This window comes from Actinoplanes sp. TFC3, from assembly GCF_001553785.1.
In the GTDB taxonomy this organism is placed as follows: Bacteria; Actinomycetota; Actinomycetes; order Mycobacteriales; family Micromonosporaceae; genus Actinoplanes.
Genome location: NZ_LOJP01000002.1, coordinates 1,109,835 through 1,165,051, shown reverse-complemented (window position 1 = coordinate 1,165,051; position 55,217 = coordinate 1,109,835). Strand labels below are relative to the sequence as shown.

At 67.2% G+C, this 55,217-nt stretch carries 55 protein-coding genes, 1 tRNA gene and 3 pseudogenes (1 of these 59 only partly in view); 29 read left to right on the top strand and 30 right to left on the bottom strand.

Translation table 11 applies throughout. The features are described from left to right. The 5 genes from TFC3_RS32505 to TFC3_RS32485 all read right to left on the bottom strand — a co-directional run. Positions 1 to 1,356, bottom strand: the 5' portion of a protein-coding gene (locus TFC3_RS32505; RefSeq protein ID WP_236718578.1) for a DUF4153 domain-containing protein. It extends 60 nt beyond the left edge of the window; only the first 1,356 of its 1,416 coding nucleotides appear in the window; the start codon lies at positions 1,354 to 1,356; its stop codon lies off the left edge, out of view. Positions 1,357 to 1,503: 147 nt separating this feature from the next. Further along, entirely contained in the window at positions 1,504 to 2,550 is a 1,047-nt protein-coding gene (locus TFC3_RS32500) for a cell wall metabolism sensor histidine kinase WalK (RefSeq protein ID WP_067509566.1), read from the bottom strand. Further along, positions 2,550 to 3,233: a response regulator transcription factor gene (locus tag TFC3_RS32495; protein ID WP_067509564.1), complete on the bottom strand. Its 684-nt coding sequence runs from the start codon at positions 3,231 to 3,233 to the stop codon at positions 2,550 to 2,552. The genes TFC3_RS32500 and TFC3_RS32495 overlap by 1 nt, the downstream gene beginning before the upstream one ends. A gap of 240 nt (positions 3,234 to 3,473) precedes the next feature. After that, the gene (locus TFC3_RS32490; RefSeq protein ID WP_067509562.1) at positions 3,474 to 4,214 is read right to left on the bottom strand and encodes a LytTR family DNA-binding domain-containing protein; all 741 of its coding nucleotides are present in this window, start codon (positions 4,212 to 4,214) and stop codon (positions 3,474 to 3,476) included. Further along, positions 4,211 to 5,422, bottom strand: coding sequence for a sensor histidine kinase (locus TFC3_RS32485; protein ID WP_067509561.1), 1,212 nt, complete (start codon positions 5,420 to 5,422; stop codon positions 4,211 to 4,213). The genes TFC3_RS32490 and TFC3_RS32485 overlap by 4 nt, the downstream gene beginning before the upstream one ends. Positions 5,423 to 5,495: 73 nt before the next feature. On the opposite strand from TFC3_RS32485, the gene TFC3_RS32480 reads away from it, so the two are divergent. Further along, positions 5,496 to 5,924 (top strand): hypothetical protein, encoded by a 429-nt coding sequence (locus TFC3_RS32480; RefSeq protein WP_067509559.1) that lies wholly within the window; start codon positions 5,496 to 5,498, stop codon positions 5,922 to 5,924. Positions 5,925 to 5,927: 3 nt separating this feature from the next. On the opposite strand, the gene TFC3_RS32475 is transcribed toward TFC3_RS32480, so the two are convergent. Both TFC3_RS32475 and TFC3_RS32470 read right to left on the bottom strand, forming a co-directional pair. Then, on the bottom strand, positions 5,928 to 7,424 hold the full coding sequence (locus TFC3_RS32475) for a sugar transferase (RefSeq protein ID WP_067509557.1): 1,497 nt from the start codon (positions 7,422 to 7,424) through the stop codon (positions 5,928 to 5,930). 271 nt (positions 7,425 to 7,695) lie between these two features. Beyond that, positions 7,696 to 8,556 carry an Fpg/Nei family DNA glycosylase gene (locus TFC3_RS32470; protein ID WP_067509550.1) on the bottom strand — a complete coding sequence of 287 codons (861 nt, stop codon included), beginning with the start codon at positions 8,554 to 8,556 and terminating at the stop codon, positions 7,696 to 7,698. A 24-nt stretch (positions 8,557 to 8,580) separates the two neighbouring features. Between TFC3_RS32470 and TFC3_RS32465 the strand changes: the two genes are divergently transcribed. Both TFC3_RS32465 and TFC3_RS32460 read left to right on the top strand, forming a co-directional pair. Then, complete coding sequence (locus tag TFC3_RS32465; protein WP_067509966.1) at positions 8,581 to 9,753, top strand: glycosyltransferase family 4 protein; 1,173 nt, start codon at positions 8,581 to 8,583, stop codon at positions 9,751 to 9,753. 29 nt (positions 9,754 to 9,782) lie between these two features. After that, positions 9,783 to 11,282: an arylsulfotransferase family protein gene (locus TFC3_RS32460; RefSeq protein ID WP_067509548.1), complete on the top strand. Its 1,500-nt coding sequence runs from the start codon at positions 9,783 to 9,785 to the stop codon at positions 11,280 to 11,282. 46 nt (positions 11,283 to 11,328) lie between these two features. On the opposite strand, the gene TFC3_RS32455 is transcribed toward TFC3_RS32460, so the two are convergent. The 4 genes from TFC3_RS32455 to TFC3_RS32440 are packed head-to-tail and all read right to left on the bottom strand — an operon-like array spanning position 11,329 to position 14,327. Then, positions 11,329 to 12,069 (bottom strand): CDP-alcohol phosphatidyltransferase family protein, encoded by a 741-nt coding sequence (locus TFC3_RS32455; protein WP_067509546.1) that lies wholly within the window; start codon positions 12,067 to 12,069, stop codon positions 11,329 to 11,331. Further along, positions 12,044 to 13,105, bottom strand: coding sequence for an iron-containing alcohol dehydrogenase family protein (locus TFC3_RS32450; RefSeq protein WP_067509545.1), 1,062 nt, complete (start codon positions 13,103 to 13,105; stop codon positions 12,044 to 12,046). The genes TFC3_RS32455 and TFC3_RS32450 overlap by 26 nt, the downstream gene beginning before the upstream one ends. Next, the gene (locus TFC3_RS32445) at positions 13,093 to 13,824 is read right to left on the bottom strand and encodes a sugar phosphate nucleotidyltransferase (RefSeq protein ID WP_067509543.1); all 732 of its coding nucleotides are present in this window, start codon (positions 13,822 to 13,824) and stop codon (positions 13,093 to 13,095) included. Before TFC3_RS32445 ends, TFC3_RS32450 begins: the two co-directional genes overlap by 13 nt. A gap of 53 nt (positions 13,825 to 13,877) precedes the next feature. Next, the gene (locus TFC3_RS32440) at positions 13,878 to 14,327 is read right to left on the bottom strand and encodes an NUDIX domain-containing protein (protein WP_067509541.1); all 450 of its coding nucleotides are present in this window, start codon (positions 14,325 to 14,327) and stop codon (positions 13,878 to 13,880) included. A gap of 40 nt (positions 14,328 to 14,367) precedes the next feature. Here TFC3_RS32440 and TFC3_RS32435 point away from each other — a divergent pair, with 40 nt between their 5' ends. The 3 genes from TFC3_RS32435 to eccB all read left to right on the top strand — a co-directional run bounded on the left by TFC3_RS32435 (position 14,368) and on the right by eccB (position 18,385). Beyond that, positions 14,368 to 15,462 (top strand): PLP-dependent aminotransferase family protein, encoded by a 1,095-nt coding sequence (locus TFC3_RS32435; protein WP_067509539.1) that lies wholly within the window; start codon positions 14,368 to 14,370, stop codon positions 15,460 to 15,462. A gap of 247 nt (positions 15,463 to 15,709) precedes the next feature. Beyond that, the gene (locus tag TFC3_RS32430; RefSeq protein WP_067509537.1) at positions 15,710 to 16,852 is read left to right on the top strand and encodes a magnesium and cobalt transport protein CorA; all 1,143 of its coding nucleotides are present in this window, start codon (positions 15,710 to 15,712) and stop codon (positions 16,850 to 16,852) included. A gap of 63 nt (positions 16,853 to 16,915) precedes the next feature. Beyond that, complete coding sequence (gene eccB, locus TFC3_RS32425; RefSeq protein ID WP_067509535.1) at positions 16,916 to 18,385, top strand: type VII secretion protein EccB; 1,470 nt, start codon at positions 16,916 to 16,918, stop codon at positions 18,383 to 18,385. A gap of 66 nt (positions 18,386 to 18,451) precedes the next feature. Here eccB and TFC3_RS32420 read toward each other — a convergent pair whose 3' ends face one another. After that, positions 18,452 to 19,168: a hypothetical protein gene (locus TFC3_RS32420; protein ID WP_067509964.1), complete on the bottom strand. Its 717-nt coding sequence runs from the start codon at positions 19,166 to 19,168 to the stop codon at positions 18,452 to 18,454. A gap of 127 nt (positions 19,169 to 19,295) precedes the next feature. Here TFC3_RS32420 and TFC3_RS32415 point away from each other — a divergent pair, with 127 nt between their 5' ends. Next, the gene (locus tag TFC3_RS32415) at positions 19,296 to 19,820 is read left to right on the top strand and encodes a peptidylprolyl isomerase (protein WP_067509533.1); all 525 of its coding nucleotides are present in this window, start codon (positions 19,296 to 19,298) and stop codon (positions 19,818 to 19,820) included. A gap of 33 nt (positions 19,821 to 19,853) precedes the next feature. After that, positions 19,854 to 20,756 carry a rhomboid family intramembrane serine protease gene (locus tag TFC3_RS32410; protein WP_067509531.1) on the top strand — a complete coding sequence of 301 codons (903 nt, stop codon included), beginning with the start codon at positions 19,854 to 19,856 and terminating at the stop codon, positions 20,754 to 20,756. On the opposite strand, the gene TFC3_RS32405 is transcribed toward TFC3_RS32410, so the two are convergent. Continuing rightward, positions 20,698 to 21,168, bottom strand: a complete 471-nt coding sequence (locus tag TFC3_RS32405; protein ID WP_082772702.1) for a PH domain-containing protein — start codon at positions 21,166 to 21,168, stop codon at positions 20,698 to 20,700. The genes TFC3_RS32410 and TFC3_RS32405 overlap by 59 nt on opposite strands. Positions 21,169 to 21,204: 36 nt before the next feature. Here TFC3_RS32405 and TFC3_RS32400 point away from each other — a divergent pair, with 36 nt between their 5' ends. After that, positions 21,205 to 22,335, top strand: a complete 1,131-nt coding sequence (locus TFC3_RS32400; protein WP_067509527.1) for an acetyl-CoA C-acyltransferase — start codon at positions 21,205 to 21,207, stop codon at positions 22,333 to 22,335. A 59-nt stretch (positions 22,336 to 22,394) separates the two neighbouring features. Then, a complete protein-coding gene (locus TFC3_RS32395; protein WP_067509525.1) occupies positions 22,395 to 22,832 on the top strand; it encodes a hypothetical protein in 438 nt (145 codons plus the stop codon). On the opposite strand, the gene TFC3_RS32390 is transcribed toward TFC3_RS32395, so the two are convergent. Continuing rightward, a complete protein-coding gene (locus tag TFC3_RS32390; RefSeq protein WP_067509523.1) occupies positions 22,818 to 23,693 on the bottom strand; it encodes a transketolase family protein in 876 nt (291 codons plus the stop codon). The two genes, TFC3_RS32395 and TFC3_RS32390, sit on opposite strands and share 15 nt — an antisense overlap. 2 nt (positions 23,694 to 23,695) lie before the next feature. Further along, complete coding sequence (locus TFC3_RS32385; RefSeq protein ID WP_067509521.1) at positions 23,696 to 24,364, bottom strand: thiamine pyrophosphate-dependent enzyme; 669 nt, start codon at positions 24,362 to 24,364, stop codon at positions 23,696 to 23,698. Between the two features lie 39 nt (positions 24,365 to 24,403). Here TFC3_RS32385 and soxR point away from each other — a divergent pair, with 39 nt between their 5' ends. Continuing rightward, positions 24,404 to 24,853 (top strand): redox-sensitive transcriptional activator SoxR, encoded by a 450-nt coding sequence (gene soxR, locus TFC3_RS32380; RefSeq protein ID WP_067509519.1) that lies wholly within the window; start codon positions 24,404 to 24,406, stop codon positions 24,851 to 24,853. Here soxR and TFC3_RS32375 read toward each other — a convergent pair. Then, positions 24,837 to 25,430, bottom strand: coding sequence for a vancomycin high temperature exclusion protein (locus TFC3_RS32375; protein ID WP_236718577.1), 594 nt, complete (start codon positions 25,428 to 25,430; stop codon positions 24,837 to 24,839). The genes soxR and TFC3_RS32375 overlap by 17 nt on opposite strands. A gap of 98 nt (positions 25,431 to 25,528) precedes the next feature. Between TFC3_RS32375 and TFC3_RS32370 the strand changes: the two genes are divergently transcribed. The 7 genes from TFC3_RS32370 (at position 25,529) to TFC3_RS36535 (ending at position 32,135) form a co-directional block, all read left to right on the top strand. Next, positions 25,529 to 25,789: a hypothetical protein gene (locus tag TFC3_RS32370; RefSeq protein ID WP_067509515.1), complete on the top strand. Its 261-nt coding sequence runs from the start codon at positions 25,529 to 25,531 to the stop codon at positions 25,787 to 25,789. 28 nt (positions 25,790 to 25,817) lie between these two features. After that, positions 25,818 to 26,294: a hypothetical protein gene (locus TFC3_RS39810; RefSeq protein WP_236718576.1), complete on the top strand. Its 477-nt coding sequence runs from the start codon at positions 25,818 to 25,820 to the stop codon at positions 26,292 to 26,294. Between the two features lie 629 nt (positions 26,295 to 26,923). After that, positions 26,924 to 27,541 (top strand): PASTA domain-containing protein, encoded by a 618-nt coding sequence (locus TFC3_RS36540; protein WP_161952717.1) that lies wholly within the window; start codon positions 26,924 to 26,926, stop codon positions 27,539 to 27,541. A 616-nt stretch (positions 27,542 to 28,157) separates the two neighbouring features. Beyond that, positions 28,158 to 28,862, top strand: a complete 705-nt coding sequence (locus TFC3_RS37580) for a hypothetical protein (RefSeq protein WP_153040579.1) — start codon at positions 28,158 to 28,160, stop codon at positions 28,860 to 28,862. A 231-nt stretch (positions 28,863 to 29,093) separates the two neighbouring features. Further along, on the top strand, positions 29,094 to 29,861 hold the full coding sequence (locus TFC3_RS32355) for a hypothetical protein (RefSeq protein ID WP_153040578.1): 768 nt from the start codon (positions 29,094 to 29,096) through the stop codon (positions 29,859 to 29,861). A 425-nt stretch (positions 29,862 to 30,286) separates the two neighbouring features. Next, positions 30,287 to 30,979, top strand: a complete 693-nt coding sequence (locus tag TFC3_RS37575; protein WP_153040577.1) for a hypothetical protein — start codon at positions 30,287 to 30,289, stop codon at positions 30,977 to 30,979. A 127-nt stretch (positions 30,980 to 31,106) separates the two neighbouring features. Further along, positions 31,107 to 32,135 (top strand): reverse transcriptase family protein, encoded by a 1,029-nt coding sequence (locus TFC3_RS36535; RefSeq protein WP_153040576.1) that lies wholly within the window; start codon positions 31,107 to 31,109, stop codon positions 32,133 to 32,135. A gap of 703 nt (positions 32,136 to 32,838) precedes the next feature. Here the strand turns inward: TFC3_RS36535 and TFC3_RS32350 are convergent. Next, positions 32,839 to 33,099 (bottom strand): hypothetical protein, encoded by a 261-nt coding sequence (locus tag TFC3_RS32350; RefSeq protein WP_236718575.1) that lies wholly within the window; start codon positions 33,097 to 33,099, stop codon positions 32,839 to 32,841. A gap of 79 nt (positions 33,100 to 33,178) precedes the next feature. Between TFC3_RS32350 and TFC3_RS39805 the strand changes: the two genes are divergently transcribed. Next, positions 33,179 to 33,427, top strand: coding sequence for a GntR family transcriptional regulator (locus tag TFC3_RS39805; protein ID WP_082772657.1), 249 nt, complete (start codon positions 33,179 to 33,181; stop codon positions 33,425 to 33,427). Between the two features lie 21 nt (positions 33,428 to 33,448). Here TFC3_RS39805 and TFC3_RS32345 read toward each other — a convergent pair. Further along, positions 33,449 to 34,129: pseudogene (locus tag TFC3_RS32345) on the bottom strand (HAD family hydrolase); the annotation flags it as partial. Beyond that, positions 34,126 to 34,796 (bottom strand): annotated as a pseudogene (locus tag TFC3_RS32340) (GntR family transcriptional regulator); the annotation flags it as partial. The pseudogenes TFC3_RS32345 and TFC3_RS32340, both read right to left, overlap by 4 nt. On the opposite strand from TFC3_RS32340, the gene TFC3_RS38650 reads away from it, so the two are divergent. Continuing rightward, the gene (locus TFC3_RS38650) at positions 34,762 to 35,214 is read left to right on the top strand and encodes a hypothetical protein (RefSeq protein WP_173745404.1); all 453 of its coding nucleotides are present in this window, start codon (positions 34,762 to 34,764) and stop codon (positions 35,212 to 35,214) included. The pseudogene TFC3_RS32340 and the gene TFC3_RS38650 overlap by 35 nt on opposite strands. A gap of 276 nt (positions 35,215 to 35,490) precedes the next feature. Here the strand turns inward: TFC3_RS38650 and TFC3_RS32330 are convergent. The 3 genes from TFC3_RS32330 to TFC3_RS32320 form a co-directional block, all read right to left on the bottom strand. Beyond that, positions 35,491 to 35,578, bottom strand: a tRNA-Ser gene (locus TFC3_RS32330). A 256-nt stretch (positions 35,579 to 35,834) separates the two neighbouring features. After that, positions 35,835 to 36,779: a zinc-binding alcohol dehydrogenase family protein gene (locus TFC3_RS32325; protein ID WP_067509504.1), complete on the bottom strand. Its 945-nt coding sequence runs from the start codon at positions 36,777 to 36,779 to the stop codon at positions 35,835 to 35,837. Then, a complete protein-coding gene (locus tag TFC3_RS32320) occupies positions 36,776 to 37,453 on the bottom strand; it encodes an NADPH-dependent F420 reductase (RefSeq protein WP_067509503.1) in 678 nt (225 codons plus the stop codon). The genes TFC3_RS32325 and TFC3_RS32320 overlap by 4 nt, the downstream gene beginning before the upstream one ends. Positions 37,454 to 37,531: 78 nt before the next feature. On the opposite strand from TFC3_RS32320, the gene TFC3_RS32315 reads away from it, so the two are divergent. Both TFC3_RS32315 and TFC3_RS32310 read left to right on the top strand, forming a co-directional pair. Then, a complete protein-coding gene (locus TFC3_RS32315; RefSeq protein ID WP_067509501.1) occupies positions 37,532 to 38,455 on the top strand; it encodes an AraC family transcriptional regulator in 924 nt (307 codons plus the stop codon). A gap of 323 nt (positions 38,456 to 38,778) precedes the next feature. Beyond that, positions 38,779 to 39,753 carry an NAD(P)H-quinone oxidoreductase gene (locus TFC3_RS32310; protein ID WP_067509962.1) on the top strand — a complete coding sequence of 325 codons (975 nt, stop codon included), beginning with the start codon at positions 38,779 to 38,781 and terminating at the stop codon, positions 39,751 to 39,753. Between the two features lie 268 nt (positions 39,754 to 40,021). On the opposite strand, the gene TFC3_RS32305 is transcribed toward TFC3_RS32310, so the two are convergent. Then, positions 40,022 to 40,714, bottom strand: a complete 693-nt coding sequence (locus TFC3_RS32305) for a hypothetical protein (RefSeq protein WP_153040574.1) — start codon at positions 40,712 to 40,714, stop codon at positions 40,022 to 40,024. A 136-nt stretch (positions 40,715 to 40,850) separates the two neighbouring features. On the opposite strand from TFC3_RS32305, the gene TFC3_RS32300 reads away from it, so the two are divergent. Then, on the top strand, positions 40,851 to 41,372 hold the full coding sequence (locus tag TFC3_RS32300; protein WP_067509497.1) for an NADPH-dependent FMN reductase: 522 nt from the start codon (positions 40,851 to 40,853) through the stop codon (positions 41,370 to 41,372). A 31-nt stretch (positions 41,373 to 41,403) separates the two neighbouring features. Further along, positions 41,404 to 42,195 carry a TIGR02452 family protein gene (locus tag TFC3_RS32295; RefSeq protein ID WP_067509495.1) on the top strand — a complete coding sequence of 264 codons (792 nt, stop codon included), beginning with the start codon at positions 41,404 to 41,406 and terminating at the stop codon, positions 42,193 to 42,195. 9 nt (positions 42,196 to 42,204) lie between these two features. Here the strand turns inward: TFC3_RS32295 and TFC3_RS32290 are convergent, their stop codons facing one another. Both TFC3_RS32290 and TFC3_RS32285 read right to left on the bottom strand, forming a co-directional pair. Beyond that, the gene (locus tag TFC3_RS32290) at positions 42,205 to 43,383 is read right to left on the bottom strand and encodes an RNA polymerase sigma factor (RefSeq protein ID WP_067509493.1); all 1,179 of its coding nucleotides are present in this window, start codon (positions 43,381 to 43,383) and stop codon (positions 42,205 to 42,207) included. Next, on the bottom strand, positions 43,380 to 43,721 hold the full coding sequence (locus tag TFC3_RS32285; RefSeq protein ID WP_067509491.1) for a YciI family protein: 342 nt from the start codon (positions 43,719 to 43,721) through the stop codon (positions 43,380 to 43,382). Before TFC3_RS32285 ends, TFC3_RS32290 begins: the two co-directional genes overlap by 4 nt. A 386-nt stretch (positions 43,722 to 44,107) precedes the next feature. Between TFC3_RS32285 and TFC3_RS40250 the strand changes: the two genes are divergently transcribed. Next, positions 44,108 to 44,812, top strand: a complete 705-nt coding sequence (locus tag TFC3_RS40250; protein ID WP_304438997.1) for a C40 family peptidase — start codon at positions 44,108 to 44,110, stop codon at positions 44,810 to 44,812. A gap of 278 nt (positions 44,813 to 45,090) precedes the next feature. Here TFC3_RS40250 and TFC3_RS32275 read toward each other — a convergent pair whose 3' ends face one another. Next, entirely contained in the window at positions 45,091 to 46,293 is a 1,203-nt protein-coding gene (locus TFC3_RS32275; RefSeq protein ID WP_067509489.1) for a GAF domain-containing sensor histidine kinase, read from the bottom strand. A gap of 340 nt (positions 46,294 to 46,633) precedes the next feature. On the opposite strand from TFC3_RS32275, the gene TFC3_RS32270 reads away from it, so the two are divergent. Continuing rightward, entirely contained in the window at positions 46,634 to 47,164 is a 531-nt protein-coding gene (locus TFC3_RS32270) for a YbhB/YbcL family Raf kinase inhibitor-like protein (protein WP_067509487.1), read from the top strand. Between the two features lie 106 nt (positions 47,165 to 47,270). Here the strand turns inward: TFC3_RS32270 and TFC3_RS32265 are convergent, their stop codons facing one another. Next, positions 47,271 to 47,984 (bottom strand): bifunctional 2-polyprenyl-6-hydroxyphenol methylase/3-demethylubiquinol 3-O-methyltransferase UbiG, encoded by a 714-nt coding sequence (locus tag TFC3_RS32265; protein WP_067509485.1) that lies wholly within the window; start codon positions 47,982 to 47,984, stop codon positions 47,271 to 47,273. Between the two features lie 266 nt (positions 47,985 to 48,250). Between TFC3_RS32265 and TFC3_RS32260 the strand changes: the two genes are divergently transcribed. Continuing rightward, on the top strand, positions 48,251 to 50,251 hold the full coding sequence (locus tag TFC3_RS32260) for a hypothetical protein (protein ID WP_082772656.1): 2,001 nt from the start codon (positions 48,251 to 48,253) through the stop codon (positions 50,249 to 50,251). A gap of 18 nt (positions 50,252 to 50,269) precedes the next feature. Here the strand turns inward: TFC3_RS32260 and TFC3_RS32255 are convergent, their stop codons facing one another. Next, positions 50,270 to 51,079, bottom strand: coding sequence for an IucA/IucC family C-terminal-domain containing protein (locus TFC3_RS32255; RefSeq protein WP_067509483.1), 810 nt, complete (start codon positions 51,077 to 51,079; stop codon positions 50,270 to 50,272). A gap of 317 nt (positions 51,080 to 51,396) precedes the next feature. On the opposite strand from TFC3_RS32255, the gene TFC3_RS32250 reads away from it, so the two are divergent. After that, on the top strand, positions 51,397 to 52,950 hold the full coding sequence (locus TFC3_RS32250; RefSeq protein WP_067509481.1) for a peptide deformylase: 1,554 nt from the start codon (positions 51,397 to 51,399) through the stop codon (positions 52,948 to 52,950). Here TFC3_RS32250 and TFC3_RS32245 read toward each other — a convergent pair. Further along, complete coding sequence (locus tag TFC3_RS32245; RefSeq protein ID WP_067509480.1) at positions 52,947 to 54,059, bottom strand: globin domain-containing protein; 1,113 nt, start codon at positions 54,057 to 54,059, stop codon at positions 52,947 to 52,949. The two genes, TFC3_RS32250 and TFC3_RS32245, sit on opposite strands and share 4 nt — an antisense overlap. 117 nt (positions 54,060 to 54,176) lie before the next feature. On the opposite strand from TFC3_RS32245, the gene TFC3_RS32240 reads away from it, so the two are divergent. Further along, a complete protein-coding gene (locus TFC3_RS32240; protein ID WP_067509478.1) occupies positions 54,177 to 54,938 on the top strand; it encodes a CPBP family intramembrane glutamic endopeptidase in 762 nt (253 codons plus the stop codon). On the opposite strand, the pseudogene TFC3_RS32235 reads toward TFC3_RS32240, so the two are convergent. Continuing rightward, a pseudogene (locus TFC3_RS32235) lies at positions 54,899 to 55,217 on the bottom strand (hypothetical protein); the annotation flags it as partial. The gene TFC3_RS32240 and the pseudogene TFC3_RS32235 sit on opposite strands and share 40 nt — an antisense overlap.

Genomic DNA, 55,217 nt, shown 5'->3' with positions numbered 1-55,217 from the left:
CTTCCGAGCTTCCTCCCGCGACCAGCTCCACGTCCGCCAGTCACCGTCCCGCTCACCGAGCTGCGCCGCCATCAGCCGCAGCGCGCAGTTGCGGTCCGCAGGAGGCAGCTTGTCCAGCGCCGGCACCGCATCAACAGAAAGCGTCGACAAGAACGCGATGTCGATGGAGCCGACGTCATGGGCCCGGACGATGTTGCGTTCGGCGATCAGCCGGTCCGGGTTGGCTGCCGCGAGGCCCAGCAACGCCAGCACTCCCGCCGCCACCACCGCCCGGGGCAGCCACGCCGTCCGTAGCCGGATACCCGCCATCAGGATCATCAGGAACACCACGCCCAGCCAGGCCTCACACAGCGGGACGAGAAGGCGCAGGCGGGTCAGGCCGTACGTGTCGGCGTACAGATCCATGCGGTGCAGCGCCGAACCCACGATCACCAGGGTCAGCACAGCCAGCGTGCCCAGGACGGACCGGATGAGGACCCGGTCGGTGCGGGTGTCGCGGGGTGCCCAGCGGGCCGCGCCGGCCAGCACGAGCAGCGTGAGCCCGGTGACCAGCAGAAGTTGCCAGAAGCCGGTGCGGGCGTACTCGGCGTACGTGAGGCCCTCGGTGGTGAGGACGTGCTGCGAATCTCCGAACAGGACCGTAAGCTGGATACCGACAAAAACGGCGAACAACAAAACCAGCAGTGACAACGGAATCGACCATTCGAGCCGGGCCACCCGGCGCCTGTGCTGACTGTCCAATCCGGACAGGTCGGGCGGCGCGGCTCGAAGGTAGGCGGCGCCGCCGAGGACGAGCAGGCCGACGGTGAACAGGAGGATCCAGCGGAGCGCGGTGGCCACGTCCAGGTCCGGGATCACCGCGTCGACCACGCCGGCGAACGCGGCGTCGGCGGAAGCGAACAGCGTGCCGAACACGATGAGCAGGGCGAGGGAGACGCCCACGGTCGCGGCTATCCGTACGCCACCGGAGCCGGGACCGCGAGCGCCGCTCTTGAGCCACGGCACCGACCGGAAGGCGGCTGCCGGGGCGGCCCACACGGTCAGCAGGATGCCTTTTGTGGTGCGCCCGCCGGCCACGGCAAGGATCCCGGTCAGAAAGGCCGGGGCGAGGCACAGCAGGACCAGCCAGCCGGCGGCGCGGACCGTGCTGACGGCCAGCAGGGCAATGGTTGCCGCACCCCAGGCGAAGCGGGATCGGTCCAGGCCGGGACGCTGCCAGCGGACCAGGCTGACCGGCTCGGCGGGAGGGCGGGCGATGGTCAGCGCGGCGACCCCGGCGATCGCCGCGACGAGCCAGCCGGCACCACCGGGTGCGAGAGGCACGCTGAGCGCGGCGATGAGAGCCCCGGCGATCACGGCCCAGACGGTGGCGGGCGAAGCGGCTCCGGCAGGCCCCGGCCAGCGCTTCTCGATGAACGTTTGCGCAGGCCAGGGCCCATGGATTGGAGATGCGGGCGGGCTGAGAACAGACATGGTCATCCCTTGAAACGAGGAAGTGGAAAGTTAAAGCGGCAGCGTGACGTGGATGCGGCAGCCCACATCGCTGTCGGCCACGGCGATGCTGCCCTGGTGCAGCTGGACCACCCAGTACGCGATCGCCAGCCCAAGCCCGGTGCCGCCGTCGCGGGATCGCTCCCCGTGGGCCCTTTCTCCCCGGGTGAAGCGTTCGAAGACCCGCTCGCGGTCGGCGGGTGGGATGCCGTCGCCCTGGTCGGCGACCGCGATGTGAACCTGATCGTCGTGCCGCTCGGCCCGGATCGTCACGGTCGCGCCGGGCGGGCTGTGCCGGGTGGCATTGTCGAGCAGATTGGCGAAGACCTGATGCAGCCGCTCACGGTCGGCGGTCAGCCGGATCTCCGGGGCGGCGACCTCAAACCGCACGTCGCGCCCGGCACCGTCGGCTGTCACGCGTGCCTCATTTACTGCATCACGAAGGAATTCCCGTACGTCGATAGCGCTCTTCGTCAGCGGCACCACACCGGCATCGAGTCGTGACAAGTCGAGCAGTTCGGCAACCAGCCGCCCGAGCCGCTCGGTCTGGCTCAGGGCCACCCGCATGGTTTCCGGTTCAGCCTCGGACACCCCGTCGACGACGTTCTCCAGCAATCCCCGCAGCGCCGTGATGGGCGTACGCAACTCATGCGAGACGTTGGCAATCGGCTCGCGCCGCTGCCGGTCCGCCGCCGCTAGATCCGCCGCCATCTGGTTGAACGCGGTGGCCAGCTCACCCACCTCATCGCGTGAAGTGGCGCGTACCCGCCGGCTGTAGTCCCCGCGCGCCATCGCCTTGGCCGCGACAGTCATCTCCCGCAACGGCACAGTCGCACCGTGCGCCGACACCTGCAGCGTCACCAGAGCCAGCGCCACCGCCACCGCCACCCACATCAGGTCGAAGCGCATCCACCCCAGGCTCCACCAGAAGATGAAGAGCCCCACCCCGCCGGACAGTCCCAGCGCGAGCGACAGTTTGGCTTTGATGGACCGTACGGGATCAAGTGGCCGCGGCAACCACCCAAAAGCGGGGACTGCCAGCCGTCGCACCAGCGTCATCATCGGGCCACCTCGAGGGCATATCCCACGCCATGCACCGTACGGATCAAGTCGGGCCCCAGCTTCCGCCGCAGCCCCTTGATGTGGCTGTCCACGGTCCGTGTGCCCGACGCATCGGCCCAGCCCCAGATGTCCGCGAGGAGCCGTTCGCGGGGCAGCACCGCGCGCGGGTGTGCGGCCAGATGGGCGAGCAGGTCGAACTCGGTGGGCGTGAGATGCGCTTCGACGCCGGCTCGGTGCACCCGGCGCTCGGCCAGGTTGATCTCCAGGTCGCCGAACCGCAGCGGCGCGGGCCGCTGAGGCTCGGCGTTGCGGGTGGCCCGGCGCAGCAGGGCGTGCACCCGCGCGGTCAGCTCGCGCATGGAGAACGGCTTGGTCAGGTAGTCGTCAGCGCCGACGGCCAACCCGATGAGCAGGTCGGTCTCGTCGTCGCGGGCGGTCAGCATGAGCACCGGGACGGGCCGCTCGGCCTGCACGCGGCGGCAGACCTCAAGGCCGTCGAAGCCGGGCAGCATGACGTCGAGCACCAGCGCGTCGGGCTGCCAGCGCCGGGCCGCCTCGACGGCCGCGGGACCGTCGGCGGCGTGCTCGACGGAGAACCCCTCGGCTCGCAGCCGCGCCATCACCGTTTCGGCGATCGTCCGCTCGTCCTCCACGAGAAGGATCTTGCGTGCGGTCTGCATCCCAACCTCCCTGACAAACGGTGGCGCGGCGCCGGTGAGCCGCAGCTCGGGCCGAGCCGGTGAACCCCGGAGTGCGGCAAAGCCGGTGAGCCCCCGTGGCGCACCGACCGTGCCGCGGTCAGCAGCTTATTGATCCGTCGTGCGCACGCGGAGGCGGAGTTGTGGACAAGTTGTGAAGATCGCCCGCCTGTGGATAACTCTGGGGACAAACCTGTGGGCCTGTGGATAACGCTGTGGATGTCAGCGGGTCCAGTCGTTCTTCACGGCCCTGATCAGCTTGTCCTTGAGCTCGCGGGTATGGCGCCGGCTCACCGGCAACTCCGTGCCGTCGATCGTCACCACGTACCCGGACTGGGTCAGGCGCAGCTCGCGGACCAGGCGCAACTGCACGAGGTACGACCTGTGGATACGCACGAACCCGGCGTCCGCCCAGCGCTCGGCCAGCGTCGCCAGCGACACCCGTACCAGGTGGGAGGTGTCGAGGGTGTGCAGCCGCGCATAGTCGCCCTGCGCCTCCACCCACCGTACGGACGAGCGGGGCAGCAGCCGGGTCGTCCCGGCGAGTTCCACCGGGATGCTCGGCTCGTCCTCCCGCTTCACCACGGGCGGCGGTGTCACCTGCAGCCCGGCCACCCGGCGCAGGGACTCGCCGAGCCGCTCGGCCCGCACCGGCTTGCGTACGTAGTCGGTGACGCCCAAGTCGAACGCGTCCACCGCCCCGTCGTCGTACGCGGTCACGAACACGATCGCCGGCGGCCGGGCGAACCGGCGCAGAATCCGGGCCAGCTCCATCCCGTCCAGCCCCGGCATCCGGATGTCCAGGAACACCGCGTCGACCTCGGTGTCCCGCAGCACCCGCAACGCCTCGGTCGCATCGCCGGCCCGGTGCACGTACGCCACCCGCTTGTCGGCATTGAGCAGATACGCCAGCTCATCCAACGCCGGCGGCTCATCATCCACAGCCAGAACGACAAGACTCATGCTCTGACCCCGGGGTGGAACTTAGGCACGCGCATGCTCACTTTCGTCCCCGCTCCCGGCGCTGTCTCGACAACGAGGCCGAACCGGTCGCCGAATACCGTGCGCAGCCGCTCGTCGACGTTGGAGAGCCCGACATGCCGCCCGGCCTCGTCGTCGCGGCCGTTCACCGCCTCCGCGACCCCCTCGGCCAGCGCCGCCGGGTCCATTCCCACCCCGTCGTCCTCGACCGTGATGTGGCATTCGGCACCCGCGTCCCGCGCCTCGATGCTCACCATACCGACGCCGGGCTTGGGCGACAGGCCGTGCCGGACCGCGTTCTCGACCAGGGGTTGCAGGCACAGGAACGGCAAGCCGACGGGCAGAACTTCGGGCGCGATCTGCAGCCGTACCTGCAAACGATCGCCGAACCGGGCGCGCTCGATGGTCAGATAGCGGTCGATGGATCGCAGCTCCTCGGCCAGCGTGGTGAACTCGCCATGGGCGCGGAAGGAGTACCTGGTGAACTCGGCGAATTCCAAAATCAGTTCACGGGCCCGTTCCGGATCGGTACGAACAAAAGACGCGATCGCCGTCAACGCGTTGTAGATGAAATGCGGGCTGATCTGCGCACGCAGCGCCCGCACCTCGGCTCGGGCCAGCCGTTCCCGGGAGGAATCGAGCTCAGCCAGCGCGAGCTGGGAACCGGCCCAGCGGGCGGTCTCCATGGTGGCCTGCACGAGACCCGGCGCTGGATGATCATCGGCTACCGCCACGAGCGCGCCCAGCGCCTGCCGGTCCGCGCCGGTAAGGGGGGCCACCACCGCCCCGCGCACGATGCAGTCCACCCGGTCGCAGGGCAGGTCGGCAGCACCCAGCACGATCGAGCGGTTGGTCGTCACAGCTCGCCGGGTAGCGGCCACGAACTGCTCGTTGTGGTGGCTGCCGCGCCCGTCGTACGCCAGGCAGCGCTGGTCATCGGCCACCGCCAGGCCCGGAGCCCCGACCAGTCTGCGCAGATGGCGGGCCGCTTTGCCGGCCGAGGCGGCGGTCAACCCGGTACGCAACGGCTCAGCGGCCAGCGAAGCCGAGTGCAGCACGTCGTACGTGGCCCGCTGACCCGCCGTGGCCGCCCCGCGCCGGGCCCGCAGCCGCAGCACAGCGACCACCGCACCCGCCAGCGCGGCGAGCACGGCCAGCACCGCGAGCAAACTCCCGACTTGTCCGGCCACGCAGAGATCCTGACGGGTGACGCGCCGAAACGCCATGCCCGTTCTTGTCGCACCAGGATGGGAGCATCGCAGCATGCCGTTCACCGAGTACTTCGTCGCCGATGATGATCAAGCCGCGCTGGCCGCGCTGGGATCCAGCGGGCCGGCGTCGGTCGGGTTGCCGACGGTCGAGGCCAAGAACCTGGACCCGGTCGTGGTCATCGGCACCCTGGAGTCGCTGCTCACCGGGGTGCCCTACGACGAGGTGACCGCCGATCCGCGCCAGGGGCACGCGGTCAGCGATCCGGAGGCGAGCCCCGAGGAGCATGTCATCGCGATCACCGACCGGCTCCGGGGGGCCTTGGCTGCGGCGGGGGATGCCGAGTTGGGTGAGGTGGGCGCGCGCTGGGGACGTACCGAGGAATTGGACGGCTTTGACCCTGAGTTCTTGACCGCTTTTCTGGTCGATCTCGCAGCCCTCGCCCGCCGGGACGGCCAGTTGTACTGCTGGTGGGCGCTGTAGCCCTCAGTAGGCGCCCTTGCGCTGGAGGACGACGCCGATCGTGCGCCACAGGATGCCGAGGTCGTAGGTGAGCGACCAGTTGTCGACGTAGTAAAGGTCGAGCCGCACCGCCTCGTCCCAGGACAGGTCGGAACGCCCGGAGACCTGCCAGAGCCCGGTGATGCCGGGGCGCACCAGCAGGCGGCGGCGCACGTCACCCAGGTAGTCGCCGTCATCGGCGGGCAGCGGGCGCGGGCCGACCAGCGACATCTCGCCTTTGAGGACGTTGATCAGCTGGGGCAGCTCGTCGAGCGACGTGGCGCGCAGCTTGTTGCCGAAGCTGAAGATGCGCGGGTCGTTCTTCATCTTGAACAGCATGCCGTCGGAGTCGTTGAGCTCCTCCAGGCTGGCCTTGCGTTCCTCGGCGTCGACGTACATGGTCCGGAACTTCCAGACCCGGAACGTGCGGCCCTCGTGGCCGACCCGGGGCTGGCGGAAGAACACCGGGCCGGGGTCGGACAGGCGGATGCCGATCGCGATGGCCGCGAGCACCGGGGACAGGAAGAGCAGGCCGAAGAACGCGACCACGCGGTCGATCAGGTTCTTCACCAGCCAGCCGGGGCCGGAGAGCGTCGGCTCCTCGACATGCAGCAGCGGCAGGCCCTCGATCGGGCGGATGTGCACGCGCGGGCCGGCGATGTCGGTGAGCTGCGGGGCGACCACCAGGTCGACGCCGGTGCCTTCGAGCTGCCACGCCATCCGGCGCAGCTCGCCGGGCTCGGAGCTGGCCGAGCCGCAGACCGCGATGGTGTCCGCACCGACCTCGCGGACCAGCGACAGCACATCGCGGCTCGCGTAGACGGGTACGGGTGTCTCGATGCCGCGGGCGGCCGCGTAGCCATCGGTGATGTGGATGGCGACCGGGATCAGGCCGGCGGCCGGGCTGCGGGTGACCGCGGTGTACACCTCGAGCGCCTCGGGCAGCGTGCCGACCAGGATCATCCGGTGCGCGCCGTGCCCGGTCTTGCGGCGGGCCACGTGCAGAATCTGCCGCGCCGAATAGCGGCAGAACAGGATGAAGACGAGCGCCGCGACCGTGACGTAGGCGATCGTCATACGCGACAACTGGGTCTTGGTGCCGAACGCGAGCAGCGAGACACCCGCCACGACCGTCACGAAGGCACGGACAACCCGTTTGAACTCTTCGCTGCCCAGGCCCAGGTATCGCCGGTCGTAGCTGCCGTTGCCCCAGAGGATCGCCAGCCAGCCGAGCGGCAGGCCGACGAACGCGACGAGGTAGAAGATCTCCTCGCGCCCCTGGAAACCGGAGTTGGCCCTCTCGATGAAGATCACGGCGAGGTAGCTGGCAAACAGGGCCGAGATCAAGTCCAGCAGGATCAGGATCAGCGTGTACGGCCGGTGCCAGCGCGACAGCCGGCGGTGCGATCGGGTCCAAGCGGACCGGGGTACGCCGTTACTCGGCGGTGGCTCCTGCTGCCACTCGAAGCTGTCGTACGGCATGCCGCTCCGGCTCTTGCTGGTACTGGACGCCGGGCGATGGAGGCTCGTGGTCACCTCGCCTGTGTCCTCCCGCATCACGTACCGCCCACACCGAGAACATTACGCACCGCCACGGCCGCCGGTAGCCCGGCTGGCGGCCGGTCCCCCGCTGCGTCAGCGACGAAGGGTGGGACCGAGCCACTATACCGATGGAACGACTTAGAAGAAGGTGACGTTGTGGTCGGATTCGACGCACATCTTCGAACGAGTACTGAGCGTCACCGTAACGGCGCTAACGGATCAACTTGGACAGCCTGCGGTCGGCCAGCGGTTTGCCACCGGTCTGACACGTGGCGCAATACTGCAGGCTCTTGTCGGCGAACGACACCTCGCGGATCTTGTCCCCGCACACCGGGCAGGGCAGGCCCGTACGAGCGTGCACCCGCATGCCGGCCCGCTTCTCGCCCTTGAGCTCGGCCGCCTTCTGCCCCACCGAGCGGGTCACCGCGTCCGTCTCGACCTGCCGGGTGGCCTCGTAGAGGGTGGTGAGCTGCTCATCGCTCAGCTTCCCGGTCAGCGCGAACGGCGACATCTTGGCCACGTGCAGGATCTCGTCGGAGTACGCGTTGCCGATCCCGGCGAGCACCTCCTGATCGGTCAGCACGCCCTTGATCTGGCCGTTGCGCCCGCGGATGCGCTCGACGAACTCGTCGCGGCTCACCGCCAGCGCGTCCGGGCCGAGGCGCGCCACCCCCGGCACCTCGGCCGGGTCGCGTACGAGATAGGCGGCCAGCGACTTCTGCGTGCCGGCCTCGGTCAGGTCGAAGCCCGAGCCGTCGTCGAGCCGCACCCGCAACGCGATCGGTCCGCTGCCCGGCTTGAGCGGCGCCGGGGACTTGAACGAGTCGCGGTAGTGCAGCCAGCCCGCCCGGGCCAGATGCACGACCAGGTGCAGGTCGGTGCCGATCGACACGTCGAGAAACTTGCCGTGCCGTCCGGCGGTGGTGATCTTCTGACCCGCTGCCGCGCTCGGCGCCGGGTCGAACGTCTTGAGCGCGCTGAACGAGGACACCTCGAAGCGCTCCACGGTATGGCCGACCGCACGCTCCCGCAGGTACGCGGCGAGCGCCTCGACCTCGGGCAACTCTGGCACGCCCTAACGGTAGCGTTTATCGCCGTGAAGGTCGTCGTTGCGCATAATCGGTACCGGGAAGCGATCCCCTCCGGCGAGAACGTCATCGTCGACACCGAGATCGCCCAGCTCACCGCGGCAGGGGTCGAGGTGGTGCCGTTCCAGCGCGCGTCCGACTCGATCGGTGACCTGCCGCTGACGGAGAAGGCGCTGCTGCCGCTGTCCCCGATCTTCGGCCGGGCGGCTCAGAAGGACCTCGCCGACGTGCTGCGCCGCGAGCGTCCGGATGTGGTTCATCTGCACAATCCGTACCCGCTGCTCTCGCCCTGGGTGGTGCGCACGGCCCAGGCCCATGGCGTGCCGGTGGTGCAGACGGTCCACAACTACCGGCAGGTTTGCTCCTCCGGGCTGTATTTCCGCGACGGCCACAATTGCCAGGACTGCCGCGGCAAGCTGCTGGGATGGCCGGCGATCCAGCACAAGTGCTACCGGGGTTCGGCCGCGCAGAGTGCCTTGATGGCCACGACGCTGGCCGTGCACCGGCCGACCTGGAAATCCGTGGACCGCTACATCGCGCTTACCGACCGGATTGCCGCGCACCTGGGCGACTACGGCATCCCGGGCGAGCGGATCGTGATCAAACCCAACGGGCTGCCGGACCCGGGCGAGCCGGCGCCGCTGGGTGACGGTTTCCTGTACGCCGCCCGGCTGTCCCCCGAGAAGGGCTTGGCGCTGCTGGTTGACGCCTGGTGCCGGCATCCGGAATTCGCTCTCGGGCACCTGCGCATCGCCGGGGACGGGGAGCTGCGCCCGTTGGCCGAGCAACTCGCCGCCGAGCGGGCCGACGTGACGTACCTGGGCATCATCGACCAGGCTGCCATGGCCGTGGAGCGCCGGGCCGCCTCGGTGGTCGTGGCCGTACCGACCTGGAACGATGTCCTGCCCACGGTCATCCTCGAAGCGATGGCGGCCGGCCGGCCCGTGCTCGGCACCGCAGTCGGCGGCATTCCCTATCTGCTCGGCGACGTCGGCTGGGCCGTGGCTCCGCAGGCCGCTGCGCTGGCCGAGGCCCTGCCCGTCGCCCGTGCGGAGGCCGCCCGCTTTGCCCCGCTGGCCCGGCAGCGCTATCTGAGCGAGTTCCACCCCGACGTGCTCACCCGGCGGTTGATCGAGATTTACGACGAGCTCCGAGCAAATTCCCAGACGGCCCTCAGGTAGATCGATCTCGAAATGGGCATGCTCGCCGCATGACCACTCGTCGCACCGTGCTGCTGGCCGCCGGAGGTGCCGTCGTCGCGGCGGCGGGCGGAGGCGTGGGCTATGCCCTGGGCAACGACAAGGCGCCCCCCGCGCCCGGCACCCCTGCGGCGGACGCGCCCAAATACCGTTCCCGCCCGGACCTGCGTGCCCTGCCCGACGTCACCATCACGACCGCGGCGAACGGGACCATGCCGGGTTCCATCTTCCTGAGCCCGGCGTCGGGGACCGGCCTGTGGGGTCCGCTGATGGTGGATGAGAAAGGATCGCCGGTCTGGTTCCGCAAGGTGCCCGACCCGGCGACCGTCGCCATCGACTTCAAGGCCCAGCAGTATCAGAACAAGCCCGTGCTGACCTGGTGGGAGGGGACCATCGGGGGCACCGGCGGCCAGGGCGTCGGGCAAGGCGAGTTCGTCATCGCCGACACCGCGTACCGGGAGGTCACCCGGGTCCGCGCGTTCGGCACCGAGCAGGCCGACCAGCATGACTTCGTCATAACTCCCCAGGACACGGCGCTCTTCTGGATCTACGACCCGATTCCGTACGACCTCAGCTCGCACGGCGGCCCGGCCGACGGCGTGCTCCACGACGGAGTCATCCAGGAGATCGACATCAAGACGGGTAAGCGCCTGTTCGAGTGGCGTGCCCGCGACCACGTCACCCTCGACGAGTCCTACGCACCGCTGCCCCAAGGCGAGTCGGCCCACCTGCCATACGACTACCTGCACGCCAACTCGGTGGGCCTGGCCGCCGACGGCAACATCATCATCTCGGCCCGCCACACCTGGACCACGTACAAGATCGAACGGAAGACCGGCGGCGTGATCTGGCGTATCGGCGGCAAGAAAAGCGACTTCCAGGTGGACGAGAAGGCCACGTTCGCCTGGCAGCACGACTTCCGCCAGCGGCGCAACGGCTCGTACAGCGTCTTCGACAACGGCGCCGGCATCACCAACGAGCACGAACAATCGCGAGGGCTGGTCTTCAAGGTCGATGAGCAGGCCAAGCAGGTCACCTTCGTCCAGGAGTTCCTGCACCCCCAGAAGCTGCTGGCCCCCACCCAGGGCAACTTCCGCGAACTAGCCGACGGCGGCTCGTTCATCGGCTGGGGCCAGATGCCCTGGTTCACCGAGTACGCCCCGGATGGCACCGTGCGCCTGGACGGCCACATTCCGCTGGACAACCAGTCGTACCGGGCCTACAAGGCCGAGTGGACGGGGACGCCGCTCGACCAGCCGGCCCTGGGCCTGCGCGCCGAAAACAACACAGTGATCGTGAACGCCAGCTGGAACGGGGCTACGAACGTGGCCAAGTGGCGGGCGCGCGTGGGCAACCAGCCCGGTGCCCTGGCAGCTTCGACGGAGGCGGGGCGGTCCGGCTTCGAGACGGAACTGGTGGTGCCGGGGACGCCCGAGTACGTGGTGGTGGACGCCCTGGACGCAAACGGCAAGGTGGTGGGCACCTCGTCGGCGGTGCCGGTCCGCGTTTGACGTTCGCCGTCGCCCAGCGTGACCATCGAGTAGGTCATTGCTGGGCTCAGCCCCGAAGTGCCTGGCGGCCCGAGAAGGCGATACTGGCCGCCAGAAACGCGCCGTTGATCAACGTGAACGCGCAGATCACCCACACTGTCCACTGCGGAGCCACCGTCAGCACGACCCCCGCCAGCGCAATAACCGCCCCATAGTCACGAACCAGCTTGACCACCCGCACCGGCAGCGAACTGTTCGTCACCATGCTGGAGGCCTGCGCCCCGGTCTGCATGACCGAGGTCACCAGGTTGACCATCCACGTGCCGGCAAAAGCCGCCAGCAGCCAAGCCGGAGTGGCAGGCACCTGCGCCGCGGCAGTAGCGCAGAGCGCCGCCACCAGCGCGATCTGAGCCGCCACGTCGCAGAGCACGTCCGTTCGCCCGCCGGCCGTGCTTGCCTGGCCGGTCACCCGGGCGAGCTGGCCGTCCGAGCAGTCGAGGGCGTATGCGGCCTGCCAGCCGACGAGTGCGAGCAGGCCCACCGGCCAGGCCCAGATGGTGCCGTCGGCTACCGGGCCGGCGGCGGCGACGACCACGAACGAGACGAGACAGCTGAGCCCGAGGTTGCCCACCGACAGCACTGTCGGCGCCAAGCGGTGCTTGTTGGCGAAGACCGCGATCCGCGAGCCCAGGTGCTGGCTGACTGCCTCGCTGAACAGGCCGCCGCCGCGGTTGACCTGGTAAAAATCTGCCGCAGTGGGAGGCGCAGCCGGCTCGGTGGGTTCAGTCTTGGGCGACGGCGTCGTCATAGTCGGCCAGCTTCCTGCGGATCTCGTCAGGGGTCATGGCGAGGTGTTCGAGGATCGTGTAGCGGTCCGGGCGGGTCCGCGGCGCGAAGTCCACGATGTCAACGAACTGGTCGGGGGTCAGGCCGACGTCGGCCGGGGTGCGGGGCAGTTGGTGGCGCGCCAGGCACTGCGACATCTGCCGGAAGCGCCTCTCGTCGCCGCGCAGGAAGGTGCAGAACAGCGCGCCCATGCCGGCCAGCTCGCCGTGCGATGCGGTGCCCGGGTACAGCGTGTCGGTGGCGTGGATGATCTCGTGGCAACCGCCGCTGCAGGGGCGGCTGCTGCCGCACACCGCCATGGCCAGCCCGCTGGAGATCAGGGTCTCGGCCAGCACCGTGACGAACGCGTCGTCGGACATGTCGCCGGGCATGGTCAGCATCGCCTCGGCGCCCATGCGCGACAGCGAGGCGGCCAGGCCGTCGATGGGCTCGCCGCGGACCTCGCGGCCCAGGTCCCAGTCGGCTAGCGCGCTGATGTTGCTGATCACGTCGCCGATGCCGGCCCGGTTGATGCGCTCGGGGCCGTTCTCGACGAAGTCCAGGTCGACGATGACGGCGATCGGGATGTGCACGCCGTACGAGCCCTTGATGTCGTCCTGCACCAGGCTGGCCACCGGGGAGGCGATGCCGTCGTTGGCCAGGCTGGTGGCAACCGAGACCATGGGTAGCGCGTAGCGCGTCGCTGCATATTTGGCCGTGTCGACCGTCTTGCCGCCGCCGATGGCCACCACCGCGTCGTACTGCCGGGCGCGCAGCTTGCCGCCCAGCTCCATCGCCGCGTCCAGGGTGCCGCCGGCGGTCATGAAGACATCCGCCGAACCCAGTGTGGGCTGGATCAGGTCGGCGATCTTCTCGCCCTGGCCCGGCCCGACGACCACGGCGACGTCACCGCCGGAGGAGATGCGGCCGTCGGCCAGGATCCGGCCCAGGTCGGCCACCGCGCCCCGCCGCACGTCGATGTGCAGCGGGGTTTGGACGCTGCGCGCTAGTAGCGGCATGCGATGTCCCGCGCCTTGGCGAGGTCGTCGTGGTTGTCCACCTCGACCCACGGGATGTCGCCGATGGTGGCCGCGCGGATCTCGCCGCCGCGGTTGGCGAACTCCTGGTAGCCGTCCTCGTAGTAGAGGTCGGGGTTCTTCTCCCAGGTGGCCTTGAGGCAGTCGGCCAGCTCGGCGGCGACGCCGGACTCGATGACCGTGGCGCCGATGTACTCGCCGAACGCCTCCGACGGATCCATCAACTTCGTAATCTTGGTCAGCCGTCCATCTGCCGAGAAGATGGTCTTCATCTCCTCGTCAGCAAGCTTCTTCACATTGTCAACGGCAAGAAGAATTCCCGGTCCACGGTTGGCGAGGAGGGTCTGCTCGACGCTGACGGGGTGCACGGTGTCACCGTTCACCAGCAGAGCGCCCTGGGCGAAGTGGTCGCGCGCGAGCCAGAGCGAGTACGCGTTGTTCCACTCCTCGGCCTTGTCGTTGTGCACAAGGGTGATTTTGACGCCGTACTTCTGCTCGAACGCATCCTTGCGCTCCTCGACGGCGTTGGCGCAGTAACCGACGACGATCGTGACGTCCGTGAGGCCCGCAGCCGCCAGGTTGCGCAGCGAGATGTCCATGATCGTGGTGTCACCGTCCACGGGCACGAGCGCCTTCGGCAGCGTGTCGGTGTACGGGCGCAACCTGCGTCCCGCGCCCGCGGCGAGTACCAGACCGATCATGGATGGTTCCTTCCGAAAAGACAGAGGGGTGCCAGCCGAGGATAGCGGTGCGCTCATAACGAAAGAGTGCGCAGGACCGCAAAGCCGTCCTCGGCGAGCTGGCGGATCATGCCGTCGGTGACTTCCCGGTTCTCGTCCAGCACGTCCAGCTCGTCGGGGCCGAGCCAGCGAAAGTCGGTGTGCTTACCGGCTTCGAGCTGCGGCCGGGAAAGATCGCCCCGGACCCGTACCAGAAAATCGGTTTCCCACCGCTCAAGGCCGTCCTCGCCGGTGTAGCGGTAGTCCCCGACGGTCGCCAGCACCTCGCTCAGCTCCCAGCCGGTCTCCTCGGTGATCTCCCGCGCCAGCGCCTCGCTGACCGTTTCGCCCGGTTCGAGATGTCCGCCCACCACGTCCCAGCTGTTCGGGAAAAGCTTGCGTGTGGCGGACCGCTTCTGGAAGAAAATGCGGTCATCCGGGCTCACGACGAGAGCCGCGGTGACGCGCAGGGGCTCCTGGGGCATGGCCGAAAATCATATAGCGCCTGCTCGTAAGCTGTGGGGTATGACCGCTGAGCAGCTGATCTCATTCGCCCGGGGCGCACCGTCGCTGGACATCATCGACGTGGCCGGTCTCAAGGCCGCGGCCGCGCGGGCGTTCGACGCCGATCCGGCCGGGATGACCGCCTACGGCACGTCCGTCGGCTACCTGCCGCTGCGAAAGTGGATCGCGGACAAGCACAGGGTCGCCCCCGAGCAGGTCATCGTCACGAATGGCTCGCTGCAGGCGGACGCCTTCTTCTTCAACCACCTGCTCAAGGCCGGCGACGACGTCGTGGTGGAGAAGCCCACCTACGACCGCACCCTGCTGAGCCTGCAGAGCCAGGGTGGCAAGGTCCACCAGGTGACGATCGAGCCCGACGGCATCGACGTCAACGAGCTGCGCGCGCTGCTGGAGTCGGGCGTGCGCCCCAAGTTCGCGCACATCATCCCGAACTACCAGAACCCGGCCGGGGTCACGCTCTCGCTGGAGAAGCGCCGCACCCTGCTCGAACTGGCCGCCCAGTACGAGTTCCTGATCTTCGAGGACGACCCGTACGTCGACATCCGCTTCCGCGGCGAGGCGCTGCCCTCGATGCTGTCGATGGACACCAACAACACCGTCGTGCACGCGTCGAGCTTCACCAAGACCGTGTGCCCCGGCGTGCGCGTGGGTTACCTGGTTGGCCCGGCGGCGTTCATCGACGCGATCGCCAAGAAGGCCACCAACCTGTACATCTCGCCCGGCATGGTGTCCGAGGCGATCGTGCACCAGTTCTGCATCTCCGGTGACATCGAGCGCTCGGTGCAGACGGTCAGCGCCGCACTCGGCGAGCGGGCCCGCGTGCTGGCGGAGTCGATCCGTAAGCACATCCCGGGGGCGACGTTCACCGAGCCCGACGGCGGCTACTTCCTCTGGGTCGACCTGCCCGAGGACGTGGATGTGGACAAGCTGTTCCCGGCGGCGATGAAGAAGGGTGCCGCCATCGTCAAGGGCAGCGACTTCCTGCTCGACGGCGGCAAGAACTCGGTGCGCCTGGCGTACTCCGCGGTGACCGTGGACCAGATCGAAGAAGGTGTCCGCCGCATCGCGGAAGCGATCAGCGAGATCCAGGGCTGACTTGTCGGGTTCCCGACAGATGGGCGCTCCCGCCGGTTCCGGGTTTCCCTTGGGACCGGCGTGGAGATCACAATGCTCGCGGCGCCAGGCTGCATGACCCTGCGGTGTGACGCGTTGACACCCACCCCGCCCCCCGGCGCCGGGCGGGCCGCTCGCACTCTTCACCCCCCTCGAATGCGGCCGGTCCGTCCGGCGCCTCCGCGGTGGGATGCGGTGGGATGCGGGTAAGCGGGTAGGGGAGGTCGTCATGAGCGAGAGCGGTGCGCGCCGCAACCGGCCGGTGGCCGTGAACAGGTCGCTGTCCCGGGCCTGGACCGCCCCGGTCAGAGCAATGAACCGGATCCTCGGCACGGTCGACGGTCAGCCGCAGGCACCGGGTGAGGAATACCACGGCAGTGCGGTCGTCGACTGCGGTGTGTACGTGGAAGGCAAGCGCGAACCCGGTGAGTTCTCGCCCGATGAGGCCCTGCAGGAGGCGGGCAGCCGGGACAACGCGTTTGTCTGGCTGGGACTGCACGAGCCGACCCAGCAGGAGATGTCGGCGATCGCGCGGACGTACAACCTGCATGAACTTGCCGTTGAAGACGCGGTGAAGGCCGAGCAACGCCCGAAGCTGGAGCAGTTCGGCACGGTCCATTTCCTGGTGTTGCGCACCGCGCGCTATGTGCCGCACGGCGAGCTGACCGAGACGTCGCAGATCGTCGAGACCGGCCAGATGATGATCTTCGTAGGCGAGCGTTTCGTGATCACGGTCCGGCACGGCGACGCCACCCGGCTGGCCCCCGTGCGCGCCGACATGGAAGGGCGCAACGACCTGCTGGCCCAGGGGCCGTGGGCGGTGGCCTACGCGGTCACCGACCGGATCGTCGACGCCTACATCGAGGTGGCCGACCAGGTGGAGGCCGACTTGGACATCATCGAGGAGGGCGTGTTCTCACGCGAGCGCGGCAGCCCGGTGCAGGCGATCTACCAGATGAAGCGGGAGCTGGTGGAGTTCCGCCGGGCGGTGGTGCCGTTGCAGCGCCCGCTCGCCACGATCACCGCCCCGCAGAGCCGGCTCGTGCCCAAGGAGATCCGCCGCTACTTCCGTGACGTGCAGGACCACTTGACCCGCACGGTCGAGCAGGTGGCCTCGTACGACGATCTGCTGAACTCGATCCTGCAGGCCCGCCTGGCCCAGGTGACCGTCGACCAGAACAACGACATGCGAAAGATCGCCGCCTGGGCCGGCATCTCGGCCTGGTGGACCGCCGTCGCCGGGGTGTACGGCATGAACTTCGCGCACATGCCCGAGACCCAGTGGCGCTACGGCTATCCCGTGGTCATCATGGTCATCGTTGCGGTGTCGGTGCTGCTCTACCGGCTGTTCCGCAAGAACGGCTGGTTGTAGGCGGCCCCCACGTGAGCGGGCCGCCATCTACAGTGGCGGTGTCACCCTGGGGAGGGAAGTCGCGTGCCGTCTCGGCAGGATCAGCTGCATTCGTACCAGTACTCGCAACAGCGGGTGGTGGCCGCGCTGGTGTCGCACGACCCCGACCCGCACCGCTCGCCGCTGCGCCGGGCCGGGACCACCGTGCTGGTCAGCCTGGTTGTGGCCGCCCTGGCCGTCGGTGGTGCCGCCGCCTACGGACTGTTCAAGGGCACCAACAAGGTTGAGGCGCGCGACGAGTCAAAGGTGTGGCTGGAAAAAGGCACCGGCGCCCGCTTCGTCTATCTGCAGTCCGACGACAAGATGCACCCGGTGCTCAACTACGCGTCGGGGCTGCTCATCGCGAATGCGCCCACGCCGCAGTTGAAGAGCGCTTCCCCCGAAAGCCTGGCCAAGGTGCCGCTGGGTGACCCGCTGGGCATCCCAGACGCACCGGACTCGCTGCCCGCGGCCAAGGGCGGGCTGCTGCCGGCCACCTGGACGGTGTGCTCGCAGCTACCGGAGGGTTCGCAGCCGGAACCGCAGAGTGTGGTGGCGCTGGGCAAGCCGGTGACCGATGGCACTCTGCTGCCGGTGCCACGTGCCGACACCCCGGGCAGTGAGCTGCGCGGGCTGCTGGTCGCCGACACCGCCGAGCGCACCTTCCTGGTCTACAACAACAAGCGTTTCCTGATCCCGGCCAACCGGCTGCGTCAGACGCAGGCGCGTTTCCAGTGGACCGCGGCGCCGCTCGCGGTGTCCTCGGCGTGGATCAACGCGGTGCCGATCGGCCCCGACTTGAAGGCCCCGGCGATCCCCGGCTTCGGCGATGGTTCCGACGTCATCCCCGAGTTCGAGGTCGGTCAGCTGCTGCGCGTGCACGGCGATGGCAGCACGGCCGATCAGTGGGCAGTGGTGCTCAAGGACGGCATTGCGTTCCTCACCGACGTGCAGGCCGCGCTGATGCAGACCGACCCGGAGGCGTATCCGCAGCGCGAGATCGACGTCAACCTGGCCGGCAGCCTCGCGCAGTCCAAGACCTCGCTGGTCAGCCAGGCGAACGCGGACGGCCTGCCGCCGGCTTTCCCGGTGCTGCTCAACGGGCCGGGCAGCGTCTGCATGAACTATGACGGTGGCTCCAACGGCGCGATCAGCATCCGGATCGGTCCGGCGGTCCCAGCGGGCGTCGCGGTGGCGCAGAAAACAAAGGTCGCCGGGCGGGTGCAGGCCGACCGGGTGCAGGTGCCGCGCGGCAAGGGCGCGGTGGTGGTTGCGGCGGCTTCGCCGACCGCTCCGGCGGCCAGCGGCACCGTGAGCGTCATCACCGACACGGGGCTGAGCTATCCGCTGGCCAGCCGCGACGTCCTGGCCAAGCTGGGCTACGGCACCATCACTCCGCAAGCCATCCCCGGACAACTGGTTGCGCTGCTACCCACCGGGCCTTCGCTTGATCCGGTACGAGCACGGCAGTCGAACGCGTCCGCCGAAGCCGAGGACGCCGCCGGCACCAACTGACAACACCGCGGCGGCCTGCCCGAGGAGCTGGGCCGGCCGCCGTGTCGTGTTGCGCTACCGGGGGGTTCAGTTGCCGTTCTGGCCGTTTGCGAGCCGGGCCACCTTCGGACTGTGCAGCGCCGAGGAGGTCTGGTCGCCGTCACCGGTCGGGATGACCGGCTCGGTCTCGCCCACCGGCGTCACGAAGCCCGAGGGGCCCGCGAGGTCGGCCGGCTCAAACGCGGCGTCGTCGGAACCGGTGGTCGAAGCGGCGATCGAGCCGGCGGGGTCGTACTCGTCCCACTGCTCGGTGCGGCGCTTGCGCACGAAGTACGCGCCCGCCACGCCGACCGCGGCACCGGCCAGCGCGAAGCCGGCCAGCTTGCGGCCCACGCCACCCTGCTTGCGGCCCAGCGCCTTGTTCGCCCGCTTCTCGAGCTGCTTGGCGTTCTTCTTGCCGCTCTTGGCCGCCTTCTTGTTGGCCTTCGCAGCCTTCTCGTTCGCCTTGGCCGCCTTCTCGCTGGCCTTCGCGGTCTTCTTGCTGACCTGCTTGGCGCCATCGGTCGCCGCCGTGACCAGCGGGGTCAGCGTCGAAACGGCGCTCCCCCAGCCGGAGGAAGCGGCGTCCTTGGCCCGCGTGGCAGCGGGCTGCACCCGCTCCTTCGCGGCGTAGAACTTGGGCCCCACGGTCGCGCTGGTCTCCTGAGCGGCGAGCGTTGCCGCACGCTTGAAGTGATCAACGCTCTGGGTGAGCTCGCTCTTCATCTTCGCGTTGCGGTTCTTCCGTCGCATAGTTGCGAACACCAGTGCCACCTCCTGTGGTTCTTTCCGGGTCCATGCTGCCTTCTTCGGTACCCCCACGGAGCCGGTTCAGACACATGGGGGAGGATCCGAACAACAAAGAACTGTCCTGCGCACCGAAGGAGTACCCGTGGCTGACAAGCTTTACGCCACCCTGCACACCAACCACGGCCCGATCCGGCTCCAGCTCTTCCCCGATCACGCGCCCGCGACCGTGCGCAACTTCGTGGAACTCGCGGAGGGCACCAAGGACTACGTCGACCCGCGCACCGGCCAGAAGGGCAGCGGCCCGTACTACGACGGGACGGTCTCGCACCGCGTCATCGCGAACTTCATGATCCAGATGGGCGACCCGACCGGCACCGGCCGCGGTGGCCCGGGTTTCCAGTTCGCCGACGAGTTCCACCCGGAGCTGCAGTTCGACCGCCCCTACCTGCTCGCGATGGCCAACGCCGGGCCGGGCACGAACGGCTCGCAGTTCTTCATCACGGTCAGCCCCACCCCGCACCTCAACCGGCGGCACACGATCTTCGGCACGGTTGCCGACGAGCAGTCCGCCAAGATCGTTGACACCATCGCCAGCACCCCGACCGGCCCGGGCGACCGCCCCAAGGACGACGTGGTGATCGAGCGCGTGGAGATCGAGCGGGCCTGAGGTTGATACCCACCCCCAGGTACCGTTGAAGCTATGAATGAGTCTCCGGTGACGGCGCCCGTCTGCTATCGGCATCCGTCGAAGGAGACTTATGTCCGGTGCACCCGCTGCGAGCGGCCCATCTGCCCGGACTGCATGAACGCGGCTTCGGTCGGCCATCAGTGCCCGGAGTGCGTCGCCGCCGGGCGGCGCACTCAACGGCCGGCGCGCACCGCTTTCGGCGGCAGCGCGGCCGGCCGGTCCGGGACGGCGACCAAGACGCTGATCGGCGTCAACGTGCTGGTCATGATCATCTCGATCCTGTCGGCCGGCAACGCCAACGCGGTGGCCGGCGGCGGCCTCGGCGGCCTGCTCGGCAACGGCACCCCGCTGACCAACTGGGGTGCTGTGGTCAGCTACAGCACGTTCGGCGACCTGGGCATCGCGGGCAACGGCGAGTGGTATCGCCTGTTCACCGCGATGTTCCTGCACTTCGGCGTGATCCACCTGCTGCTCAACATGTACGCGCTGTGGATCCTGGGCCGCGATCTCGAAGGTGCCCTCGGCCCGCTGCGCTTCACCGGGCTTTATCTGCTCGCCGGCTTCGGTGGCAACGTGGCGGCGTACCTCTTCACCGGCCCCAACACCCCGACCGCCGGCGCGTCCACAGCGGTTTTCGGGTTGATGGCCGCGATGCTCGTGCTGCTCAAACGGCTCAACCTGAGCATCGCCCCGATCCTGCCGGTGATCGTGATCAACGTGATCTTCACGCTGACGATCAGCAACATCTCCGTGCCCGGTCACTTCGGCGGGCTGATCGCCGGGTTCCTGGCCGCGGTGGCCATCGCGTACGCGCCGAGGCAGCGCCGCAACCTGGTGCAGGGCGTCGGGCTGGCGGCTATTTTTCTGGTGCTGGTGGTCTTAGCGGTGATCCGGACGATGTCTCTGCCGGCATAGGCTGATCGCGCAACCGGGCCAGCTCCTGGGCCACTTCCTCCGGATCGCTGCCCAGTTCGTGGACGCTGAGCAGATACAGGCTGTCACCGGCGTCGATCTCAAGAAGCTCGCTGCGGATGCCCCGGCGTTCGCGCCGGTCCACCCGCACCCGCTCGATCTGGGCCCAGGGCAGATGCCGCCGGGCCAGATAGCCGGCAACCAGCGTGACCCCGGTGGCATCGGCGGCCAACCGCACCGGCCGGACCAGGTCGCGCAGCGCCCAGCCGGCCAGGCCCAGAGCCACCGCCGCCGCCAGCACCCACTGGATCGGATCTTCCCGGCCGAACGCCACCACCAGCACGATCAGGGCGACCGCGCCGAGCAGCTTGGTCACCGGCAGCACGGGTTTGACCCGCCATTGCTGAGCAGCCATGGTCACCACTATGGCAGCCCGGCTACCGTTCGAGGTATGCGCGATGCGGTCATTGTGGGTGCGGTGCGAACTCCGGTCGGGCGGCGCAACGGCGGTCTCTCCGGTGTCCACCCGGTTGATCTCTCCGCCGGGGTGCTCCGCGCGCTAGCCGAACGTACGGGTCTGGACCCGGCCGATGTCGAGGACGTGCTCTGGGGCTGCGTCTCGCAGGGCGGTGAGCAGTCATGGAACATCGGCCGCAATGCCGTGCTGGCTGCGGGCTGGCCAGAGTCGGTGCCCGCGACGACCATGGATCGCCAGTGTGGATCGAGCCAGCAGGCCCTGCACGTGGCCGCGGCGACCGTGATCTCCGGGCAAGCCGACCTGGTGGTGGCCGGCGGCGTCGAGTCGATGAGCCGGGTGCCGCTGGGCTCGGCCGCCGCCGGGGCGGATCCGTACGGGCCCCTGGTGCACCAGCGCTACGACGGCGTCACGTTCAACCAGGGCATCGGCGCCGAGATGATCGCCGAGCGCTGGGGTTTCTCCCGGGCTCAGCTCGACGACTATGCGCTGGGCAGCCACGCGGCCGCGGCGAAGGCGCAGGATGCCGGCGAGTTCGACGCCGAGATCACGCCGGTCGGCGAGGTCATCCGCGACGAGGGCATCCGGCGGGACACCACGATCGAGAAGCTGGCCACGTTGAGGACACCGTTCACACCCGGCGGGGTCGTCACTGCGGGTTCGGCCTCGCAGATCTCCGACGGCGCCGCGGCGCTGGCGGTCACCACGTCGCGGTGGGCCGCGGCGCACGGGTTGCGCCCGCTGGCCCGGGTGCACACCGCTGTCGTGGCCGCGGACGACCCGGTGATCATGCTGACCGCGCCGATCCCGGCCACCGCGAAGGTGCTCGCCCGCGCCGGGCTCAGCCTCGACGACATCGGCGTGTATGAGGTGAACGAGGCGTTTGCGCCGGTCCCGCTGGCCTGGCTGGCCGAGACCGGCGCCGACCCGGCCCGGCTGAACCCGCGGGGTGGAGCCATCGCGCTGGGTCATCCGCTGGGCGCCTCGGGAGCGCGGATCATGACCACGATGCTGCACCACATGCGACAGCATGAGATCCGCTACGGCCTGCAAACCATGTGCGAGGGCGGCGGGATGGCCAACGCAACAGTTGTTGAGAGGCTGTAATTCGACATTCATCTCCCCGTGGCCGCTGCCTTCCCGGCGGGGTGAACGTTAAACGGCACATGGACGTGTTCTCCCGTACGTTCCTGCCCGCCGCCGCCGAGGCCGGAGTACCCATCCCCACCGTGAGCCGGCACCTGCCTGTCGTGCGCCGATGCGTCGACGCCGATGACTCGACAGCGCTGGTGACCCGCTGCGTCAGCCCGGACCGTTCGCTGTCCGGCGAGTACCTGATGGTGCTGACGTACCGCCGGCTGGTCATCACCCACGAGAGCCGGGTGCTGCGCCGTCTGCGCTTGCATTTGAACGCCAACCTGCGCCATCTCAGCGACGTTTCGTGGAACCCCGACCCGCGGCAATCCGCCATGGAGGTCTCGGCCACGGCGGTCGACGGGGTGCGCGAACGGTTCCGGCTGCGCGCCGGCGAGCCCGACCGGGTCTGGCATTTCGACGCCATGCTCAAGCACGTGTTCCGCGAGCGCCGCCTAATCGCGTCCTAGAAACTCCGAAAGAGACCGCCGCAGCCCGGCGGCGTCCAGACCATGCCAAGCGGCGTGGTCTGCCGGGGTGCCATAGCTGCGATATTCGGCCGCGCTCACCCCCAAATGCAGAGCCCGATGGGGTACGCGTGAAAGCGCGGCCGTCACCGCAGCGCTGGACGTGCCGGCCAGGTAGGGCTCCACCACGACGATCTCGTCGTGCACCAGTTCGCGCAGCCGGTTGACGTCCAACGGTCGCGGCGTGTTGGTGTAGGCCACCGTCACATCGAGCCCGGTGTCCAGCACCGCATCGAGCACCGGCCCGACCGCCAGCACCACCGCCGCGCCGCGCGGACCCTGCTTGATCACCTTGAGGTCGGTGCCCGGATAGGCCGAGCGGTTCTGCTGTTCGGACAGCCGGACGTACACCCGCTCGTCATGCCGGGCCGCCGCCCGCAGCAACTCCGGCACCTCATCGGCATGCCCGGGTACGTGCACGGTCCAGCCCTCCAGCGTGTCCAGCAACGCCACATCACCCGGCGACTGATGCGTGTACCCCTCGGCCGAGGCGTCGTACGAGGCCCCGATGCTGACCAGCACGGCGCCCGCGTCCTGGTGCCCGAGGTCGAGCTTGAGCTGCTCATACGCGCGGTCGACGAGGAAAGGCGCGTACGAGTGCAAATACGGTCGCAGCCCGGTCAGCGCGAGCCCACCCCCGACACCGGCCATCAGCTGCTCGCGGATCCCGACGTTGAGCACCCGGTCGGGATGGCGGCGCCGGGCCGGCTCGAACGCCGCAGCCGAGATATCGGCCAGCACGAGCGCGGTCCGCGGATCCTCGGCCAGCAGCTCGGTCGTCGTGGCGATGAACGTCTCCCGCACGATCAGCTCCCCTTCTTCTCGACGGCGGCTACCACCACATACGGTCCCCGGTCCCGCCGGTTCAGCGCCGCCTCCAACGCCTCGTGATCACGGCCGTTCACGTGCGCCGCCCGCCACCCGTGGAACCGGGTCGCAATGCCGCCCGGCCACCCGTGCGTTGACGACTGGTTGTCGATCACGATGGCGGTGACGTCAACGCCGGCCGCTGCTGCGTACGCGATGGCTTCGTGGTTCGATCCCTCGTCCAGCTCGGCATCGCCCAGCAGGACAAACGTCCGTGCCTGCAGATATCCCTGGGCGCGCAGGCCCAGGGCGGTTCCGACGGCCAGCCCGAGCCCGTGCCCGAGCGATCCGGTGCCGACTTCCACGCCCGGGATGAGCACGCGATCAGGGTGGTGGCCGAGCCGGCTGGCCGCGCCGGCCACGTCGTCGAGCCACTTCTGCGGGATGAAGCCCTTCGCCGCGAGCACCGCGTAGTAGGCGGCCGGCCCGTGCCCCTTGGACATCAGGAAGCGGTCGCGGTCGGGGGCTTCGACAGTGGCGGGCGAGACGCGCAGGACGCGATCGTAGAGTACCCACAAGACGTCGAATGTGGACCAAGCGCTCGGCGAATGCTTGGCATCAGCGGTGATCCGGCTCAGCAGGTCTGGCCGGGCAGCCGTAACAGTCATACGCTCACCCTGCAAGTTAAACCTCACTTCAACTCAAGGATGTCTGCGGTGGAACTGCTCACCATCGGCGACGTGTCGGCCCGAAGCGGCGTCGCCCAGTCCGCGCTGCGTTTCTACGAGCGCGAAGGCCTGATCCGCTCAACCCGGACCACCGGAAACCAGCGCCGCTACGAACGTCACGAGCTGCGGCGCATCGCGTTCATCCGGATCGCCCAGCAGGTCGGCGTCTCCCTGGATGAGATCCGGGCTGCGCTGGCCACCCTGCCCGAGAACCGCACCCCGACCAAGGCCGACTGGACGCGGCTGTCCGCCCGGTGGCGCCGCAAACTTGAGGACCGCATCAAGGTGATGGAACGCCTGCGCGATCAGCTGACCGGCTGCATCGGCTGCGGCTGCCTGTCGCTGCAACGCTGCACCCTGATCAACCCGAAGGACCGCCTGGCCACCCGCGGCCCCGGCCCCCAATTGATCATCAACCCGCCGTCGTAACCTTCGCGGGCCGCTGCCGGACAACATCCCAGGCCGCTTTACCGCTGGCGAAGTAGTCCCGAACAGCCTTCTCGGCCAGCAACCACTTCCCACACCCATCGCAGCGCGCCCGCACCCCGTCGACGTCCAGCCCCAGGCTCCGGCACACGGTCACTGCCCGCGAGAGGTGGTAGGACTGCGTGACAATCAGGGCCCGGTCGATGCCGTACAGGTCCTTGGCGCGCTTGCAGGTGTCGTAGGTGTCCAGCCCGTACGGATCAGCGGCGACTTTGTCCTTGGGCACCTTGAGCTCGTCAACCAGGTAGGACGTCATCACGCTCGCCTCATCGCCCGAGTCACCACCCCCATCGCCGGAAACAAGAACCGAGCCGGCCTTACCGCTGGTGACAAGCGCTGCCGCCGTCCGAAGCCGTCCGGCGAGGCGATTTTCAGGGGTACGGCCATCCGCGGCAACCTGGGTGCCCAGCACGATGACGACGTCGGCGGTGGGGGCGGCGCTTGCGTCGTACAGGTGGCCTTGGGCGGAGATTGTGGTCCACAGCCAGGGAGCGCTGACCAGAACAATTACGGCTCCCACGGCAATGACCAAACGCCGACGAGTTGCCTTCAACCTCACCCAGCCGACTCTATGGCGCCCGGTCAACCAGGGGCTGCGCCCGCAACTCATAATCACTTATGGTGCCGCTGCTGACGGCAATTTCGGTGCCCGCCCGGAGGAACGCCGCAGCCAAAATTTCGTTCCGGGGCGATGACATCGGCGAAATGGCGAACAAGTCCACCCATGGCCCGGAACCGCCCTACCCCGGATTCGGCGGCGACGTGCTGACGATCGATGCCAACTCCACGAGCCTGAGAAACCAAGCGGCCATCGTGGTGGGTAGCTACGACCGCGTCGCGCTGGACTATGGGAAGGCGCCTCATGACAAACCGCGCTAGCCGATCGTTGACGGCGGTCCTCCTCGGCGTGACATTGCTGGCCACCTCATGCAGCAGCGACCAGCCAGCAGACAAGGAGGCCCCATTGGAAACCAAATCCAAAGCCGAGATCGCGACAGCGGTACGAGATCAGGCTCAAGCGATCGCCGATGCCGCCGGCGGGGAACTCAAGAATTTTCTTGACCGCAGCGCTCCCTGCGAGGGCCGAAACGGGGAAACTGCCGACGATGGGCGTTGGAACCCGTCCGGCTTCGCCGCGATCCCACTTGCTTCGGACAAGCACGCCGCCGCGCTGAAGGCCATCGCCGATGCGTGGCAGAGCCAGGGCTGGGAGATCAGCGAGAACCGGACGTTCAAGGACGGCGGTGGATCCATCGCCGGCCGCAACCCGCAGAACGGATTGAACACCTCCATCACCAGCAGCAACCCGCCGAAGCAACTTGCGGTCATCATCGGATCCGCGTGCTACCGCCCGATCCAGGGTGAGGACCCGGCCAACGATTGAGGCAGCCGGATGAGGGCTCGCCTTCGCGCGTGACGCCAAGCGCGCGGGAAGCCAATCGCCCGCAACGGTGAGCGTTCGCGGACGTGAGCGCTCGCGAAGGTGATTGGTAAGCGGAGGGCGTGGGATTCGAACCCACGGAGACGCGGAACGCCTCACCGGTTTTCAAGACCGTGTGCTGCAACGACCCGACCAGGCGAAACGTTCGAAGTGCCGCCTCGGTTGCCGTACGTTTGTCGTAGCTGCGTCGAGTGGCTTCATGTGAAGCCGCCGCCGGGCATGCTCATAGACGCTCTGGAGACGCCCTGACGCCCTGAAGACGCCCTGAGATGAGGGGTCAAGGCGAGATCGACCAGGGCGCCAGGTAGACCCGGAACCGAGGGAGTCCCGGCAGTCCGGTTTGATCAAGCTACGCACGAGGTCAGCCGGGGCGACAGGGGCCGGTCTCGGCCGATGCGGTTACTGGCGTTGCTGTCCTTCACTGCTGTACAGCGACGCACCATAGGACTCGAACTTTAAACGACCACGGTCGCTGGACTATTTTGATGCATCTATCCGGTGCGGTTTCATGTCTCCACTTACAGGTGACAGAGAGCGCGCGATTGAACCTTGGCTCAGTAGCGTTTGCGGCTGTGAAGAAGGTCCGAATCGTGCTCCTAAGTATTCTCGCCGGGCTCACGGGAACAGCACCGTGTTGGGTTCCCTTCGTACCGTGGCCTGTGGCGCCGCATGCCATCGAGCAGATTGTTGTGCCAGACCTCGTCGGCGGTTCGTTGGACGAAGCGCATGACCAGTTGGAAGCTGAGGGCTTAAAGGCTTCAGCGACAAACATCTACGGCGAGGGTGATTGGCCGGACGATGGAGTCGTCCTCACGATCCTTCCAGTCGCCGGAAGCCGGGTACGACCTGGCACTACGATTGCTGTCTCAGCAGCGACGAAGACCGAGTTGGCGTTCTACACGAAGCCGATGCCGGACCTACGCGGGTCGATGCCGCCCGACAATCTCTCTGATCCGCTGACGCATTTGCGCATCAAGTACACCTACAGAGCGGTGAGAGATCGCGAAAAGCTCGGCTCGATTGTCGCGCAGAAGCCCAAGCCAGGAACTCACATGAAGCTGGGTGCGCAGATCACACTTACCGTGGCGGACTATAAGCCCACCGACTCCGGCGGCGGGTCGGACTATCCCGACCTGCGGGTGCCCGATGTGAACTGGCCGAACCCGTGCCGCCACACCAAGTGGTGTTGACCTTCTTCCCCCGAAGCCATCCCGTCTCAGAAGCCAGAGCGCCCCCGCCGGAGGCATGGTCCTATCCGAAGCCCTGACCCGGTTAGCCGGTGCGCCGGCCCGATGCCGGGCGGAGGCCACCAGCAGGCCGAGCGCGTCCGGCCGCGCCGCGTTTGCGCGGCGCCTTGATTCAAAAAAGAGGAATTCGGCAGTACTACTAAGTAGGCATGCACAGCTTGAAGCTGCTCGTCCCGCAATGGATCAAGGCCGCGCTCACAACACACGGTTTAGGAATTGTCGATCGTGTGCTGTTCGTAGATCGCCTACCTGCTGTTCTCCACGTCAAGGGCACCTAGGGGTGACCGTGGTTGACCGCCGGGTCGGCCTCTTGGCCGCCGTATCGGGCACGTAGCGGGCACGCCAACGGGCGCGCTCGCTGCGTTCCGTCCCCGTACCTTAAAACTTCATAGGCTTGATCTCTTCCGTGTCAAGTTCACGCGAGGCGCTCACCGACGGTCGCGTACGAATTCAGACATGGTGTCCGCGCCTCTAACGGTCCACACCGACATGCCCGATGGTCCTTGGTAGACCCATCCGCAGGTCACCACCTCCCGCCCGAGGACCTACAGTCTCAAGGGTGGACATCGACAACAATGCTGGATCGTGGGTACGGAACAACGCAGGGGTCCTGGTGCCAGCCCGACTTGGAGAGCCATCCACGCGCGGTGATAAAGAAACCCCGATTCCTCAGCGGGCACTTGATCCCCCCTGGGCTAGGGCATTCCAGCACGGACTAACGGTATTGGGATTTTTGACCTCGGTAGCAGCATTGGCCGTCGCTGTGATCGTTATGCGGGACCAGGCAAGAACGAACGAGGTAGCCAGGGAGCAGGCGGTGCGAGCACTTGCCTCGCGCGTGACCTTCCGTGAGATTAGCGGGAAAGAGGCTAAGTCAATATTCTCGAAGGCGGGTGAGGTGATCCAAGTCCAAAATCGCTCCATTTCGGGCATAGACTGGTTGATTTTTGAAGGAGAGCACTCTGGAGCAGATAACCGCTGGTACCTACTCCCCGAACTTCCGCCGTGCTCATCAATTTCTTTTCCGTCGCCTCCTGAGAGCGCGAAAGACGAGTATTTGGAAATTGAGGCCCTCTACTTTTATAACCAAGACGGCTGGTGGTGGCGCGGAGATGCGGGAACCCTTCGGCAACGGTCACCAGAACCGGGGCCGGGCCCGGCAAGCGCCAAGATACCCGTGGCCGGATTTGACGAAATGCTCCTGAAACAAATGGAGTCCGGCGTCTTGCCGTACAAAATCGAAGATTTAGATGCTTGTCAGTGACTCGGGCGACCTAGCGAACAGTATCCGGCGTAGAGGCCGACTCGTCCGTCGCTCCCAAGGTCGCGCCCATCGGGGTGTATGTGACCAGCGGTCATAGCTCAGCGTTGATGGTCGACGGTAGATGCTATTGGCCGTCCTCGGCCGCCCTGAAGATGCCCTAATGCCCTGGAGACGCCCTGAAATGGGGGGCCCTGGGCGTGCTCGACCAAGCGCCGGCCGAGCCCTGAACCTATGAATTCGCGGCAGCAAGGTCGGACGCGCATCGATGCACAGGTCAGAACCCCTGATCCGGTCCGCCTCGGTTTGTTGCAGTTAGGCGCGTTGCTGTACTTCGCTGCTGTACGGGTCGAAGCTAGCCGTATGCCTGTAGGTGATGTTGTGCAGTCAGCCATCGCAGCCGTAGGGGTCTTCGCCACCTTGTTCGTGGCCTGGATGGTGCTCCGCCTGGAGCGGCGAGATCGCGTCTCCTCCAAGCAAGAGGATCGAACAGAGGCCGATGTTCGCGAGCAGGACCGCCGACGACTGGAAGAGCAGAGAGCGCAGCAGGCGCGGCGATACGAGCATCATCGTGATGACTACCTCTTCGCTGTTGAAGCTTTGGAAGCGATCGAGGAATCTCTACGAAGTGTTCAGGATGACAAGACAGGGCACCGATTGATGATGTCGCTGGAGCTAGACGAGCCCGCCGAACTGCTGGAGCGTTTGAGCCGTCGCCTTCCCGAGCTGGCGAATCCATTTGGCAGAGTGGCTGAGACCGCCAAGGAAGCCTACATGCTATGCATCAGCATCGACAAAAACTTCTTCTTCGATGCTTTCTCCAAGCCAGACGAAACAGGTCATATGGCGGTACTGCACAACAGAGCCTATCCCGTTTTCATGAAGACGATTAGGAATGCAATCTTGCTAGACCGCGTTTCGCGGGATGGTCTCGAGGCAGTCGAGATAGCGAGGTCCGCCATTGCCGAAGAGTGGGGCGATCGCAAAATTTCTCGCGAGTAGACGCGTTCATCCCCTACCACTATCCCGTCGGCCTTCGTCCGCACGGCTTCGCCTGGACGAAGGTTGACGGGATGACGCTACCTATCCCGGAGCGCCAGGCTCCCCGCCGGAGGCACGAATTTTGGCCCCGTACCGCCACTGACAGAATTCCTTGGACTGATGCCGGCCTTTCAGCGGTCCGAGGGCTTCTTCGTGTTTCGCGCCTGTCGCAGGGCCGGAACCGCCGGGTCGGCGCCCAGCGAAGCGGCCGGGCGTCCGATCCCGAGCGGCGCGCGCAGCGCGGCCCTGCTCAGACGGGGCAAGCGGCCTGCGAAGCGCAACTTCTTGTCCCCGCGCCAAGGCCAGGACGAGGATGTGAGGGGAAGAATCCACTGCTATTCGTTCTAAAACTTGCTTAGACGCCTCGGAGAATGATGAAGCTATACATGGACGAGTCGGGAAACGGCAATCCGTCGCAGCCGCTTATATTAGGTGCAGTCGAGATTGATGAGGATTTCGAGGACGTTGACAAAAGAGTCGTGGAGCTCTATCGGAACCTTTCTGCCCGACGCAGTTTAATGGGACTCGCAAGTTTTGAAAAGTTTCGCGAGCATGGATTTCACGCCTCGACGGATCCGGTTGAAGTGTCTGTTCCCTTCTCCGATCTCATGCAAGATATTCATTTCAGGGCGTACGTATACGTAACTGACAGGTCCAGTGCCTATGCTGGCTACAGTGAAAAGGAGCAGTTAGAGTATATGTACGAAACGATGTTGGGAGATCTTCTCCTCCGTTTTCGCAATCTAGACCAATTGTCATGTGTGGTCGAAGAGAATGAGATGCTGAAGACGTTCTTCGGAGATCTACCGACCAAGGCGACGCGCCGAGCCATCGAAAAGCTCGGCCGCGCTCTTAAACTGCCCCAACTAGAGATCACCGTAGCCGCTAAGAAGCAAGCCATGTCAATGGCAATCATCGATTACCTTATGTTGACTGTCAGTAGATGGATTCAAGCCAAATATACTACAGAACCAGCGAACAGAGTCTGTCGCGCTTTACGTGAGGTTGAGCCGTATATGTCTGTCCTATATTCACTGGAACATGGCGTCATCTCCAGCCGCAAAGCGCCTTTGCACTGACACGGGGCCATGATAGGCTATGTTGCCGAGTGGGGCCGTGGTCAGTCTGGTGCGCGATCTGCGTACGTTGCTAAATAGCTCTTGCATACATGGGGACACAGCCCCGCTCGGCTTTTAAATTTAGGTGTTGACCTTGGTTCTCACGGCAGACATTCTTATCGGTGCAATCGGCTACCCGACGCGAGTACTCGAAGAACTTGCTTTGATGCTACGAGGCGGTGGTCTTCAGGTCTTCAGCCTTCAGTCTCACCGTAAAAGGCGTGGCGGCGTCCGCGAGATTGTAAAACCCAGACCACTCCTTGACTCCGTTAGCAAGAATCTTTACCGAAGCCTATTAGAACTGTTGCCGTACCGCCCGCCCGATCACGTACATGGATTCGTCCGCGGGCGTTCGACACTTACAAATGCTCGTGCTCACTTAGGTAAACCATGTGTCCTACGTGTAGATCTGGAAGATTTCTTTCCGTCCATTAGCTCAACGACGCTCCAGGGGGCACTTGACCAGCAAGGTTGTGACGAGAAGGCTGCCGAGCTCGTCGTAAGCCTCGCCACCGTATTCCAAAGATTGCCAATTGGGCTAAGTACATCACCCTTTCTTTCGAACGTTGTCTTTCTAAGCACTGATTACGCCCTCTCCGAATATGCCCGTGCAAACAATCTATCTTTCACCCGCTATGTGGATGATCTAGCTTTCTCGGGCGATGTAAATGATCAACATTTTGAGGCTATCTCAGAAATTCTCAACAATTCGGGGTGGTCCATTAATGTGGACAAGACTGCATTCATGCGGCGAGGGGGGCGTCAATACGTTACCGGACTATATGTTGGAATGGCAGATAGGCCTCGTGTACCTCGTTCGCTCAGACGCGAGATGCGCAGAACTTTTCACTTAATTGAGAAGTTCGGATACGAGTGCTACATGGAGGACTTTGGCGGTGAAGCAGCGGCTATGTTCCCGCAACGTCTGCGTGGGTGGGCCCGCTATATCGCATCGATTGAACCGGATTTGGGCTATCCTCTGTTAAGGCGAATAGACGAGTTGGTACCGGATCAGTACGTGTCGGCGCGTGATTTAGAAGCCTATTATGACTACGGTGAGTACCAAGTTATCGAAAGTGCAGAAGATCTTTACGGCTCCGAAGGCCCTGACTATTAGAGGCCCCGCACAAAAGTGTTTTCCGGTGCAGCCATCCCGTCGCCCTCGACCCGCCCACCGTGGGAGCGGGCCGTCGGCTGAGCCCGCCGCGTCAAGACGGCCTCGACGCCAGAAACCCAGGCCGGTGGGTGCCGGCGGGGGTCTGCTCGGCTTGCCCGGTCGTGGGTGACGGGGTGCGCGGCCAGGCCGCGCCGGTCGGCCCGCCGCGCAACGCTCCTCAACCCTTCATCCCGCTGCGCCCTGTCGTCGCTGCGGCCCGATCCGCTTTCCACGCCAGCCGACGAGGTCGCCTGCGTGGCCGTCGCGTGCGACAGCTAAGCGATGGACGCGCCTAGGCGGCGGCGTGAGCGGCCCGTTTCGGACCGTCTTGGAAACGTACAGAAGCTTCGAACGCGAATCGCGGCGACCGGCCGACCGATACGAGCGCCGCGCGAGTCGGGATGCCAAGGTCGCTCAGGGAGCCTTTCGCCAGCCTGCCTCCAACGCGATGCGGCGGACGGCCTCGTCTCGGGTGAACCGGCCGATATGTTGACCCGGGTCGTCAGGTCCAGGACCACATACATAAGCGTTCCATTTGTCGCCGATGCTGGCGTGAAGCCAACCGATGAGGTCGTCGTTCCAAAGAACTGCCATGCCACCGAGGTCGGAGCGAGTGAGTCTGACGCCCCGGAGTAGCGGGTCGTGTCGGGGCTCCACAGCTGGGCTACCGGACCCAGCCGAGGAAGCGCTCATGCAGGTCGGCAGGTATCGCGCCGGATGCGGCGTAGTCGTCGAATGCCACCCAGTGCTGTATGCCGAGGTATAGCAGAAGGGCCGATCGGCTGCCGAGGTATTCGATCGAGAGGTTGACCTTGGCGATGGCGCAGGGCCACGCCTCGCCGCACTTGCCGCAGTCCCACGATGGCCGTTCGGGTAGGTGCTCTTCCATGACGTGCCTTTCAGCTTCGAAATCGCTTTGGCTCAAGCTTGTACAAGTTTGTTCTTAGACGTACAGGAATGTGGTTATGGGTATTCAGTCGATAGCGGTCGTTTAGCTTGGGGAGGTGATCGAACCGGATGGGCCGGTGCCGCCCTATCTCCAGCTCGCCGAGATTCTTGGTGGGCGTATCGAGCGTGGGGACTGGCAGCCGAACCGGCCGATCCCCTCGGAACTTCAGTTAGTGCAAGAGTTCGGTATCGCGCGGGGAACCGTCCGCCGGGCGGTCGCCGTTCTCAGGGAGCGCGGCCTGGTCTTCACTGTCCCGCAGCGGGGCACGTATGTCTCCCCGCCCTCGGCCGCTGCCGCCGACTGACTCCGCCTGCTCCGCGCCGGCGACGAGCGCTTCGGCGAGCGGTCCCATGCTGGCGACCACCACATCCGCCCCGGCGGCTTGGAAGGTGTCGAGCTTAGCGGGACGGTTGGCGTAGGCGATGACGCGGACGCCGGCCGCGTGCGCGCCCTCAATGTCCGACAGCGAGTCGCCGACCAGGACGCTCCGGGCCGGCGGCACGTCGAGCATCCGTACGGCACGGGAGATGGGCTCGGGGTTGGGCTTCATCCGTTCCGGCTCGGCGTACGCGCGGCCGATGACCGGTGAGACGTGGCCGGTCAACCGGTGTGCGGCGAGGTAGGCGCTCACTGCGCCGGCCGAGTTGTTGCTCACTACCGCAACCGGCAGGCCGGCTTGCCGAGCAGCGACGATGACTTCCCGTCCGTACGGCGTGGGCGCGGCGGTCGCAACCGCGCGCCGTTCTGCCTCGCAGAGGGCATCCTCGACTAGGCGCGTGATGCGTTGATCGGTCGTGGTCCCGGTCCACCGCAGCACTTCGAGTGGATCACGCGCCCCGGCGAGGTGGGATGGCACGTCGACCTCGTGGCGGTGCAGTAGCTCTACCAGCTCGGCCGCGATGTCGTGGGCCGGGTAGCCGGCGAAGATGCTGCACACCGGGCCGTCGAAGTCGAGTAGGACAGCGTCGACGCTGTTGAGAAGGGCGGCCACGTCGTTGGCGTTCATGCTTCGTACCGGTAGGCGATCGTCGACCACACGGAGTCGAACCACTGCTTCGAAGCTTCCACGAACTGGGTTCCGTGGGACGCGTCGTCATCGGTCACGGCGTAGTGGAACAGCGGGACGTCCTTGCCCATCAGGTCGTAGATCGCCATGGGCTCACCCTTGACCGAAACCGTGCGTTCGACGACCGGGTAGAAGCCGTAGAAGACTTCTTCCCCGTTGAGGATGTAGAGCTTGAACAGCGGCGATGCTCGGTGCAAGCGGACTTCGACCGTGGTGGAGCGGATGAGTCCGAGATCGCCCAGCTCGGCGACCTGGTCAATGATGCCGTTTGCCGCGCGGCGGGTGATCCGTTCGGCACGTTCCCGGACGGCCGGATCGTCGGACTGGGTCTCGGCACGGGTGGGTAGGGCCATCGGTGCGGTCATGTCAGAGATCAGGACGCGTACGGCGATGGTCTCCGGGGCGAGCCGGCCGACGCGGACTTTGTCCAGGGCCTCGGCGAGTGCGTCTCGCCGGAGAAACCGGCGAAGTCGATGGTCACGTGCGGGCGCTCGAACGAAGCTTCGATGTGCGGGTGCAGCTCGACCGCACGCTGTGTCTGGGCTCGGACGAACGCGCCGCTGCCCTGCCTGGTGACGATCAGCCGCTCGGTCCGCAGGATCTCCAACGACGCCGCTCTGGTTCGCAAGGCACTCGATGAGTTATCCCTGCGGCTGGACGGCAAACAGGCAGCCGCGAACACCATCGCTCGCAAGCGCGCAGTCTTCTACGGGGCACTGCGATATGCGTTCGAGCTGCGCCTGTTGTCGGTTCGCCCTCTGGAGAACGTGCAGTGGGTGACTCCGAAGTCTACCGAGGAGATTGATCGGCGCTCGGTTGTCAACCCGCAGCAAGCGCTCGTACTGATCGGCGTAGTAGCCGGTCATCATCCGCGACTCACGGCCTTCTTCGCCTGCCGCTATTACGCGGCATCCTGCCCAGCCGAGGCGCTGCACCTCAGAACGCTTCGGCTATTCGGTTCGACGCAACACGTCGGGCAAGGCTGGGGGACGATGCGATGGCCATTCGAGAGCACCGGGAGCTGAAGCACCGAGCGAAGACCGCTGTCCGCGTGCACGTTCTCCTAAAGGTCTACGCCAAGTGCATCGAAGGCCAGGATGGCGCGGCGCGGCAGCGGATCGCTGAGGCGCTCAGCAGGTGAGAGGACGCGGCGGTGTGAGCCGCTCGTTGCCGCATCCTTGCCGCAGCGAGCGGGATCAAGCGGCGCTCGACGAGATCGAGTGAGACTTCGAACCCGAAGACGCCAACCCCCGCCGGGCTGCGTTCGCGCTGGTCGGCGGGGGTTTTTGCTGGGTGGAGAGCGGAGGGCGTGGGATTCGAACCCACGGAGACGCGTAACGCCTCACCGGTTTTCAAGACCGGCGCCATCGGCCACTAGGCGAGCCCTCCCGATAACGGCGGGTCTTAGTGTGCCAGATCGACCGGGGTCGTACCGAACGGATACGGGGCCTGGTGGCGCGCCCCCGCGCCGGCCAGGCCCCTGCCGTCGGAGACGGGTGCATCAGTGTGGTGCCGGACATTGTGGCAGCTCAATGGGTTCAGCGCTGCTGGGCACGGCGGCGGGAGATCGGTGCCCGAAGGACTCGGATCGGTGGATTTACTGTTATCGGTCTCACGTTCACGCGTCGGGTGGGCGGTTCCTCGGTCAGAGGCGATGAATGACGATGCGCTTGCTGCTGTCAGCGGGGAGTGACCAGGCATGCTCGACATCGTGCAGCGGGACGGGGTCGGGCTCCACGGCATATGCGCCGTCGGCGATGGCGGCGGCAACGGCGGGGATCTCGGTGGTCATGGTGGTGCTGGCCAGTGATCCCTGGCCACTGCCAAGAACATGAAGCTTGGTCGAGCGCAACGCGCTGGCCGGCAGTGTCGCTCGGGGTCCGGCCATCTCACCGAGGTTCACCCAGGTAAGTGGGCGGGTCGGGTCGGCCCGGTTCGAAACCATCGCGGCAATCGCCTTGGCTGCTGGTTCAGCCCAGAGGAAGTCGAGCACGATGTCGATCTCGGTGCCGGTGCGAGCGATCGTCTCTGCGTCACCGGTCAGAGCGGTCGCGGTGGCGCCGGGGAGCGCGGCGAGCCGTTCGGGGTCGCGGCCCACGGCAACCACTTGATCGGCGCCAAGCCGGCGGGCGACCTGCACCGCCATGCGTCCGGTGCCGCCGGTGGCGCCCAGGACCAGAACATTCTGTCCGGGCCGCAGCGTGACCCGCCGGGTGAGCGCCAGCCAGGAGGCGATCACACAGTTCAGCGTCGCAGCGATGGTCAACGGGTCGGCGTGGGCGGGCAGGATGACGCTGTGCCGTGTGTCGATGACCGCGCGCTCGGCCATCGACCCGTAGGTGCCGTTCAGCGACATGAAGTACCAGAGCCGACCGTCGGCGTCACGGCCGACGCCGTCGATGCCCGGCACGAGCGGCAAGCCGGATCCGGCACTGGTGTAGTGCGACCCGTCGGCCTGCATGCGGACTCGGGGATGCAGGCCGGCAGCCAGCACCTCCACAACGATCTCGTGCTCGCCGGCCGGCTTCGGGCCGGGGAACTCCAGGTATCGAGGGGCCGTGCCGTATGCAGTGACGACCGCTGCTTTCATGACCGCTCCGCCTTCTCCAGAAGCGCGGCCAGGTCGGCGGCGGAGGCGGGGCGGCCGGGGGCGGCGACCATGCCATCCGGATCGAGATAGGCCAGTTGCGCGGGCGTGCCCGGCGCGAACCGGCGGCTCTCGGCGAGTGGTCCCACGTCATAGGCGTCGAAGCCGAGCGAGTCGATCAGGGTGGCGACCGCCGCCTTGGCCGTTGCGGAGTCGCCCGCGATGGGCACGGCGCTGCGGTCGGGCGCGCCGGCCGTTCGGGCGAGTTGCGGCAGGTGCCGGAAGAACACGTTGCTGAACGCCTTGACCACGTACGCGTCCCGCAGGTGTGACTGCAAGAGCAGGTGCGGCGGGGTGTCGCCGGCCTCGATCTCGGGGACGGCGCCTTGGCGTGCCGGGTCGTAGTTGAGGGTGTCGATGACGACCCGGCCGTGCAGCGCTGCGACCGGCACCTGCCGGTACGCCCGGACCGGGATGGTCACCACGACCAGGTCACCGGCGGCCGCAGCCTCGGTGGTGGTCGCCGTCCGGGCCCGGGTGCCCAGCCGGGCCGCCGTCTCCCGCAGGCTCTGCGGTCCGCGGCTGTTGCTCAGGACGATGTCGTGCCCGGCGGCGGCGGCCAGCTGCGCGAGCGCGCCGCCGATCCGTCCGCTGCCGATGAAACCAATCGTTGTCATGATCCGAATCTAAGCCGCCCTAGCCGTACGTTCTATGCTAGAAGAACCGCAGTTTGTTCGTGAACGTCCGGAGGTAGCGTGGACCCGCTGAGCGAGGTACTGGCGCTGCTGAAGCCACGCAGCTACATCACCGCCGGATTCGACGCCGGTGGTGACTGGGCTCTGGAACTCGACGATTTGACCGGCCGGATCAAGTGCTACGCGGTCGTCAAGGGCTCCTGCTGGCTGACGATCGACGGCAATGCGCCGGTGCCGATCCCGGAAGGCGCCTGTTTCGTGCTGCCCACCGGCCGGACCGCCGTCATCGGCAGCGCAGCGCACGTCGAACCGGTGCGCTCCTCCGTGGTGCTCGACCCCGACCGCAGCGGGCAGGTCGTCACCCATAACGGTGGCGGGGAGGTCTACCTGGTCGGAAGCCGCTTCGAAGCCCGTAGCCCGCACCTCGAACTGCTGCTGCACGACCTGCCCCCGCTCATGGTGGTCAAGACCTCCGATGACCGGGTCCGGTTGCGCTGGTCGATCGAGCTGATGATGGAGGAGTTCCGCGAGCCCCGCCCCGGCTCGGCCCTGATAGCCCAGCAACTCGCGCACATGATGCTGGTCCAGGCGCTGCGCCTCTACCTGGCCGCGCCGGCCCGAGACGACGTCGGCTGGTTCGCCGCACTCGCCGACCCACAGGTGCATGCCGCCCTCGCCGCGATGCACGCCGACCCCGCTCACCCCTGGACCGTCCGGGAACTCGCTACGACCACCGGCATGTCCCGCACCACCTTCGCCGAACGCTTCCGGGCCCGCGCTGGGGAGACCCCGATCGCCTACCTGGCACGGTGGCGGATGATGCTCGCCGCCGAGCGCCTCCAGCACAGCGACGACACCATCGCCCGGATCGCCGGCTCCCTGGGATACGAGTCCGAACACGCCTTCAGCACCGCGTTCAAACGCATCATGGGTACGCCCCCGCGCCGCTACGCCGCATCCGTCAGGCAGGACAGGCTCCGCTGAGAACACCGGCGGCATAAACACGTCGGGCAATCAGGGTGGGCTTACCATTCAGGCCGCCGACGGTCTCAAGAACAAACTTAAGACCGCTCATGGCTACAGCGATGCGGATGCGTACCAGCACGACGTACGCCCAGCAGCACCAGATTGCCCGGCTCACCCTCTGGCCGTTGAACCGCGATCGCCAGGGCGCCGGGGGCTACCCGAACGACGACACCTGCAGCGGCGTCGCGCGGTCGGCGTACCGGTTCACCAAGATCATCGGTGCTTGCAGGGCTGAGCCGGTTGCCCGGTTTCTTGTCACACCAGTCGGGCAACCTGAAGGCATGCACGCGATCGTGATCGAGAAACCGGGCGGCCCCGAGGCGCTGGTCTGGGCCGAGGTCCCCGACCCCGAGCCGGCCCCGGGCGAAGTGATCGTTCAGGTCACCGCCGCCGCGGTCAACCGCGCCGACGTGATGCAACGCCAGGGCCACTACCCGCCACCCCCGGGCGCCCCCGAATACCCCGGCCTTGAGTGCGCGGGCGTGATCAGCGCCGTCGGTGCCGAAGTGACCGGCCATCACGTCGGCGAGCGGGTGTGCGCGCTGCTAGCCGGCGGTGGCTATGCCGAACAGGTCGCGGTCCCGGCCGGCCAACTGCTGCCCATCCCGCAGGGCCTGTCGGTGCAGGAGGCGGCGGCACTGCCTGAGGTCGCCTGCACGGTCTGGTCCAACGTGGTCGACATCGCTCGGCTGCGGCAAGGCCAGACGCTGCTCGTGCACGGCGGCGGCGGAGGCATCGGCACGTTCGCCATCCAGCTCGGCAAGGCGCTCGGCGCGACTGTTCTGGTGACGGCCCGCGAACCCAAGCACGAGCAATTGACCGCGCTCGGCGCCGACCTGGCCATCGACTACACGACAAAGGACTTCGTGGAGGAGGTCAAGACCTTCACAAACGGCCACGGCGCCGACGTCATCCTCGACATCATCGCCGCCAAATACCTGGCCCGGAACCTCGACGCCCTGGCCACCAACGGCCACCTCGTCACCATCGGCATGCAGGGCGGCACCAAGGCCGAACTCAACTTCGGCACCCTGATGGCCAAGCGCGCCTCGGTCTCCGCCACCACCCTGCGAGCTCGCCCGGCCCACGAAAAGGCCCGCATCGTCAAAGGCGTCCGCAATGCTGTGTGGCCGCTGGTCAACGCGGGCACGATCCGCCCGATCATCGACCGCACAATGCCGATGGCCGAGGCCACCGAAGCGCACCGGCTGATGGAAGCAAGCGACCATCTGGGCAAGATTCTGCTGCTGGCATAGGGGAAGCCGCAGCCGCCACAGCCACCAGTTGACCAGACCCCAAGGCGCACAGGCGCCCAGGATCACCGGCACCAGGACCAAGCCGAGGGCGAACGTACCGTCGTTCGTCGCACCTGCCACCCCTTGCGGCACCCTGGTGCGACCCGGCAAGCCCTCAGCCGTAAACGCAGCGATCGGCCAGGAGGGGGGATCCTGGCCGATCGGCAGCCCGCGGCCGCAGACGCCTCAGTCGGCTGAGCGTGGGGCCACTTGAGGGAAGTCCGGAGACTTACACCTGAGTTGTGACGATGCCGGCGAAGATGCGCAGCGTCCAGGTGCAGCCGGGCCACGTGCCTACCTCGAAGTAGCCGCTGCGCGCACCGAGGTGGCCGTTGAGGGTCACCGTTCCGCCGACCTCGTCCGAGCCGACTGCCTCGCCCACGTCGGGCTGGCCGTTCCAGACCAGGACCAGCAAACCGTCGTCTTCACAGCTGTACGTGGCGATCGCCTTGTAGTCAGCGCTGGGGATGCGGATTGTCGGCGTGGCGTAGTAGCCCTTGAGCGGACCGTACGTGGCGATTTCCTTGGAGCGGCGCTGCACGACCTGGACCTCGTCGACGCGGGCGGCGTTCTTGCGGCTGGCGGTGCCGGCGAATACCGCTTTCCACGTTCCGGTGGTGGTGGCCGTGAAGCGACGGGTGAAGGTGCCGGCGTCCGTAGTGGTGGCGTAGCCCTGGTAGACGTACGCGGAAGCCGGGGTTCCCGCTTTCTGGAAGTAGAAATTGACCTTGGTTCGGTTGCCGGTTGCCTTCAGCCAGACGCGGCCGGTCAGGGTGATCGTTGCGCCCTTGACGACCGGCTCGGGGGCGGCATCAAAGGTCATCTTGACAACGGCGGGAGCGGCCGGGGTCGCTGAGGCGGGTCCTGCGGGGGAAAGAACAGCAAGCGCCGTGGTGAGCAGCGCGGACAAGATCAGACGCATGGCGACAGGATGGCTGGCGAAGCGGGCAAATGCCATTGTGGAGTAGTGATTCACCGCGTCCGGTTCGCCCGAAACGTGGGGGTTATCGGCCGACCGGGTTGACTTCAAGTGAGGTTCAGCTTTTAGTGTCCGGGTCATGGACAAGCTACGAGTCGCAGTGGTCGTCGGCAGCACCAGGGAGGGCCGCTTCGGGCCGACCATTGCCCGGTGGGTGGGGGCCGGGGCCGACCAGCATCCCGGCTTCGAAGCGGATCACGTCGACCTGCTGGAGCGCGCCACAGTCACCAAGCAGCTCGGCGCGGCGGACGCGTTTGTGGTGGTCACACCCGAGTACAACCACAGCTATCCCGGGCCGTTGAAGTCAGCGATCGACGACCACGGTGTCGAGTGGCGCGCCAAGCCGGTGGCTTTTGTCTCGTACGGCGGGCTGTCCGGCGGTTTGCGAGCGGTGGAGCATCTGCGGCCGGTCTTCGCCGAGCTGCACGCGCACACGATTCGGGAAACGGTCAGCTTCCACGGCGGCCGGGCCTGCTTCGATGCCGACGGTCAGCCCCTGGATCCGGGCGGCTCGGCAGCGCTGCGCCGGCTGCTCGACAACCTCGCGTGGTGGGGCCGCACACTGCACGAAGCCCGCCGCGCGCGACCATATCCCGCTTGAGCTTCGGCCGCTTCGCCATCATTGTCGACCTATGAGTGCACGACTACGGGAGATGGCACGCGAGACGGTGACGATCGCCGAGCGTGGTTACTACCAGACCGATCAAGGCTTGGAGGTACGAGTAGACGTCGCGCCCGCCATCGACGGCACCCGGCTCTACCTGCCCGACGACGTTCTTGCCGGACGCAACGGATGGGACGGTGCAGCGAGCCCAGCCTTCGAGGTAACCGGTGAATCGACCCTGGCCGCGGCGCGACGGCTGGGCGGGGATGTGGCCGCGCTGGTCTTCGCGTCGGCGCGCAGCCCGGGCGGCGGGTTCCTCAACGGCGCTGAGGCCCAGGAGGAGAGCATCGCCCGCAGTTCGGCGCTGTACCCCTGTCTACTGGCGGTGCACGACTTCTACGCCTACCACCGTACGCACCACGAACTCACGTACACCGACCGCGTCATCTACTCCCCGGCCGTACCGGTGTTCCGCGATGACCACGGTGATCTGCTGCCCGCGGCGTACCCGGTCTCGTTCATCACCGCGGCGGCCCCGAACCGTGGCGCGATCCGGGGCACCCAGCCGGATCTGCTGGGTGAGGTGGAGCAGACGCTGCGCCGGCGTGCTCGCCGGGTTCTCGAGGTGGCCGCCGCGCACGGACATCAGCGGCTGGTGCTCGGAGCATGGGGCTGCGGAGTTTTCGGCAATGATCCGGCGATGGTCGCCCAGGCGTTCGCCGACGCGTTGCGCGGCATGCCGTTCGAGCAGGTGGTGTTCGCGGTGCTCGGTCCCAACCGGCCGCCCTTCACCGAAGTTTTCGCAGCTCAGAAACGATAGCGTCGCGGATCACGCCAGTCTGCTGCGCTCCTGCAGGTGTGCACGGGTGACGTCGTTCTCAGCTACGTGGGCGGCGCGCCGGAACTCGGTCGCCGCCTCGTCGGCCCGCCCGGTTGCGGCGAGGAGTTCGGCGCGGACGGCGTGGAACACGTAGTAGCCGTCGAGGCTCAGCCCCTCAACGATTTCCAGCCCGGTTCGCGGCCCGTGCACCTCGGCCACCGCGACCGCCCGGTTCAACGCCACCACCGGCGTCGGCGTGAGCGCCAGGAGTTGGTCGTACAGCTGCAGAATCGCCGACCAGTCGGTGGCTGCGGCGCTCGGGGCGATGCTGTGCACCGCATTGATGGCTGCCTGGATCTGGTACGGACCGGGCTGCCCCCGCCGTACACAATCCTGCACTATCCGTTGCCCTTCTACAAGTAACGTAGTGTCCCACTTGGACCGATCCTGATCAGCGAGCCGGACGAACCTGCCGTCCACAGTGGTACGCGCCGATTGCCGGGACATGATCAGCAGCATCAGAGCCAGCAACCCCCGCGCCTCCGCTTCGCCCGGCAACAAGGCCACCAGCAGCCGAGCCAACCGGAGCGCCTCGGCCAGCAAATCCCCGCGCATAGCCGTATACCCGGCGTTGAACACCAGATACAGCACCGCCAATACCGGGTGCAGCCGCTCGGGAAGCTCCGCGTCGTCGGGCACGCGATACGGAATGCCGGCATCACGAATCTTTGCCTTGGCCCGCACGATCCGCTGCGCCATGGTCGCTTCCGGAACCAAGAACGCGGCCGCAATCTCCCCGGTGCGCAACCCTGCGAGCAGGCGCAACGTGAGAGCGACTTGCGCTTCCGGCCGCAGCGCCGGGTGGCAGCACGTGAAAATCAATCGCAACAGATCATCCGGTACGTCCACAGGTTCGCCGAGATGCCACAGCCGCACGGCCTCCGCCTCCTTGCCGTCGCGGGCCGCCTCACGCCGGAGCCGGTCAATGGCCCGGTTGCGAGCCGTGGTGATGATCCAGCCGGCCGGGCTCGGCGGCACGCCGTCGTGCGCCCAGCGCTCGGCTGCGACCGCGAAAGCGTCCTGCACGGCGTCCTCGGCCAGGTCGAGGTCGCCGAGATAGCGGGTCAGGGTGGCCACCGCGCGGCCGTACTCCGCGCGGTGGACCTCGCCGAGGCTGGCGGTTGTCATCCCTGGAACGGCCTGACCTCGATCGGCAGCGTCGTGATCGTGGCCATCCGCGCCGCCCACTTCAGCGCGGCGTCGAGGTTCTCGGCCTGGATCACGGTGAAGCCGCCGAGGTGCTCCTTGCCCTCGGTGAACGGGCCGTCGGTGAGCAGGACGCCGTTGTCACCCGCACGGACGACCGTGGCGGTGTCCGGCGGGCACAATCCGGCGCTGAAAACGAAGACTCCGGCGTCGTGCATATCCGCTCGCAACGCGGCCAGGTCCCGCATGAGCGGCTCCAGGAACGCCGCGTCCGGGGTGGGCCCGTCGGGTTGAAACACGCCCAACATGTACTGCTTCATCGTCTGACTCCTCTCGGATGAATACGTCACTCTTGACACGATCAGAGCCGCCCGAAATCGACAGCCGCGCCGGGATGATTTTGCCAATTCCGCCGAACGCGACGGCAAATGTGTGTTGGCATGGTCGACGGAATAGCCAATTGCCCGGGTTCCCATTGTCGCCGCACAAGCGGTGACATCTGGCGTGGCCGCTGACGCGGACCCCGCCGGAATGGGATTCGCGTGAGAGCTCCGGGCCGAGTTCGGAGGCTTCGCTGTCTCGTCCGTCCACCGGCCGTGTGCTGGCCGCCGGAGCGCTTGCGCTCGCCATCAGCGCACCGGTTTTTGAACCCGTGGAAATGCCCGCGGAAGCTCACATTCCCCCCATTCTTGCGGCCGCTCCGGCCGTGGCAGCGCAACCGGACGTGGAGGCGCGCAGTGTGCCTCGCGCCGCCTCCCGATCCGCGGCTCGGCGGTCGGCCACCCGGCCTGCCGCGACGGCGCTGCGTGCGGCTCAGCGTCAAGTCCTGGCCGTACGGCGGGCCGAGCACGCTCGTGAGCTGGCCGAGAAGCGCGCCGCCGCCCGTCGCCGGGCCGCTGAGGCGCGCCGAGCCGCCGCCGAACGCCGGGCCGCAGCCGCGCGCGCCCAGACCGAACGCCGGGCCGCAGCCACGCGCAAAGCCAAAGTCAGGCACCGGAAAACCACAGCGGTGCACCGTACGGTAAGCGTGGCCCCGGGCCGCAGAACCGCCCGGCGCAAAACGACGGTGCGGCGCGCCTCCCGCGGAATGTCAGCCGTGCTCTCCTATGCTCGGGCGCAGGTCGGAAAACGGTACCGCTCCGGCGGTGAGGGCCCGAATTCCTTCGACTGCTCCGGTTTCACAAAACGCGCATATGCCCAGGCCGGACTGCGGCTTCCGCATTCCTCGGGGGCTCAGGCGGCGCGGGCGTACACCGTTTCGAGGTCCTCGGCCCGGCCCGGAGATCTGGTTGTCGGTCCCGGTCACGTGGGCGTGTACATGGGCGGCGGAATGATGATCGACGCCGGCAACTCGCGCACCGGAGTGGTGTATCGCCGGATGTACCAGGGGTTGCACATCGAACGTTTCTGACCGTGCTTGCTTGAGCCGGCGGTTGCGCTGCCGATGGTGACGTTCATGAGGAAGCAGCCCGCGCCGGACCGCGAGGCCGACGCGGGCTTCACCCTGATCGACGTCATGATCTCGGCCGCCGCGGTGGACGCCAAGTCGCTGGCCCAGTCGTAACTGGGCATCGTGCTGCAGCGCCTGGGCGTGAGGTGCACTATGTCGAAGGGCATCGCGACTACAGCGGCAACGACTATGGCGTCCCCCGGCCGGGCCATCACCGGCTGAGCCAGTGGGCTCACGGCTCAGGGCTTGGGCAGCGTGAGCCGGACCGTGGTGCCGACCCCTGGCTCACTCTCCAGGTGGATACTGCCGTGGTGCGCGTCGATGATCGAGCGCACGATGGCGAGCCCGATCCCCGGCCCGGGTACGGCCATCGAGTCGGCCGCGGCGCTGCGGAAGAAGCGGTCGAAAACGTGCGGCAGCTCGCTGGCCGGGATGCCCACCCCGGTGTCGGTGATGGTCAGCTCCGGCTCGCTCGCGTCGGTGCAGGTCAGCATGATCTCGCCGCCGGGAGCGGTGAACTTGAGGGCGTTGACGATCAAGTGGTTGAGCGCCTGCTGCAGCCGCTTGGCATCCCCTCGTACATGCATCGGGCTCGACGTCCGATCGATCAGCTTGACCTCGCGGTGCTCGGCGAGCGGCCGGCAGGAATGCGCGACCTGATGGGCGAGATCGGCCAGGTCGACCTCGGCCAGATCCAGGTCCAGCCCGTCGTCGTGGGCACGCGCCACCGTCAGCAGATCGTCGATCAGGCGCAGCAGCCGATCCGAGTTGCGCTGCATGACCAGCAGGAAGCGCTGCGAGGTGTCGGCGTCGAAGTCGTCCTCCAGCAGCATCTCCAGATAACCGCGGATGGAGGACAACGGCGTCCGCAGCTCGTGGCTGACGCTGGCCAGGAACGAGTCCTTCATCCGGTCGAGCTGGCGCATCCGGTCGGAGATCTCCCCGGCGTGCCGGGCGTAGCGCCGCAGCTCCAGCTGCACCGAGGCGTGCCGGGCGAGGCTGCGCAGGGCCCGGCGCTGGCCCCCGGTGAGCTCCCGGGGCTGGCGGTCGAGGACGCATACCGTGCCGACCGCGTGGCTGCCGTCCAGGATCACCGGGGCGCTGGCATAGAAGCGGAAGCCCTGCTCGCCGGTGACCAGCGGGTTGTCCAGGAACCGGGGATCGGCCCGGGTGTCGGGCACCTCGAGCAGGTCGTGACTGTGCAGGGCGTACGCGCACAGCGAGACGTCGCGGGGGACGCAGGTCAGGTCGAGGCCGACCTTCGCCTTGAACCACTGCCGGTCCTCGGCAATCAGGGTGACCAGGGCCACCGGCGTGCCACAGATCTCCGAGGCCAGCTGCGCGATGTCGTCGAAGTCCTCCTCGGCGGCGGTGTCGAGCACCTCGGCGTCGCGCAGCGCGGCGAGCCGGGCTGCCTCGTTGTCCGGCGTAGGTGCTCTCACCAGCCGATCGTCTCACTGGGCGAGGTGGTGATGGACCGATTCGCCCGGTAACGGCAGCCGGCACCCGCCGTGGGGACGGGTGCCGGCTTGCTGGCCGCGAACGACCGTTCACCACCGGGCACGGGGATCTCTGCCGCACGTACCTGGTCGGATGTCTGACTTGACTATCGCCGCATACCCCGGTTCGCCCCCGCACCACGTGTGCGTTTTCATCGATGTCGCCCACCCGGGTACGAGGCGAATCGACGGCGAAAGCCGGATGACGTATCTCCTGGTTACCCGCGGCTTTCCGAGGGCAGTCAGGATGCGTACACCGCAGTCGTGGGAAGGACTGACGAGTATGAGCTTGGAGCGCTCTGAGGCACCGGATCCGTACGACATCCTGCCGCCGGTGCCCGCCTTCACGGTGACCAGCACGGACGTGACCGACGGTCAGCAGCTCGACGAGCTGTACGTGCACACCAGTGTCGGCGGTAAGAACCTGTCGCCGCAGCTCGCCTGGTCCGGCTTCCCCGCCGAAACCCGGGGCTTCGTAGTGACCTGCTTCGACCCGGACGCCCCCACCGGCAGCGGCTTCTGGCACTGGGTGCTGGTGAACCTGCCGGCCTCGGTGACCGAGCTGCCGCGCGGCGTGGACCCGCTGCCGGAAGATGCCTTCACCATCCGCACGGATTACGGCGAGGCCGGCTACGGCGGTGCCGCACCGCCGCCGGGAGACCGCCCGCACCGCTACGTCTTCGCGGTGCACGCGCTGGACGTCGACCGGCTCGAGGTCGGCCCGGACGCGACCCCGGCCTACGTCGGCTTCAACCTCGCGTTCCACACGCTGGCCCGGGCGACCCTGCGGCCCACATATCAGATCAAGGGCTGACAACGGTAAAGCCCGCCGGGTATCCGGCGGGCTTTCCCGTGTACTTACCCCTCGCGATCGCCGGCGGGACCGGCGAGGCGCGTCTGTGTCCCGCGGTGCGAGCCGATCAGCCGGGCACCTTGGCGACGACGAAGACCGACTGGCCGAACGGCGGCTTGACGATGCTCTCGGCGGCCTTGGTCACCGGCAGTACCACGCTGTCGTAGATCTTCACCATCGGGCCCTCCTTGGGGGCCAGCTTGAAGATGCTTGTCGCGCCGTAGTAGCCGATCAGGCCCAGGGCGTTGGCGTAGTGCAGCTTCTCGATGGTGAGGCCCGCCTCGGTCATAGCGGCGCGCATCGTCTTCTTGGTGTAGCGCCGGATGTGGCCGGTTGCGATGTCGACCTGGCTCATGGCGAACATGAACGCGGGGACGATCAGGATGATCCGGCCGCCCGGGCGGACCAGCTCGGCCATGCTGCGCAGCGCGCCCACGTGGTCCTCGATGTGCTCGAGCACGTTGTACGACACGGCGGCGCTGTATTCGCCGGCCGCGTCGGTCGCTGGCAGCAGCATCTGCCGCACGTCGATCGTGGGGTGATCGGCCAGGCGCTCCTTGAGCTGCACCAGCCGGTCCGGGTCCGCCTCGGTGGCGGTGAAGTGCGGTACGTGCTCCGACCAGGCCAGCGCGTAGTCCCCGAGGCCGCTGCCGATCTCGATCGGGTTTTCTCCCAGGTAGGGGATAGCCAGTTCGACGAACCACTGACGGTGGTTCACGGCCGTGGCGAGGCCTTCGAGCACTTCGGACTGGACCCTCTGGTCTCCAGTGATGTCTGCCATAAGTAAGGTTCCCTCGTCTTGCCGATCCGAGCTGACAGCGGGACCGGAAGAGTTAACCATCCGGCGCACGCAACCGAAAGTTGAGCGGGGGGTTACCGCTCATATTTTGCCAGAATGAGACATTGCGGCGTGAGCAACCCCGGTCCGTAACCCATCATGCACGACGCCCGCCACTTACCACTAAAACGTGCGTACATATCGGGTCGATCACGCATCGGGCGCCCGTCACTACTCCGTTACCAAGCTCGGTTAGGCTCGCCGATGCTATGACGATTACGGGTATTGACTCGACAGGCCAGTCACCGGGTGGGAACGCATCGCTTCCGGACCGTACGGCCGCCGCAGAAGACCTGGACGCCGAGCTGATCGCTTTGGAAAGCGAGGTCTCAGCGGCGTCGATCTCCGTCATACCCGCAGAACGCACAGCATCTGATCACACGACCGAGGAGCAGCAAAGCGCACCGCTCGCGCGCCCGCGTTGGTGGCGATCTCTCACCTGGCGAGATCTGCTCGCTATTGCCTCGTTCATTGCGGTAGCGCTCTTCATCACCGCGCCGTTGTGGCTCAACCTTGATCACGAGTTGCGCGATGATCCGCAGGACCAGGCCTTCTTCGAGTGGATGCTGGCGCACGGTGCCCGGGTGCTCACGGATGGCGTTTATCCGTTCTTCTCCGATCGCATGAATTACCCCGATGGGGTGAACATGATGGCCAACACCTCGGCGTTGGCCGTTTCGCTGCCGATGACGCCCATCACTGTGATGTTCGGTCCGCATGTGTCGTTCAACGCGTTTCTTACTCTCGCGTTGGCGTGCACCGGCATCTCGTGGTATCTCGTGTTGTCGCGGCAGTTTGTCGGCTCCCGACTGGCCGCTTGGGTCGGTGCGCTGTTCGCGTCCTTTGCGCCAAGCATGATTTCGCATGCCGGCGGTCACCCCAACATCGTTTCTCAGTTCCTGGTGCCGCTGATCATTTGGCGCACTCTGGAGCTGCGCCGGCCCGGTCGCGCGATCCGCAACGGGTTGATTCTTGCCGGGCTGCTTGTTTGGCAAGCTTTCATCAATCTCGAAATTCTGTTCATGACCGCTGTGGGGGCCGGCATTTTCTGCGGGGTCATGGCAATCGCGCGCCGCCGTCGCCAGCCCGGCGAGGTGAAGCCGTTCCTGCGCGCCCTTGCCGTGGCAGCGGTGGCCACGCTGACCCTGCTGTCGTACCCGCTCTATGTTCAGTTCCTCGGACCGCAGAGCTATCACGGGCTGCCCGAGTTCGTCCGCTCCTTCGGTGCCGATCTTGGTTCCTTCACCGCGTACGCCCGGCGCTCGATCGCCGGCAACACGGTGACCGCGGGCCACCTCGCCCAGAACGCCTCCGAGGAGAACGCGTTCTTCGGCTGGGGGCTGGTGATCCTGTTCGCCGGCCTGGTGGTGTGGATGCGCCGCAGCGCCGTGGTCGTCACGCTGGCCGCCATCGCGGCGTTCTTCGGCGCGCTGTCGCTCGGCCCGGTGGTCCGCCTCAACGGCCACGACACCGGCATGGCGGGGTTGTGGGGGCTGCTGCACAGCGTGCCGGTCCTCAACTCGGCCGTGCCGACCCGCTGGGCGATGGCGATCGCCCCGATGGTCGCGATCGTGCTCGCGCTCGGCTGTCAGAAGGCCTCGGACCTGATGAAGGCCCAGCCGTCAGCGCGCGGTCCGGTGCGGGTTGCCATGATCACCGCGGTGGCGATGGCGCTGGTCCCGCTGGCGCCCACCCCGCTGCGCAGCACGCAGATGGATCCGGTGCCGGAGTTCGTCACGTCCGGCGCCTGGCGGCAGTACGTCGATGAGAACCACACGCTGGTGTCGCTGCCCCCGACCGACAGTTCGTTCCCCGACCCGATGCGCTGGAGTGCGTACACCGGTCAGGACATGCGCATCGCCAGCGCCTACGCGCTGCTGCCCAGCCAGAACCCGCTCGACCCGGACGACAAGTCCGCGATGTTCGCCCCGCCGTGGCGGCCGACCAGCGGCCTGATGTCCTCGATCAAGCAGGGCAACCCGACCCCGGACATCACCGACACCCGGCGCGAGATGACGCTGGCCGACCTGCGCTACTGGAAGGCCGGCGTGGTGGTGCTGACGCCGCAGGTGCGCGACATCGAGATGCTGCGGGCGATGACCGACCTGCTGGGCTTCCAGCCGACCTGGACCGGCGGCGCGTGGGTGTGGGATGTGCGCAACCTGGTGGACGACCCGTCGGCGACGCTGGCCGCTGCCCCCACCAGCTGAGGCCGGTGGGTTGAGGGGTCAGCTCTGCTTGATGCAGCAGCCCAGGCACACCTTGGGCTTGGGCAGAGTGAAGGCCAGGCAGCAAGTCTTGCGCTGCACGTCCAGCTTGCCGGCGCGACCGGGCACCAGCTCGATCAAGTCCTCGACGCCGAGCGCGCCGAGCAGGATGTCGATGGCGCTGGCGGAGGACCCGGGCATCACGTCGGCCGACCGCAGCACCGCGTAGGCGACTCCCGAGGCCAGCGAGCCCAGCAGCGTGCGCTTGCCCAGCCGGACCCGGCTCTGGATGGCCTCCAGCATCGGCGTCAGGTGCTCGTCAAGCAACGAGCGGCGCAGCTCAGCCAGCAGGTCGGCCTCATCGGCGACCACGCGGACCTGCGACAGGCCGCTGAGAGCCAGCGGGTCGGAGGGCAGCACCGCCACGGTGATGTCCGGGTGCATGCCCAGGGTCACCAGCGGGCGCGGGTCGTCGAAGTGCATCAGCGCGCTCGAGCCGGTCAGCAGCGGCACCCGCCGGGTCGAGGCCCAGCCCAGCACGGCCGGCAGGGCCAGCCAGTAGGTGTAGGCCTTCCAGGCGAGCGCGGCCGCGGCGGGCGGCTGGGCCTGCCAGCGCCGGCGGGGGGAGTCGAGCAGAACGTCGAGGGACTCACCGGCCAGGGCGGCCGTCGGCGTCCACGTGGTGGGATCTTGGACGAGCAGATCCGGGGCGAGACCGGGTAGCTCGGTGGAAGTGCCGAACATGGCCCGCAGCGCAGCGGTGACCGGGGCGAGTGGCTCCTCGGCGAACGCTGAGTGATCGGAGAGGGCACGATCCAGTGCGGTGGTCATCGGCTGCCGCCGACGCGGCGAGCCCGGACCCGCTGCTTCTTCACCGTCTTCACCCTGCCCGTCGCCGTTCGGGGCCAAATCCTTCAAGGTGACCCACCGTACTCCGCTAAGGCTAGCCTAACCATTCCTTGGGACGCCCTGTTTCCCGCCCCCCAGACAGGTATTTGTGGACCAAATACCCGGAGCAAGGGTGACCTAACACAACGTTGCGGCGTTGCCGGTTTCGTCAAGGTATCTGTCGGCAAAGCGCTACAAGCCCCTTGTGGACACCGGAGGCCATGGACACTGAGATTCCTGTCGCAAAGGGGACATCCGTGATGACCACCTCGCCTGTCGAGAGGGCCGCCGACCAGTTCGTTTCGGCACTCGCGCAATGGCGGGTCGAACGCGGGATGACAAAGAAGCAGCTCGCCGCCCGTATGGGCTTCGACCCCTCCTACGTCAGCCACGTCGAGGGACGCCGGCACAAACCAACAGAGGATTTCGCCCGGCGCGCGGAGGCCGTTCTGGTCGCCGGTGGCGCCATCTGGCAAAAATTTCAGGAGTACGACGAACTGCGGCACGCCCGCGGCCCGCTCCTGCATCGTGATCCACCCGTGCCGGTGCAGTGGATGCCGCCAGGCACCGGGCTCATTGTCGAGCAGGAGATCGCGGAGCTCACCTATGTCGCAGGGGTCTACCGGTGCCGCATCCGCCGCGACCTCTACAACGCCGGGATCGAGCCGGTCACCCGCTACCTGGTGAAGATCGCGGTGGACCGCTACCCGCACGACCCGGTCGGCTCCAACCAGCACCACCGCCAGCACCCGCTCAACTTCGAGGAGATGAAGCTGACCGCCGTGGCGGGCGAGGGCGATGCCGCCGAGCCCATGCACTGGCGGCTCAAGCTCGACCGGGACGCCTCCAAGGAGGTCTGGCTGCTGTTCGCCAACGAGCACGGCCAGTTCCCGCTCTACCCGGGTGAGCGCACCACGATCGACTACGCCTACACCGTGGGCGAGGAGAAGTGGGGCCAATGGTTCCAGCGGGCCGTGCGGCTGCCCACCCGCAACCTCACCGTCCGGCTCAACTTCCCGGTGGAGTTCGAGCCGCAGGTGTGGGGCCTGGAAACCTCACTGGCCGCGGAGGTGCCGGTGCGCACCCCGCTGGAACGCCACAACGACAACCGGCGCGCGATCTTCGAGTGGTCGACCGACGCGCCCCAGCTCAACGCCCGCTACCGGCTGGAATGGCGGTTCCGCGGTCAGTCCCCGGCGGCCACCGAGGCCGGCGCCGACGTCAACGGTCACAGCAATGGACACGTCAACGGTCACGAGCTGAGAGCGAGCCAGCGGATGCGCGGTATAGGCATCGTGCAGCGCGGGGCGGACCTGCTCCGCCAGCGTGCGCGCCACTTCCAGCTGCCCCGCGAGGAGGCGGAGGCACGCGAAGCCGTCTCCGCGTTGCGGACCACCCTCGGCCGGCTGCAGCAACTGCACGACTTCAGCAAGGGCGTGGGGCTGGCCGCGCCGCAGATCGGCCTGGCGGTTGCCGCCGCCGTGGTGCGCCCACCCGAGCGCGGCGCCGAACCCATCGTGCTGCTCAACCCGCGCATAGTCGACCAGTCCGGGGAAACCGACGAGCAGTACGAGGGCTGCCTGTCCTTCTTCGACTACCGGGGTCTGGTGGAGCGGCCGCTGCGGGTGGACGTGGAGCACGCCCGCTTCGACGGCACCCGGATGATCACCTCCTTCGAGCGGGCGATGGCCCGGCTGATCGGTCACGAGATCGACCACCTGGAGGGCCGGCTGTACGTGGACCGGATGGCCCCGGATGCCAACCTCGTGCCGGTGGAGGAGTACGAGCAGGCGGGCCGGCCGTGGTCGTACTAGTAATCGGTGAAGGTGTCGTATTTGATCCGGATCGAGGGGACCTGTAGCTCGGCGAGGGTGCGCAGCGACGACCGGACCATCGCGCCGGAACCGGAGACGAAGAAGTCGTGCTCGTTCCAGGGGCCGTAGCGCGCCACCACCTCGGAGATGGTGCCGCGCTCGCCCGGGAAGGTGGGATCGTCGCTGCAGGCGGTGACCACAGACAGCCACGGGTAGCGGGCGGCCAGGCGGTTGAGGTCGGCGAGGTCGTACAGCTCGTCGCGGGTGCGGGCGCCGAAGAAAACGTGCACCCAGCGGGTCCGGTTGTAGCGGGTCAGCTCCTCCAGCAGGCTCTTCACCGGGGCCAATCCGGTGCCGCCGGCCACGAACACCGTGTCGCGCGTCGACCGCCGATCCAGGGTCATCGACCCCATCGGTGCCGCGAGCCGCAGCATGTCACCCACCGCGAGCCGTCGGACCAGCGCGCCGGAGACCCAACCGGCACCGAGGGCCCGGACGTGAAAGTCCAGCGTGTGGTCGCGTCGAGGGGCATTGGCGGGAGAATAGGTACGCCACAAGCGCGGCTGATACTGCGGGCACTCGATGCTCAGGTACTGCCCGGCGCGGAATTCCAGCGGCTGCAACGGTCGCACGGTGAACACCGCGATGTCATGCGCGCGCCGCTCGTGGGCGATGACCTCGGCATGCCAGGAGGGAGGGTTCTTGTCGGCGGCGGCTCCGGCAATCATCTTGGTGGAGATCACCGTATAGGCGTCGGCCCAGGCTTGGTCGTACTCGATGCTCCACTGCTCCCCGCCGTAATGCCGCAGCGCCTCGAGCAGAGCCCCACCCGCCACCTCGAAGTGCTCTGGTTCCACGTGGAACTTGCGATGATCGCGGCCAAGCGCGTGCAGGTAGCTGTCGAAGCGGTCCGGGTCTTCGATGGTTTGGATGGCCGTGACAATGGCCCTGAGCAACCGCGTCCGCTGCGCCTCCAGGTAGACCGGAAACAGCTCGCGCAACTCGGGATTCGACAGGAACATCCGAGCGTAGAAATAGCCGGCGACTTTGTCCTGGTTTTCCTCGACGAGGCTCCAGCTCTCCTTGAGCAAGCGTCCGAGGTCTCCCATGTCTCCTAGCGTGGAGAGAGCGGGCGGTTACTCATCGCACGCAAGGTGCGACTCTTACCGCACAATTTCCGACAGTCGGCGCGTCGCTTGCGTCGAAGTCCGCCCTACAGTTGGCGCGTGACGGTGACCCTTGATCGGCCCCCGGCGACCCGAAGCCAGTTGCGCTGGGAAATCGCCATCGTGCTGCTGCTGTCGCTCGGCCAGTCCGCGGTGTACGCAGTGGTGTCGCTCGTCGCGAAGCTGACCGCCGGCAAACCGCTGTCCCAGCAAACTGCGACCCTCAACCCGTCCCAGTCACCGCGGCCGTACCTGGATCTGACGTACCAGATATTGGGGATCTTCTTCGCCCTGATTCCCGTCCTGCTGGCGCTGTACCTGCTGAACCGCGACCGCCCAGCCCTCGGCATCGACTTTCGAAAACCGGCCGCGGACCTGGGCTGGGGCACTGCACTGGCGGCGGCAATCGGCATCCCTGGGTTGCTGCTGGTGTACGTCGCAGCGCAGCTCGGCCTCAACGCACAGATCGTGCCCGCCGCGCTGCAACCCGTGTGGTGGGCCGTGCCGGTGCTGATCCTCTCCGCGCTGCAGAACGCCATCCTCGAAGAAGTGATCGTGGTCGGCTACCTGATCACCCGGCTGCAAACCCTGGGCGTGCGCTTCTGGTGGATCGTCGCGGCCAGCGCGGTGCTGCGCGGCTCGTACCACCTCTACCAAGGCTTCGGCGCCTTCGTCGGCAACGCGGTGATGGGCGTGGTCTTCGCCCTGTTCTTCCTGCGCAAAGGCCGGGTCATGCCGCTGATCGTGGCGCACAGCATCCTCGACATCGCAGCCTTCGTCGGCTACACCCTGCTCCCGGAAAGCTGGCTCAACTGGCTGTAGAAAAGTTCGGCCCGAGCCGCACTCGTACGAGCAGCCGCCCGGCTCGCCAACGCCGCAGTCAACAAGCTGGTACCCGGGAAGTACCGGTTAACCAGGCGAGTAGCGGCCCAAGCGCCGGCCTGCGCGGTGAGCATCCGACCCAATCGCCACGCCGCGTCGGCGATCCCGGTGCCCTCATGGGTGAACTCGGTTGCTGAGGCCAGGGCGGCTTCGGCATCCTCGCGGCTCGGGTGGACCCGGCCGAGCACCAAGAGATCGTCTGCGCGGGCTGGGTGGGCG

What these genes read in the sequence shown, in the direction of transcription:
- TFC3_RS32310 (WP_067509962.1), top strand. Translation starts at nt 38,779, where the DNA reads ATGCACGCGATCGTGATCGAGAAACCGGGCGGCCCCGAGGCGCTGGTC.
- TFC3_RS32500 (WP_067509566.1), bottom strand. Translation starts at nt 2,550, where the DNA reads ATGACGCTGGTGCGACGGCTGGCAGTCCCCGCTTTTGGGTGGTTGCCG.
- TFC3_RS32490 (WP_067509562.1), bottom strand. Translation starts at nt 4,214, where the DNA reads ATGAGTCTTGTCGTTCTGGCTGTGGATGATGAGCCGCCGGCGTTGGAT.
- TFC3_RS32245 (WP_067509480.1), bottom strand. Translation starts at nt 54,059, where the DNA reads ATGGGAGACCTCGGACGCTTGCTCAAGGAGAGCTGGAGCCTCGTCGAG.
- TFC3_RS32355 (WP_153040578.1), top strand. Translation starts at nt 29,094, where the DNA reads ATGAATTCGCGGCAGCAAGGTCGGACGCGCATCGATGCACAGGTCAGA.
- TFC3_RS32325 (WP_067509504.1), bottom strand. Translation starts at nt 36,779, where the DNA reads ATGAAAGCAGCGGTCGTCACTGCATACGGCACGGCCCCTCGATACCTG.
- TFC3_RS32370 (WP_067509515.1), top strand. Translation starts at nt 25,529, where the DNA reads ATGGTGCCGCTGCTGACGGCAATTTCGGTGCCCGCCCGGAGGAACGCC.
- TFC3_RS32255 (WP_067509483.1), bottom strand. Translation starts at nt 51,079, where the DNA reads ATGACCACCGCACTGGATCGTGCCCTCTCCGATCACTCAGCGTTCGCC.
- TFC3_RS32285 (WP_067509491.1), bottom strand. Translation starts at nt 43,721, where the DNA reads ATGAAGCAGTACATGTTGGGCGTGTTTCAACCCGACGGGCCCACCCCG.
- TFC3_RS32400 (WP_067509527.1), top strand. Translation starts at nt 21,205, where the DNA reads ATGCGCGATGCGGTCATTGTGGGTGCGGTGCGAACTCCGGTCGGGCGG.
- TFC3_RS32295 (WP_067509495.1), top strand. Translation starts at nt 41,404, where the DNA reads ATGAGTGCACGACTACGGGAGATGGCACGCGAGACGGTGACGATCGCC.
- TFC3_RS32480 (WP_067509559.1), top strand. Translation starts at nt 5,496, where the DNA reads ATGCCGTTCACCGAGTACTTCGTCGCCGATGATGATCAAGCCGCGCTG.
- TFC3_RS32440 (WP_067509541.1), bottom strand. Translation starts at nt 14,327, where the DNA reads ATGCCCCAGGAGCCCCTGCGCGTCACCGCGGCTCTCGTCGTGAGCCCG.
- TFC3_RS32445 (WP_067509543.1), bottom strand. Translation starts at nt 13,824, where the DNA reads ATGATCGGTCTGGTACTCGCCGCGGGCGCGGGACGCAGGTTGCGCCCG.
- TFC3_RS32430 (WP_067509537.1), top strand. Translation starts at nt 15,710, where the DNA reads ATGAGCGAGAGCGGTGCGCGCCGCAACCGGCCGGTGGCCGTGAACAGG.
- TFC3_RS32270 (WP_067509487.1), top strand. Translation starts at nt 46,634, where the DNA reads ATGAGCTTGGAGCGCTCTGAGGCACCGGATCCGTACGACATCCTGCCG.
- TFC3_RS32405 (WP_082772702.1), bottom strand. Translation starts at nt 21,168, where the DNA reads ATGGCTGCTCAGCAATGGCGGGTCAAACCCGTGCTGCCGGTGACCAAG.
- TFC3_RS32385 (WP_067509521.1), bottom strand. Translation starts at nt 24,364, where the DNA reads ATGACTGTTACGGCTGCCCGGCCAGACCTGCTGAGCCGGATCACCGCT.
- TFC3_RS32395 (WP_067509525.1), top strand. Translation starts at nt 22,395, where the DNA reads ATGGACGTGTTCTCCCGTACGTTCCTGCCCGCCGCCGCCGAGGCCGGA.
- TFC3_RS32475 (WP_067509557.1), bottom strand. Translation starts at nt 7,424, where the DNA reads ATGCCGTACGACAGCTTCGAGTGGCAGCAGGAGCCACCGCCGAGTAAC.
- TFC3_RS32410 (WP_067509531.1), top strand. Translation starts at nt 19,854, where the DNA reads ATGAATGAGTCTCCGGTGACGGCGCCCGTCTGCTATCGGCATCCGTCG.
- TFC3_RS32495 (WP_067509564.1), bottom strand. Translation starts at nt 3,233, where the DNA reads ATGCAGACCGCACGCAAGATCCTTCTCGTGGAGGACGAGCGGACGATC.
- TFC3_RS32305 (WP_153040574.1), bottom strand. Translation starts at nt 40,714, where the DNA reads ATGCGTCTGATCTTGTCCGCGCTGCTCACCACGGCGCTTGCTGTTCTT.
- TFC3_RS32265 (WP_067509485.1), bottom strand. Translation starts at nt 47,984, where the DNA reads ATGGCAGACATCACTGGAGACCAGAGGGTCCAGTCCGAAGTGCTCGAA.
- TFC3_RS37575 (WP_153040577.1), top strand. Translation starts at nt 30,287, where the DNA reads ATGGACGAGTCGGGAAACGGCAATCCGTCGCAGCCGCTTATATTAGGT.
- TFC3_RS32450 (WP_067509545.1), bottom strand. Translation starts at nt 13,105, where the DNA reads ATGCCGCTACTAGCGCGCAGCGTCCAAACCCCGCTGCACATCGACGTG.
- TFC3_RS32455 (WP_067509546.1), bottom strand. Translation starts at nt 12,069, where the DNA reads ATGACGACGCCGTCGCCCAAGACTGAACCCACCGAGCCGGCTGCGCCT.
- TFC3_RS32290 (WP_067509493.1), bottom strand. Translation starts at nt 43,383, where the DNA reads ATGACAACCGCCAGCCTCGGCGAGGTCCACCGCGCGGAGTACGGCCGC.
- soxR (WP_067509519.1), top strand. Translation starts at nt 24,404, where the DNA reads ATGTCTGCGGTGGAACTGCTCACCATCGGCGACGTGTCGGCCCGAAGC.
- TFC3_RS32320 (WP_067509503.1), bottom strand. Translation starts at nt 37,453, where the DNA reads ATGACAACGATTGGTTTCATCGGCAGCGGACGGATCGGCGGCGCGCTC.
- TFC3_RS32300 (WP_067509497.1), top strand. Translation starts at nt 40,851, where the DNA reads ATGGACAAGCTACGAGTCGCAGTGGTCGTCGGCAGCACCAGGGAGGGC.
- TFC3_RS32435 (WP_067509539.1), top strand. Translation starts at nt 14,368, where the DNA reads ATGACCGCTGAGCAGCTGATCTCATTCGCCCGGGGCGCACCGTCGCTG.
- TFC3_RS32260 (WP_082772656.1), top strand. Translation starts at nt 48,251, where the DNA reads ATGACGATTACGGGTATTGACTCGACAGGCCAGTCACCGGGTGGGAAC.
- TFC3_RS32460 (WP_067509548.1), top strand. Translation starts at nt 9,783, where the DNA reads ATGACCACTCGTCGCACCGTGCTGCTGGCCGCCGGAGGTGCCGTCGTC.
- TFC3_RS32250 (WP_067509481.1), top strand. Translation starts at nt 51,397, where the DNA reads ATGACCACCTCGCCTGTCGAGAGGGCCGCCGACCAGTTCGTTTCGGCA.